The sequence below is a fragment of the Sphingopyxis sp. genome (assembly GCF_035565275.1).
Taxonomy (GTDB): Bacteria; Pseudomonadota; Alphaproteobacteria; order Sphingomonadales; family Sphingomonadaceae; genus Sphingopyxis.
In genome coordinates, this window is record NZ_DATMST010000071.1 from 1 (window position 1) to 57,671 (window position 57,671).

Consider the following 57,671-nt stretch of genomic DNA (forward strand, 5'->3'; position numbering starts at 1 on the left):
AAGATGATGCAGCATATGTTGTCCCTATCCCGTGATCGCCATTTGGCATAACTTATCATGGCAGCTTTTGCTTTTCGCGAGGCAGGAAATAGGCAGGCCGCACGCCATCCCGCTCCGGCCTTTCAACTGCATCTGGCGCGCGAGCCTGCCTTACCGCTGGACCTGGCCGATCACGGACAGGCGGCTTTCAACTCCGATTTGAAATAAGCGGCCCCTCTGTGGCTGTATGACAATGCCGTGGCCCCTCGTTTCTTGGCGCGGCCTGATCGGTACACTGCGCCAGATCAATCTCGGACCTTTCTTCCGATCCCTTTCGCCCACATGCGGTCGCACCGGCATTTTTATTTGCGCGGGAAGTCACAGCGGCGAGATCCCGCTCGTCAGGCATGGTGACGCCGATTTTGGCTCAGGAAGAAAGGAAGATCAGATGAACCGGTTGAATTGGTCCGACGTCGCTCCCGCTGGCGCGAAGGCGCTGTACGGCGTGCACCACTATATCACCAGCAATACGGCCCTCCCGGCTGAGCTGATCCACCTTGTCTTCCTCCGGGTCTCACAGATCAACGGATGCGCTCACTGCATCGATCTGCATACCCGGGACCTTCTCAAGACCATGCCGATCGACAAGATCGCGCTGCTCCCGGTGTGGCATGAAGTCCCGCATCTGTTTCCCGACCAGTATCGCGCCGCTTTGGCTTGGGCGGAGGAAGTCACGCGCGTCAGCGAGACCCATGCTTCCGACGAGGCCTATGCAGCCGCAGCCGAGGCATTCGAGGCGAAAGATCTCGTGGACCTGACGATCGCAATTGCGGCGATGAACGCCTTCAACAGGCTGGGCGCACCATTCCGTCTTCCGGTTGCGGCCAAGCCCTGACGTGAGCGCTGCTCTTTTTGGCGCCGCGGTACAATATCCTGTCTACCAGCGAAGCTAGCTGCGCCATGCGACCCGAGAGAGCTCTTCCTTTCAGGACACGGCTCTTCATCTTACGCCCGCCCGATTTCGACCGGGCGGGTGTTCTCTTGAACAAACGTCGTTGAGGGGCCGGGTCGAGACAGCCCGTTCACAGGGTTAAATCGTGAGAAGCGGACATTTGACAGTATTTCCGTCCGATGGTTTGCACTCGCGATCTGCGGAAAGAATGAGAGTCCAGGCCCGCCGACATCGTAGCTCGCATAGCGATGGATAAGATCGGGTTCGAACCCGTCGCCTTTCTCCTGTCCCGCACGGCAGCAGCCGGAACTTCGCGGAGCGCTGTTCATTAATGCATATCGATGCGAATTACGGCGCGTTAAGATTAAGAGATTATGATTGGTGACATGAGAAGATCGGACTCCCCCGCCCCGATCGCGCGCCTGTTTCACCTGGGCATTTTCCCGGATCCTGCGACGCTGCCGCTTCCGGTATACCGCGACTTCGTCGACATGCTCTTCAGTATGCGATTGCCGATATTCGGACTGGGCGCAGTGTTCGTCGGCATCTGCATCCTCATCGGGCGCGAGCTCGATAGCCCTTTCCTGCTCTGTCTTGGGGGGGGTGGCGGCATCATCACCTTTGCGCGCCTTTTGACGATTCGCGCCTATCGCCGTGCCGGGCCTGTCCTCGCCTTCGACGAATTGCGAAGATGGGAACAGCGCTACGCAATCGGCAACCTGACATTGGCAGCGCTCCTCGCACTCCTCAACGTTGTAGCGATATCGACCCACAATCCGCTGCTCCATCTGATTACCGTCAGTCTCGTATTTGGCTTCGGCGCCGGGATCGTCTCGCGCACATCAGTCCGGCCTGGCATGTGCGTCGCGGCGCTCCTTACTGCGACCGTACCAACGGTGATCGCGCTCGCGATGCACGCCTCCGAGCCCAACACGATGTCACTCCACCGGGAATTGTTTCTTATCGAAGCGTTCATCGTCGCGGCGATCACCGGGCTTAGTCTTCAGACCGTCGCCCACCTCTATCGGTCGGCGGTCGAACATCACACTGCGCGGCACGATATGGCCAAGCTCGCTCGAACCGACGCGCTCACCGGGCTCTCGAACCGGTTGTTGCTGCGCGAACAATTCCAGGATCGGGCCGCGAACGCGGTGCGCGCCAAGAGCCTCGTTGCGCTTCACTATCTCGACCTCGACGGGTTCAAGGCGATCAATGACCGACATGGTCACCCCGCCGGCGACGCGTTGCTCGAGCAGGTGGCGCGGCGCCTCGAAAACATGGTTCGGGCCGACGACGTCGTCGCGCGCCTCGGCGGCGACGAGTTCATCGTGCTGCAGGCCGGCATAGCCGAAGAGACGGAAGCTGAATTGCTGGCGCGCAGGATAATTCGCGAGATCAGCAAGCCCTATCTCCTGGAGGACATTTCAATGTCGATATCGGTCAGCGTCGGCATTGCCACGGCACCCAAGCTCGGCCTCGAACTCGAGCGCCTCCTCGCCTGCGCCGATGCCGCGCTTTACCGGGCCAAAGCAGGCGGCAAGGCCCGCGCTCTATTCTGCCTGGATGCGGATGCGGTCGCTGCCGACATGGCGGCCTGAAGTCAGCAGCGCGAAAGGCGCGTGTGAAGCTGTCGGCGGTTGGCCGCGAGCAGCAAGAAGGCTGCTTTGAGGAACGGAAGCCGGCACAAGAATAGCAGCGCGGTGAGTCCCGTCCTTGTCATGCAGAGCGGGTCGGCGGGTCGGCTGTGGCCCGGTCGGTCGCGGCCTCCAACCAGAGTGGAGCGTCCTGTGCCCATTTTCTTCGCCAGGCTGGTACGCGTTCAGCGCTGATCGCGCGACTGAAAAGATAGCCTTGCGCGATGTCGCAGCCGAGGCTGCGCAGCCGGACGAGCTGATTGTCACTTTCGACGCCCTCGGCAACCGTGACGATGTTCATCCGATGCGCGATGTCGATCACGCCATGCACGATTGCGAAATCGGCGCTGTCGGTGCTGTCGAGACGCGAGATAAACGATCGGTCAATCTTGAGCACGTGGACAGGAAATTGCTGGAGGTGCGTCAACGAAGCATAGCCTGTGCCGAAGTCGTCGAGCGCAATCGAGACGCCCTCGGCCACCAACGTCCGCAGCGCACGCTCGACGTTGAGCGCCAAATGATCGACGAAGACGCTTTCGGTGACTTCAAGCTCGAGCAGCGTCGGCGGAAGTCCCGCCCGCTGAAACTTTCCGAGAATGCGGTCCGCGAAGTCGTCGCGCCGGAAATCCGCAAGCGAGCCGTTGATCGCGATGCGGCCAAAGGCAACGCCCTTCTCGTTAAACTCTCCAACGTCGGCGAGCACGCGGTCTATCATCCGGTCGGTCAGTTCGCTCGCCAGCAGACTGTCGTCGAATGCGGCCAGGATGCTGTCGGGCGGCTGAAGACCGCGCCGATGATGATGCCAGCGCAGCAAGGCTTCAAATCCGATCACATCGCCGCTGCGGAGGTCGACCTTTGCCTGATAGAAAGGGATGACCCGATCATCACGAAGAGCCTCGCGCGCCTCGCGCAGCATCAGCTTTCGGCTCTCTGCAGATTCGCGCATTTCTGAGCGAAATTCACGTATGACCCCTGCACCCTCTGCCTTCGCAGCGTAGAGCGCGAGGTCAGCGCTTTTCAAAACTTCTTCCGCATCGGCGCCGTCGGCAGGCCACACCGCGGCGCCCGCGCTGATGCTGACGGGCAGGACGCTCTCGTCGATGGTCAGCGTATCGGCTACGCCCTTTAGGATTTCATCGACAATCGAGGCACACGCGGAACCGGGAAACAGCCCCGGGACAATTACCGCGAATTCATCGCCGCCAAGCCGGGCGACCGTCGCTTGGGCAGGAAGGTTCCCCTGCAAGCGGCGCGCTATGGTTATGAGAAGCTCATCGCCCGCCGAATGTCCCATGCTGTCGTTGAGGAGCTTGAAGCCATCAACGTCGATGACGATCACGCAGACGCAAGATGCGCTGGCGGACGCGGCCGTCAACGCCTGTTCCAAGACATCTGCGAAAAGCTTGCGATTGGGCAGACCGGTCAACGGATCATGGTTCGCGGCCCAGCGTAGCTCTTCTTCCGAGCGGCGCGCAGCGGTCACGTCGAGAAGGGCGCCGATCGACCGCACAGCGCGCCCTTCCTCGTCGCGCACGACATAGCCTCTTGAATAAAGGTTGATGAAATTGCCCTGCGCGGCACGGAAGCGATATTCTTGATTCCAGCTATCCTGCAGATTGAGCAGCACCCTGTCGAATGTCTGATCCACCGCGGGGCGATCGTCGGGATGAATGCGCTCCTTCCACCAGCTGACCCCCGTGCCGTCGGAGACTTCCGGATAGCCGAGCACCTCGACCGCACCGTTACCCCATTCGATCCGGTCGGTACGATGGGCCCAGTCCCAGATCACGTCGTTCGTAGCGTGCGAGGCCAAACGGTACCGCTCCTCGCTTTCGCGCAAGGCCGCTTCCGCCATCACTTGATCGTGAATATCTTCCAGCGTTCCATACCAGCTAACGATCCGCCCGTCAGGGTCGCGACGCGGATTGGCTCGCGCCCGGCACCATCGGTAACTGCCGTCGATATTGCGAACCCGGTACCGCACGTCGGCAACGGGATTATCGACCGACGTAAGCGCCTCGCTCCAGTGCGCAAGAACGCCGGGAAGGTCGTCGGGATGGAGAGAATCAGTCCACCCTCCCCCGAGCGCCTCTTCAGCGGGCACGCCGGTAAGCTCGGTCCAGCGGGGTCCTACTTCGACGATCTGACCTTCGGGATCGCTGATCCATGGAATCTGGGGATTGAGCTCGACCGAAAACCGATAATGTTCCTCGCTGCGCCTGAGGGCTTCGATCAGCGCAAACATTTCCGAGCGCGAACGAAGCGATTCAAATACTGCTGAATGGGTCGTCGCGATCGTCCGCACGATGACGCCTGCCCCCAGCAGGAATGTGAGGCCCATCCCGGTGAAGTACCAATCACGCGAGACGAGGAGCCCGATGGTGACCGGCATTGCGCCGAACAGGAGAACAAGCCGCGCCGCGGCTGGGAGTGCCTGCAGGCAGTAGCAACAGCTGATCGAACCCACGAATATGAACAGCGCGATAGCGGTTGTGTGGAACGGGTCGGCAGCCAGGAACAAGTAAAGGCCCCAGCCCCCGAACAAGAGGCTGAAGGCACCGGCCCGAAAAACCGTGCCGCGCAGATATAAGCCTATGTGATCGTCGGTCGCAACGGCGCCCCTGCGCGCGTACCAAGCGGCCCCGCGAACTGCGATGATCAGCGTCAAGGCGAGCGGTGCTACAAAGCTAATCGCCCAAGATTCCCCGTCTGCGGTCACGAGAGCAAGAAACAGGACGTTGAGCAACATGAGCGCGTACATGAGCGGGACCTGCCGCACCAGGCTCACATACTGCTCGCGTAGGACAGCTTCCGATTGAACGGGTAAATTAGCGCTCGCGCCGAGGGCCATTGTAACTGCAATCCCGCAAATAGTGGTCAGCGAGGATATCGCTCCCCCATTTAACGAAGCGTTTAGCTGCTCGTTGCGCTGAGCCGGAAATTGCTTGCGCCCCGCGGAGGCTGCCGACTCAGGTGAGAAAGCATGAATTCCTCACGCCAATCCATAGTGCACCGGCGTTCTGTGGCCGTTTGCGGCCAGACCGCTTTTAGGCGAATATGTTGAAAAGCGGACAAGCCAAGAGGAGCGAATGGCGATACGCGTTTCCGTTGAGCCTATCAGAAACCAAGATCTCAGAGCCCTCTCAAGCCGTTCCAACCGCACTCATACGACTTCCCGTGCACTAGAAAGCCCATGACAGTGTCGCCCGACCCGCATGCGACTCCGATTTTCTCGCGACGTCTCCGCTGTAAGAAAGGTCGATGCGGGCACGGCTGGACAGCGCCAGGCTGAGGCCGATGTCCGCGGCAAAGGCGTCGCGCGCAATTGGTGTGCCAGCGATCGCTAGCGGTGACAACGCTTCGAAGCGGCTTGCCATAACGGCCAGGCGATCGTTGAACGCATGGCGCCAGCCAGCCGAGAGCTTCAGGTTTGCTTCCAGCAAGCCGAGTGTGAAACTCTGATCGAGGCGGGCACCGAGCGTTGAAACGCCCGTTGACATCTTGCCCCGGGCAACCTGCAGCGCGGCTGCGCCGCCGACCTCCTTCAAGCGTTCACTGTCTACCCAGATTTGCGCAATTTGCGCAAACGGCTCCATCCGCGCCGTGCCAAAATCGATCCGATAACCGATCTCGGCAAAGGCTTGAGCAGTCGAGGCATCGAAACGTCCCGTCGCAACGTCGCTGAAGCTGCCGAAGGCAACCTGGCGTGTTACATCAGCATCGTGCCAGCTGAACGCGTAGCCCGCGCGCAGTCCGAGCGCGCCAAGGTCGGCACCCGCGTAGACGCCGACATGATAGGTATCGATGTCTGCCTCGGACGAAACGGCACGGACGTTCGCATCGCCTTGCTGATAGCCGCCGAACGCGCCGAGTTGGACTGTTTCGTCTGCGATCGCATCGACCCCCATCAGGAAACCGGCCAAATCCTGTTTCAAGCGGTGTGCGTTGCCGTCCCCGTCGAGATGACCGCGCGATCCCAGACCCTGCATCCAGAAGCGCAGGCCGAGTTCGGCGTCCGCCGCAGCGCCAAAATGGCGCATCCGGTCAACGGCCGCGCCGCGCACGAATCGGCTGTCTTGGACAAAACCGGACAGCAGCGAGGGGTAGATTTCTCCGGACAGAAGATCGAATGCGAGACGCGCTCCATTTTCGTCGAGGAGCAGCACGGTGTCGAACAGCGCATTGCCGAAGCTGAGCTCACCGAGTGCGTTCGCCACTTCATTCTGGTTGAGAGTGACGGCAATGTCGGAGAAATCGACATCGTTCCGCTCGAGTGTGAGCGTGACCGCATTCGCGCCATAGCCCAGCGTCGGGTCGAGGAAGGCAAAGCTCGACGAGACGTCGGCGAAGGTTCCCTGGACGCCGCCGGCTGCAGTCAGGATCGTATAGGAGGCTTGGGGCCGGTAGTTGCCGTTGAGGCCGATATGCACGACCGCGCCGCCATTCAGGATCGCGCTGCCCGTGGCAGCGATCAAGTCGGACGCGATGCCTGTTGGATCGACTTCCACCTCATAAATCGAGCCCGGCCCGAATGTGATGTCGCCGTTGACGCTCAAAGTTCCAATCGAGTCGCCCGGCGCGATCGTGCCGCCACTCGTGACTGTCACCGAACCGAGTGCGCCGTTGCCGCGCAGCCAGCCCCCCGTGCCGAGGGTGAGCGCGCCGCCAAGCTTGCCTGCAGTATTCAGCACGCCATTCTCGACGCGAACCCGGCCGGCGAAGCCCGAACTGTCGCCGGTCAACCGCACCGTACTCCCTGCAATGATCAAGCTACCCTGCCCGCTGAGCCGGCCGGCATAGGTGCCATCCTCCACTTGCGAGAACATCAGCGAGGCGCCCGAACCGATTATGGCGTCGCCGATGAAGGACCGGGCCCTGGTCACCAGGCTGCCGGCTTCGATCGTCCAGTCGAGCGAACTTGTGCCGCCCAGTGTCAGCACGCCGGCCCCGCGCTTGACGGCCGAGCCGCTCGCGCCGCCCAGACCACTGATCGTTCCGGCAAAGGCCGCGTCGCTTGCCTGATCGAACACCACCCTCCCGGCCGCGGCGACATTGCCGCGGATCGCGGCAGCATCGCCGATCAGCGTTCCCGCTTCGATCAGGGTATTGCCCGCATAGCTGTTGGCGCCGGACAGGGTGAGCGTGCCGAGATCAGTCTTTATCAGGTCGCCCGTGCCGGTGAGCGGCGCAGCGATGGTCGCGGAAATGGCGGCACCTGCCGCGCTGCCATCGCCGACACGGATGATGGTGCGGTCATTCTCCCCCGCGAGCATCAGTCCGTCGCCCGACAAGCGATAGCCGTTGCCGGCGAACTGAATCCCGATGACCGACAGCGCTCCAGCGCTTCCGTCGAGCGTCACCTCTCCGCCCGAACCCTGGAGCACCGCGAAGCCCGGTTGCGGGCGCATCGCGCCGTTCACCGCGCCGATGGCATCGGTCCAGGTGCGGCCGTCCGCGCGCCAGATGCCAGCGCCGCCATCGACTGCGCCGTTGTCGTGCCGGCCCGGATCGCCCCCGTCCCAGAAGAGCAGCTCCGCGCCGAAGGACGAGATTAGGTTGACCTGCCCCACGACCGAGGTCTGCACGGTGAGATCGTCCGCTGACATGCCAGACAGGACGGTGCCGATCGCCAGTCCGCGGTCGATCAGCTTGCCGCCATAGTCGAACAGGCGATAGATGCCGGCGCCGAAACCGCCCGCGTCGGTCAGGTTGAGCGTGCCGTCGAGCGTAAGGTCGCCTGTGATATCGAACAGCGCCGCCTGCCCCGGCGTCCCGAGCGCGACGCCGACCTGGGCGGCGGAATCGAGTTCGAGGCTCGAGAGCGTCAGCGGTGCGCCTGCTCCACCGGCGAGACGTCCACCGTCGGCCACGCGCACATCACCCACCCGGCCCTTACCCTCGAGCGTCGACCCCGAAGCAACCGCAAGGCTTCCGCCAAGGCTGCCGTCGATAATTAGGCGCCCGGCTTCGAGAGATGTTGCACCCGTGAAGGCAGCAGAATCGCCGGTGAGCGTCAGTCTCTCCGTCCCCGCCTTAACGATACTGCCATTGCCCGAAAGCACCCCAGCATAGCTGGCATCGCCGACATCCTCGAGCCGCAGCGACGCGCCGCTTGCCACTGCCGCATCGCCGGTGAAGCGGGATGCCGCAGTCACGAGGCCGCCTTCGTCTACCGACCAGCGGACGTTGCTGGTGCCGACGAGCGACAGCGTGCCGATGCCCGCCTTCACCGCGCGGCCCGAATTGCTTCCCAGCGCTGCGATATTGCCGGCGAAATCGGCGTCGTTCTGCTGAGTGAACTGCACCGTGCCGGCCAGCGACAGGTTACCGCGGATTGCCTCGACATTGCCCGACAATGTGCCCGCCTCAACGATGGTATCACCGGCATAGCTGTTCGCCGCGGAAAGGATCAATTCGCCCGCGCCCCGCTTCACTAGCCCGCCCGCACCGGACAGCGCGCCGTTCAGCGTTAGCGCCGTGCCATCCGCGGTCGAGAAAGTGCCGGTGCTGTCCAACACGACTGCCCGATCGGTTGACAGACCAGCCGTCGTCGCAAGGCTGCCGCCAGAGAAGGTGATGCCACCGCCTGCCGCGCCCAGCGCATCGTCGGAGGAGATCGACAGCACCCCACCCTCGATCACGGTTCCGCCCGAATAGATGTTCGCGCCGCCGAGGATCAGCGTGCCGGCGTCACTTTTGACCAGCGCGGTCGCGCCGGTGAGCGGCGCATAGATGCGGGTTGTAATCGCCGCGCCGGCCGCCGTGCCATCGCCGACCCGGATCACGGTGTGCCCGTCGCTGCCCACCAGGGCGAGCGCGCTGCCGCTGAGGCTATAGCCGTCCGCCGCGAACTGCATGCCGGTCACCGACAAGGCGCCCGCCGCATCATCGAGCGTGACCCGCCCGCCTGTTCCCTGGAAGACCGCGAAGCCCGGCGGCGTCGGGCTGCCGTTGATGCTGCCATCGGCGCCGGCCCAAGTTCTATCGCCAAGCCGCCAGATACCCGCTCCGCCGTCAACCGCGCCGTTGAAATGGCGCGCCGGGTCGCCGCCGTCCCAGAAGCGGAGATCAACGCCGGCCGACGAAATCAGGTTCACCTGCCCGGCCACACCCGTCTGGACACTGAGGCTGGCACGATCGACGCCGCCCGGGAGCGATCCGATCGTCAGCCCGTTGCCGCTGCGTGTCCCGGTATAGCTGATCAGGCGATAGACGCCGGCCGCGCCGAAGCCCCCGCCGTCGGCAACGTTGACCATGCCATCGAGCCTAATGTCGCCGGCCACGTCGAACAGCGCGTCATTGCTTGGCGCTCCGAGCGTCACGTCGAGGATCGCGCCGCGGTTCATGATCAGCCCGCCCATCGACAGCGTCCGCCCCGCGGCGCCGACCAGCGTGCCGTCCCGATAGAGCTGCACCGTCCCCGCGACGCTGCCTCCGCCGCCGAGCCGTCCGCCGACGCCGACGTCGACAAGCGAGCTGGCGATCGATCCCTCCACCCCCAACATACCGGCGCCCACATACACGCCGGCCCGCGAATCGCTGGCACCGGTGAGCGTGAAGGTCCCGCTTCCGATCTTGGTCAGGCCATAGCTGGGGAAGTTCGGGCTGACCGGATCGCCCCCCGAGATATTGCCCGCGAATGTGAAATCCGTATTGGCCCCACCGACGGTGAGCCCCAACTCGCCGGCATAGGTGATGTCGACCAAGCCGGCGCCGCTCAGCGCACCGAAAACTTCGGACTTCTGGAAAGCGATCGTGGCGCCCGCGTCCACCGTCACCAGTGCGGTGTCGGTGATCGCGCGATTGCCCACGCCCGCCCAATTATCAACCCAGAGCCGGCCTTCGCGCACATGGATGTCGCCGCCGAAGCTGTTGTCGCCATAGAGGCTCAGCGTGCCGAGACCCGTCTTGGTGAAGCCGCCGGCGCCGGAAATCGTGCGGTTGAGCGCGGCGTCTTGGAACTGGTCAACGTCCAGCGTCACATTGCCGTCGAGCGTCAACGCGCCGAGGGTCTGCCATGGAGACCCGGAAAAGCTCAGCGCGGTGCCGCCCGCCATGCGGATCGCGCCGGTGCCGAGCGCGCGATCGTTGAGCAGCCGGATGGCGCCGCCCTCGATCACGGTCCCACCGCTATAGGTGTTGGTGGCGGCCAGGCTCAGCACGCCGTTGCCGCGCTTGATCAGACCCCCGCCGGTGCCGCTGCCGCCAGTGCTGATCACGCCATTGAGGCGGAGGTCGTGATCCCCGGTGATCGCCAAGTTGGCGTTGGCAGGGGCCCTGTTGATGACGATGGCGTTGGCGAGCGTCACGTTCGCGCCCGCCTCGACCTGCCCGCCGCCCGAGGCGAACACCGATATGACGCCGGTGCCCAGCGCTTGGCCATATCCGACGATGACCTTCGCACCGTTGCCGATCGCGGTCCCGCCGGTATAGCTGTTCGCTGCTGATAGCGCGAGCGTTCCGCTCGATACGTTGACCCGCAGGCCCCCTGACAAGGCTCCAGCGAGCGTGAGCTGGCCGGCGCCCGCCTTCCACAACGCTCCGGTGCCGGAGACGGTGCCGGCGTAAAGCGTGTCGGTGGCTTGGTTGACCGTTAGGCTGTTGTTCACCTGGATGGCGCCGGTTCCGCTCAAGGCGGAGACCTGCTGGATGGCCGCATTGGCCACCAGCGTCCCGCCCGTAAGCGTTAGCGGCCCCTGACCGATTGCCTCATTCGCCTGCAGCACCAGCGTGCCGTCCGCGACGGTCGTCCCGCCCGAATAGTTGTTGGAGGCGGCGAGCGTCAGCGTGCCCGTTCCCGTCTTGCGGAGCGATCCGGTGCCGGTGATGGAGCCTGAGAAGATCGTATTGGCGTTGTTGGCGCCGACCGTCAGCGTTTGCGCGCCCAACGCCACCGTGCCGCTTCCGGCCAGCGAACCGATCGTCTCATCGTCGTCCTCGATCCCCGCTGCCCCGCCGCCGCCGGTCAGCGCAAGCGTGGCGCCGGCCGCGATCGTGACGGCGGACGCGTCGCCGATCGAGTTCCGGTCCGCGCCGAGCGCCCGCACGATGCCCTGCGAAATCGTCGTCGCGCCCGAATAGGCGTGATCGCCGGTGAGTTGGAGCGTTCCCGTGCCCATCTTCACGAGCGAGAGCGTGCCGCCAAACTCACGAATCCTCGTGTCGAGCCGCAGCGTTCCGGTGGTGGTGACGGCAATCTCGTTCGCGCCTCCGGTGACGGACACGTCGTCGGCGGCGAGCACGCCGTCGTTGAGCGAAATCCGAACGTCGCCTTCGAGCATGAGGGTGGAGGCGTTCACGGTGCCACCTGCGGCAATCTGAACGAGAGCGGGGGCGGCGCCCGATCCGCGGAGCTGGAGCAGCCCGGTCCTCAGTTCCGACTGGGCTCCGTCAACCACGAGCCGTGCCTGGCCACCGTTCCCGAACGCCTGGGTGACGCCGGTTTGAATCAGGCCGCCGTTGGTGACCGCGACCGTCGCGTCGCCGCCGTTGCGCCCGAGCACGACATAACCGGTCACCAGGGCCTTGGCGCCCGGTCCGTCGACGACCAATTCGCCGGACTGATTCGGGAGCTCACCGATCATGACGTAACCGGCGGACAGCGTTCCGCCGCTGGTCACCACGGCACGCGCGGGAGCGCTCTCGGCGGATTCGAGCCACAACGCGCCGACCCGTGCATCGGGCGTATCGATGGCGATGTCGTCGCCGGTCTGCACCCGGGCGTCGAGGGTGGAGTTTGGCGGAACGCCCTCACTCCATTCGCTCGCGTCGGCCCAGCGGCCGTCGCCGCCAAGCCAGTAGTTGTTGATCTGCGCGCGTGCGACGCCGGGCGCAGCCATCAGCGCGAGACTGAGCCCCACAGCCGCGAAGCCATGTGTCCCGAGTGCCGTGCCCGCCGCCAGCGTGCGGCGCAGAGAGTTGCTGCGCATGTCGATTTACCCCTTTTGCCGCATGCGACCGGCACGTATCCGATCGACTGGCCGATCGCGGAGCGTCGGACGACAATCGTCGGAAACGGCGGCAAGCTGTTCCGGATATGGTTGAACCTAATAGAACGCGGCTATAATCGCCCACGAGTCCAAACTTTGCATGATAGGTCGATTATGGGGATGGAGGCCTCGCCGCTGCTCGCCCGGGGGGATGTTCGCGCCGAAGCGCTCCTGACTCATCCCCGCCTGCGGCCCATACTGACCGCCTATTGCCGCGAAATGATCGAGATCGATTCCGATGGCTGGCCGATTGCCAAGCTGTTCAACCAGTTCGGCCGGTACATGGTCGGCTTTCTTCAGATTCATCACTATCATGTCTGGCGCTACTATGGCGGGCCGCTGCCGACCCTGGCGCGGCTCCAGGCGACGAGCAGTCTCAGCGCGCGTCAGACCGCCAGCATCGTGGCCGGCCTGCGCGCCGGCGGGCTGTTGACGATCGAACACGCGGACAGCCGCTCGCGAGGCCATATTCTCGCGCCGTCGCGCCAGCTCACCGCCGCGATCACTCGCTCTATGCTCGCCTTCCTGCGCGCCGCCGATGCACTCGAACATCCAGTCAGCCCTCGGGTATCTCGGATTGAGGATGATCCCAAATTGCAGAATGAGCTCGTCTACCGATCGGCCGCGTTCGTATTGGCTGGCAACGGGACCCTGCTCGATCCCTTTCCGCGTGTGATGCATTTCGCGACCAAGGATTGCGGCTATCTAACGCTCACCGCGGTCATGGCTGCGATCTATGCGTATCTGGCAGGCGAGAGCGCGACATCCTTGTCCTATCGCAGCCTAGCGAAGCATTTCCGCATCTCTCCATCGCATGTCGGCAATCTGATAACTTTAGCCATGCGCGAGCGATGGTTCGCAACCGATGGCCGCGGCCGCATCGTTCATGCCGAGCAGGGCTTCGTCGATGAATTCGAACATTGGTCCGTTTCGGAACTGGCGCACTATGCATCCATCGCCGACTCTATTCTCGCCAGCAAAAGGGAGCTATCCGCCACCGGCGAGCACATTTGGGATCGATAGCGGTGTTTCCTATGGGAAACAGGATCTGGCCGATAGCGGCAAGGCCGCTTTTAGGCGCAGATCGCAAGAAGCGGACTTCGGCCGTCGGCCAGAATTGAGATGGCGGGAAGCGACCGGTTCCGGACTATCCGCCTTCATCGCCACCCCAAACTTGATCCAGGATCCGTGACGTCCGCCTTGGCGGCGGCGAATTCTTGGCAGGCTTTCGATAAGGGTGCCGGTTCCGGAAGCCAGCGATCGCTCCGAATGGAGCGTCGTATATCCCTGTGCAGTCGATCTGTCAGCAGACGGCATCGGCCAGGGCCAAGACCACACCGTTGGTCCAGCCGAAACCGGTTTCCGTAACATATTCACCGCCCCCGCCGACGTCACCGCGCTCAAGGTCATATTTTTCGAACAACTGTCCGTGCCTGTCGAACTGGCGTTCCACAGTCGCCAGCCATCGTCGTGCGATCTCATCCCCCAGCGTCTTGTTCCCGTATTGCCGCAATCCGGCGACCGCCACCCATTGCAACGGCGCCCAGCCGTTGGGTGCGTCCCATTGCTGACCTGAAGTTTGCAACGTCGTCGCCAGCCCGCCCGGTTTCAACAAACCCTCCAGCGCCGCCGATATTTGCATGGCACGGTCAGTGGTCGCGACTCGGGTATAGAGCGGGAAGGCCGCGGCGGCCGTCAGAGCGCGCGCGACTTTGCCAGCGTCGAGATCGAAATCGGAATGGCATCCCATCGCCTCGTTCCACATCACCCGTTCGATCGCTTCCGCCCGCCGACGGGCACGTTCGCTATACAGGGTGTCGATGTCGCCCAACCCCAGCCCTGCCGCATAGCCCGCGATCTGGCGTTCAAGCCCGTGGAGCAGGCAGTTGAGATCGACCGGAAGGAAGCGCGTCGTGCGGATCGACGCGAGGTCGCCGCCGCCGCCCATCCATCGCGAGCTAAAATCCCAGCCGCTTTCCGCCGCCGCCCGCAAATTTCGCCACAAGGACTCGGCTGGCTGTTCCGCGCGTTCAGCCAACGCGACATCCTCACGCCAGGATTCGTCGCGCGGTGCCGCAACATCGTCCCAATAGCGATTTAGCAGCGTTCCGTCGGCGAGCCGGACGACGCGACGATGCTCGCTTCCTGGAGCCAATGCTTCGGCACCGCTCATCCAGAAACCATATTCGCGCTGCATCCACGCTAGCCGCTGCTTCCGGGCATTTTCGCTCATATCCCGCGACAGTCCTGCCATCAGATAGAAGAAGGGTGGCTGGGACCGGCTGAGATAGTAGCTTCGCGTGCCGTTCGGAATGAAACCGAAGCGATCGATGAGGTTTCCGAAATTGCCGATCATCGCTTCGACCAGCGGCTGCCGCCCCGACAGCGCCAGCCCGAGCATCGTGAAATAGCTGTCCCAATAATAAAGTTCGCGGAAGCGCCCTCCCGGTACCACATAGGGGCACGGGAGCCCGATTTCCGAACCTTGCGGCGCCCGATCATCCGCGCGCCGGGTGAGCATGTCCCACAAGCTATCGATATGCTCCGCCAGCGAGAGATTTCGCGGCGATGCATCCCGCCGGGCCTGCGGCAGGATGAAGTTGGTCTCGACAAATTGCTGCAGCGGCTTGCCCGCGAGTATCCCCGCCTTGCGCCAGTCGAGGAGGATATCCTCCACCGGTCGGCGCGGCACCGCGTCGGCGAAGGTCTTCGAATCCCCGAAGAGCTGTGCCTGCTGAACGGTGGCGAACAAGTCCCCCAGCTGCTGGGAGGGAGATTGTCGTGCCGTCATACCGTGCCTCCGAGGTGCTGGTTGCGCCGGATGAGGACCAGCACGGCCGAGATCAACGCCGCGGGGACAAGCACGAAATAGAAGGCAACCGCGCCAGGCAGGTACTGGAACATCAACCCCGTGATCAGCGAGCCGATCGTACCGCCCAACGCCGAAAAAATGACGATCAGCCCGACCATCTCCGGGTGCCGGCTGCGCGGCAGCGAACTGAGCGCGACCGAACAGATCGTCGGATAGATCGGCGCGAGGAAGAAGCCCGTCAAAGGGAAGAGATAGGCTGCCAGCGGCGCATCACCCCATCCCGCGACGGGACGGGGCTCGATACCATGTGCCAGCGGCAGCGTCGCCACCACCAGAAGCCCGGCGCTCGCGAGGCAGCCGAGCAGCACGGGCAACCACGACACCCGGCGCAGCACCACGCCAGATGCCAGTCGCCCGAGCGCAAGTGCGGCAATATAGATGCTCGACATCTGTACGCTCATCGCGGCGGGCAGATGCAGCGCTTCCTTGTTGAAGGTCGGAAGCCAGGTGCCGATACCCTGTTCGATCAGGACATAGAGAAACAGGCCGGCAAGGATTGCGAGGGTCCCCGGCAACAGCGCGAGCTGCGCCATGTCGCGCCAGCCGGCCGGGCGTTCCTCCGGTCCCGCCGTCGCGGCGCTTTCGTCGAGCGGTACGGTCAGCCACAGCATCATCGCAGCGGCGCACAGGGCCGCAAGCAACCAATAGACGCGCAACCAGCCGCGTCCGTCGGGATCGCCCTCGACAAACCAGCCGAATATCCACGCGCCCGCAAGGACACCCATCATGAAGACGCCCTCGATCGTGCCGGTGATGCTGGCATGCTCGGCGGGGTCGCGAGCAAGCAGTCCGATGATCGAATAGGTGGCGATTTTGGCAACACCAAAGCCTAATCCGATGGCTACAAACAGCGCCTGCATCGCCAGAAAGCCCGTGGAGAAAGACGCAAGCAGGCAGGCGCCGGCCATGACCGCAAGCACGCCGATCAGCGCCCGGCGATAGCCGAAGGACGCGACCCGCACCGCCAGCAGGAAGGACGCGGCGACAACCGACAGATCCTTGCACGCCTCGAGCGTCGATCCCATCGGCTTGGTCGCATCGAAATGCAGGATAGACTGGAGAATGACGATCCCGACGCTGTTCATCAGGATGCCGAGCAGCGCATAGGTGAGCGCCAGCGCAAGGATGACACGCCGCGCCATCAGCGTTTTCGCTTCCCGAGATGACGGTCGAAGAAATTGGCGATCACGCGATAGGCCTCGTGTGATTCGGGCATGTCGGGCCATACGAAAAAGGCATGCGGCAGCCCATCGAAGAGATATAGTTCCGACCGCACATGCGCGGCAGCGAGCCGGCGATGCGCGAGGGTCAGTGCGCTCGCGGCGAAGTCGCGTCCCCCCGCGAGCATCAGCGTCGGCGGGAAGGCCGCGGTTTCGGTTTCGGAAAGCAGGGGATAGGCCGCCCCATCGCTCGCCGCGACGCCGCTCATATAAGAGGTCGGAAGAACGTCGGGCAGCGGCCCCGACACCGTCGGCGCGTTCCCGCCGAGCGGCCCGGACAGAATGATGCTGTCGCCGCTATACGGCGCGCCCGTCCCGCAAAGCGTCGCGATCGCACCGGGGCGAGGAAGCCCTTCGCGCCGGATCCACGCTACCGACTGGGCGGTGATTACCCCGCCGGCCGAGCAGCCGTAGATACCGACATTCTCCGGCCGATAGGTTTTGAGGAGTGCGCGATAGACGGCTGTGACATCCTGTGACGCCGCAGGATAGCGATGTTCTGGCGCCAGCCGGTAATCGACCGTGACGACTTTGACCCCCATCGTGGCTGCCAAGGGGATCGCCTCCACCAGCGCTCCGCTGCCCGATCCCCACATGAAGGCACCGCCATGGACATTGATCAGCACGCGCGCGGCGTTGGCGCGCGATGGCCCCACGCCCGGCGTGACGATATGCACCGGCACGCCGCCCAGCGTCGTTCGCTCTTCACGCGTTGCAAAGCTGCGCCGCATTTCGGCCAGCCGGTCATCGTTGTACCGCCCGTAAAATTCGCGTTGCCGCTTGATATCGCCCTTGAGATCCGGCGCCCGTGCTTCTTCCATACGTGCCAGCACCGCGCGCGCCTCCTCGCTGAGCTGGTTCGATTCCGGCAGAACGAAGGCAGGAATCTGCACCGTTGTGGCGTCCTGCGCGGCCGCGATACTCGCGCCCGCAATGAACAACGAGGTCAGCAACAAGCGATGAAAGGGCCTCAAGGCTCAATGCTCCGCCGTATGCGGTGCCGTCTGCCCTGGTGCCCAGGGATCACGGGTTTCGGCACGAAATGCCGCGAGCCGCGCCGCCAGCGCATCACGCTCGGCAGCATGATCGCGTCGTTCGGCGAGATTTACCACCTCATCCGGATCATGTTCCAGATCGTAAAATTCGCGCGCCGGACGTTGCAGATAGGCCGCCTGGCTCCGCTTGCCGAGGCGAAGGCGCGGATCGGCCGCGATGGCGCGCCAGCTCTCAGACTGCCCGACGTCGCCGGCGATCGGATAGGGCAGTTGCCAGGCAAGATTTTCGATATAGCTGCGCGTTCGCGTGCGGATAGCGCGCATCGGATAATATTGGTTGATCTCGTGCCACTCGTGGCTGGCGAATATCGCATCCCAGCCCGCCATGCCGCGCTTGCCCAACGCGGGCAGCAACGATCGCCCGGGCAGCGGATAATCAGGACCTCCCGCCCCGGCCCATTCGAGAATGGTCGGCGCAATGTCGACCCAGCTCACCATCGCGTCGTTCACCGCGCTGCCGGCAAACCCCGGAGCGTGGACGATCAGCGGCAGATGCAGACCGGGATCGTAGAGATTGGTTTTCGCGCCGGGAAAGGGACGCCCGTTGTCGCTGAGAAAGATAACAAGCGTATCATCGGCATGCCCGGTCCGTTCCAGCACCGCACGTAGCATGCCGACCCCGCTGTCGAGGCGGCTGAGCGATTCATAATATTGCGCCAGATCCTCCCGCACCGCGGGGATATCGGGCAGATGCGCCGGAACAGTAACCTTAGCCGGATCGTAACGAACCGGCTCTACCCGCGGCCAGGGTCGGTCGTTGCCGAAATTGACCGGGGCTCGATGAGGGTCGCTGTAGGCAACGGTGATGAAGAACGGGACGTCGCGGGTCTCGCGCAGAAATATCTCCGTTGCATCGGCGATGAGTGCGACGTCGCGGATACCCGATCGTTCGGGCGCGAGTTCGGCGTCATAGGGAAACGCGCTTTCGGGACGAACATGCTTCTTGCCGACAAGCGCCGTGGCATAGCCCGCCTTCTTGAGCAGCCAGGGCAGAGTCTGGACTCCGTCCCTCAATCCCTGATTATGTACATCGTGCGCCAGCCCGTACATGCCGTTCTGATGGCCATAGAGGCCGGTGTAGAGAGCCGCACGGCTGGGACTGCATGACGAGACAGCGGCGTAGGCGTGGTCGAACCGCGTGCCTTGCGCTGCCAGTGCATCGAGGTTCGGCGTCTTCACCCCGCCCCCGAGACACCCCAGGTCCAGTCCCTGATCGTCGCTGACGACCAGCAGGATGTTGCGCCTTTTCGCCTTGTCCGGGCCTGCAGCGGCCACTGGTCGTGGTCCGACAAGCAATCCCAGCGCGGCGCTTCCCGCGACGCTTTTCAGTATATCCCGCCGATTCATTGCATCCTCCGCCGATTGTCAAAAATGTCCCCAAGGCAGCGCCCCGGGGACAGTGGGAGAGATCAGAAGCGATATATGGCGGTCGCCTGGAACGAGCGTCCGAAATTCGCGCGCGCGATCACCGACCCGCCGGTGGTGCCGATGATGCGCGCATTGCCCTCGGTCAGCGCCAGCGTGTTGGTCAGATTGTTCGCGGTCGCCTGAATCTCGAAACGGTCGAACTTTACTGCCGCGCCCAGATCCAGCGTGTCATAGGACGGCAGCTTCTGCAGGTTCTGGATGTCGGAGAAACGTGACCCGACATGCGTATAGGCACCGAACAGGGTCAGGTCGCCACCATCGAACGGGATCGTATAGGCAGGACTGATGCGCGCCTGGAAGCTCGGCTGGCGCGGCACCTTGTAACCGTTCTGGACCCCGTTGGCGACGCCCGCGTCGATGTCGCGGAAGCGGGCGCGGAACGCGGTCGCGTTGAAACCGATCGCCAGATTGTCGACCGGACGCAGCTCGCCTTCCAGTTCCGCGCCCCACGTGCGCGACCCCGCCACCGCGATGACTGTCGTTATTCCACCAGTCACAGGGTCGACGATCTGCTGCGAATAGGTCTGGCCGACGAAGTCGTTACGGAACAGGGTCAGGGATGCGTCGAGAAGACGGTTCGAGGTCTTGAAACCCCACTCATATTGCTTGATCTTTTGCACTGTCCGGAACCCCCCATAGACCTCGTCGAAGGTAGGAAAGCGGAAGCCCGAATTGAGCCGCACGAAGGTCGTGATCCGCGGCGTCAGATAATAGTTGGCGCCAGCGGTATAGGAAACCTGGGTCTTCGAATATTCGAAGTTACGGGTCTGGCCGTTGAGCACCGAAACGCTGTTGTTGTAGACGGTCAACGGATTGCCGTCGAGGTTGACGTTCGATGCGAGTCCCACGGTACCGTTCGTCTTGTAATGCTCGACGCGGACGCCGGCATCGACCCGCAGGGCATCGCCTATCTTCCATTCGTCGGCGATGAAGCCGGCAATGTTCGTGCCTTCGAAACTGTCCCGGAAATTGTTGGTGGCATAGCCCGTGAAACCGTTTTGCGTGATGCGCGCGCCATTGTTCAGCGTTACGTCGATCCGGCGCGCGTTGGGCTCGAACGCCAGCAGCGCATTGTTGCCCTGATACCAGAGGTCGCGGATGTCGTGCGTCGCGAAATAGGTGCCAATGGTCAGCGAATGGGAACCGATGTCGCGGCTGACCCGCAAATCGGACGAGAAGGTCTCGATATGCTTGTCGATCGACCAGAAGCCCGCGACGATAACCGGCTGACTGGCGTCCACAGCCGCGCCGGAGGTGGTGAAATGCGCCGTTCCGCCGGTAGCAAGACCTCCCGCCGCGACAATCGACGGGGTCGCATTGATCGCGGTGACCCGTCCTGCCACATAAGCGCCGAGCGTCGTCGGCACCGCGCTGGTGAAAATCGCCCGAGTGTCGGCGCTGCCCGAGAGATAGCCGACGCTGCCGCGGATCCGCCAGTCTCCCGGCGTAAACTCGAAATTGCCCCCAAGCTGGGTCAGATTGATCGTACGCCCGTCCGAAAAGTCGCGGTCGATCGTTCCCGGCGTCGCCCCCGGCGTGGTTTCGAACGTGAGCAGACGCGTATCGTTACCGGCGAGCGCATCTTTGCGCTGGTCGAAGAAGGGGTAAACGTCGAGCTTGCCGTCAGCGCCCGACAGCAGCGGTGCACCCGAAAAGAATATGTTCGAATCCTTGACGCGGCGAGCCCAGACCGTGATTTCGCCGTCATCGAAGCGCCGCGTCAGCGTACCGCTGATCTGTCCGCCCTTGTCGCCCCGGAACTGCGAATCGCGAATACCGTCGCTGACGCGATAAAAACCGCCGATGGTCGCATACCAGCCTTCGCCGAGCTTGCCGCCGACGAAACCGTCGAAGCGGTACAGCCCCTCTGCGCCGACGGTCACGCGCGCGCTGCCTTCCGGTATGTCCTTGCCCGTCTTTTGCAGAAAGTTGAGCGTGATCCCGGGCTGGCCGTTCGAGAAGATCGGGCTCGGGCCACCGCGCAAGACCTCGACCCGCTCGACCGTATCATCGACGCGAAAAAGGCTGAAGCTCTCGATGAAGCCGAGCGTGTTGGGCGGCAGCAGGGTCGTGCCGTCGAGCTGCACGGTCGAGAACTGGCCTCCACCGTTCATCGGAAAGCCCCGCACGCCCACGCGCAGGCCCGCCACGCCGCCGGAGGATTCGATGTAGGTTCCAGGCACGGTCTTCAATACATCGGCCGTGCTCAGCGGCGTTATGCGCTGAATTGTTTCGGCATCGACCGTAGTGATCGAGAAACCGGCATCGAGGCGACGAAGCCCGCGAGATGCCGTTCCGGTGACGACAATGTCGTTCTGACCATCCTGGACTTCGGTCGCATCGGCTGCGGACGCGCCATCGCTAGCCGGGTCGGCGGCATGGACGGCCACGGATGACGCAGACAGGATTATTGCCGCCGAGGCCTGCAACGCAATGCGTGAACTAATCATATTATCCTCCCCTTGTCGCCTTCCCGCGGCGCACTTCAATTTCCGGAGGATGGCCTGCGGGTGGCCGATCGCCACCTCTCGCACCCCTCTGCAAGATTGCGGGACGAGTCCATTCTTCCGGTAGCTTGGCGGGTAACACTCAATGATATCGATATCAACAAAATTGATATCGATATCATTCATAGATCCAGATCAGGTCTCGCGGGCGACGAGCGTCACAGGCAGACTTCTCGTCCGCGGGGCATGGAACCGTTCGGGGTCGAGGCGCGACAGCAAGGTGGCGGCAAGCAACCGCCCCGCCCCGGTCAAATCCTGATGAATAGTTGTCAGGCGCGGTGTGTGTGCGGCTGCCGCCGGGATGTCGTCATATCCGACCACCGCGATATCGACGCCGGGCCGGAAGCCGGCATCGGTCATCGCCTGCATCGCTCCGATCGCCACAAGGTCGCTGCCCGCGAAGACGCCGTCGAACGCAACCCCTTCATGGACGATATCGGCCATCGCCTTCCGCCCCCCCTCGCGCGTGAAATCACAGCCGCGCTGCGCCACAATCTGTGCGCCGGCCGCCAGCCCCTGCGCGAACCCGGCGGCGCGATCGGCGATTTCCGCATGATGCGTATCGCCGAGGAAGACGAAGCGCCGGCGATCGCGCGCGATCAGATGCCTCGCGGCGAGCTGGCCACCAAGCCGATTGTCACTTCCGACGACTTCGGCACCCATGGTCGCCTCGACGCCATCGTCGGCTCCCCATACCGCCAGCGGCAAGTTCAGGCTCGTCAGCGAACGGACCGCATGGTGGTCCACACCTTGTCCCAGAACGATGATTCCGCTCGCATCCTGCGCTTCGGCGCCCATCCGCGGATCGCTGGTGGTCAGTACGATAGCGAACCCCGCCGCCGCACATTCCTGCATGATGCCGCCGAGCAAGGCGAGCGGATAGGGATCATAGAACGGACGGTCGTTGGTCGCCGGCATATCGACCACAACCGCTATCCGCTTCCGTTGGCGCAACCGGAGATCGCGCGCGGCGAGATTCATCCTGTACCCCATAGCTGCCGCGGTCTCGCAAATACGCGTGCGGACCTCGGCCTTGACCAGCTCGCTCCCGCCCAGCGCCCTTGACACCGTGATCTTCGACACCCCTGCTACACTGGCGACATCCGCCATGGTGACCCGACGCCCGGTGAGCGTCTCTGTTGTTCGCATAGCCGGCTTTTTCCCTCCGTATTCCTCTGACCGGGCGATGCTAATGCATTGCCGCCCCTATCGCCAGCGCAGAGCATTCGGCCAAGGCAACCAGCATTGCGCCCGTTTCGAGAAACACTGGCCGGTTACTGCCTGTCCGCTTCCGGGACCAAATCCCGGAAAGCAGACTGTGGCCGACAGACAGTCCACCGCTCCAATCTTATTCGAGCATCTCGTTAATCTTGCTGGCCAGCATCTGCATCTGGAACGGTTTCGCGATCATCTGCATGTTGGCGCCTAGGAAATCGGCGCGGGTCTCAGCATTTTGCGCATAGGCGGTTATGAACAGGATCGGGAGGTCGGGGAGATGCTGCCGTGCAATGTCGGCGAGCTGGCGGCCGTTCATGCTGGGCAAGCCGACATCGGTTATCATCAGATCGAAACGGGCGCCGCTTTCGAGTAGGCGGATTGCGGCGTATGGTTCCGCTGCTTCAACTGCCTTGTAGCCGAGTTCGCCGAGGACATCGCACACGAGGAGCCGAACCGAGGCGTCATCCTCGACGAGCAGGACAGTCTCACCATCGCCGTGATGGACGGCCGCAGGCGCCTCTTTCTCCGGTTCGGCCGACGATCCCGCAACCGGGAGAAAGATGCTGACCGCAGTTCCCTTCCCCTCTTCGGAATGAATCTTCACACAGCCTTTCGACTGATTGACGAAGCCATAGACCATCGACAGACCCAGCCCGGTACCTTGGCCGATCGGCTTGGTCGTGAAGAAAGGCTCGAACACCTTGCCGAGAGTCGCCGCATCCATGCCGATACCCGTATCGGAGACGGTTACCGTGATATAATCTCCGGGCGCAATGTCCGGCTGGCTCGCGCAGTCCCCGTCTGCGAGCTGCGCAAAACCCGTCTCAACGAGCAAGGTGCCGCCTTCCGGCATGGCATCGCGGGCGTTGATGGCGAGGTTGAGCACTGCGTTTTCCAGCTGGTTCCGATCGACTACGGCCGCCGGCAGGTCGTCGGCCAATTTGGTCGATACCGTAATCCGCTCACTCATGGTGCGGCGGATGAGGTCCTCGAGCGACGCGACGAGCGTGTTGATATCAGTGGGCGTGCTGTCGAGCGACTGCCGCCGCGAGAAGGCGAGCAGGCGCGCGGTAAGTCCCGCGGCGCGCTGCGCCGAATTGCTGGCGGCGTCCATGAAGCGCTCAAGATCGTCAAGGCGGCCGGTCGCGATCCGGCGCCGGAGCACGTCGATAGCCCCAGTGATGCCGGTGAGCATATTGTTGAAGTCATGGGCTATGCCACCGGTCAGTTGCCCGACCGCTTCCATTTTGTGCGACTGGCGGAGCGCCTCCTCCGCCCGGACGCGCTCTTCTGCTTCGGCTTCGAGCCGCGCAAGCGCGTCGGTCAATTCAGCCGTGCGTTCCGCGACAAGCGCTTCCAGCTTTTGCGCAGCGTCGGCAAGCGCCGCCTGCCCGCGCTTCTGATCGTCTATATCGACGATGACCGAGATCGCACCCGTGACGCGTCCTTCTCCGTCGCGAAGCGGAATTCCGCTCACCCGCGTCCAGATGCTGTCGCCGCCGGCGGGATGATGCAGAAACTCGATGCCCTGAATGGTTTCGCCCGACAGGGCACGCGGCGTGACGAACCGGTCACGCCCGATCCGGGTACCATCCGGATTATATCCCTCCCAACGCATCTCGCCATCGGCGAGGCGCGATGGGGTGACTCCCGTCGGCAGGAAGCGCAGATATTCCGGGTTGGCCAACCGCGTCGCGCCATCGGGATTGATGAAGGCGATTCCGACCGGCAGCGCATCGAGCAACGTGGACAGCTGGGTGCGCTCGCTGGTCAGGTCGGACAATTGGTCGCGGATCTCGAACTGCTTCTGCCGCGCGCGCATGGCGGAGGCGATCGCGCTGGTCAGTGATTCCGCGCTGAGCGGTCGCTCGAGCAGGACGACATTAAGCGCACTGTCCGGGAGCCGGCGGCGAAGAGTTTCTTGCCCCATCGTCCGCCCGCCTTGCCGACCTGTGAGCAAGACGAACGGGATATCGGACCAAGCGGGCTGCGCCTCGAGCGCTCTGTGAAGCGGGCCGAGATCGGCCCGGAGGGCTTCTTCGGTGACCAAGATCACGCCGGCGTCGGCGTCGATCGCATCAGCTATATCCTCCAGCGCCGGGCATATGGCGGTATGATAGCCATGCTGGTTAAGCAGGCTTGCGACACTCGTTGCATCATTCCCGTAGGGAGCGCTGATGAGGACCCGGTGGCCTTCGGCGGCGGACCTGTGCACTTAGCGCCGGTCTTCCATGAGCGGCGTGCTCGATCCGACATATTCGGGGGTTCCCGTCAGAACGCCACGAAACTCGGAAAGCGGTTCGCCGACGCGTACGCCCATGGCATCGATCCGCAGCTCGCGGATTGTATCCTCATGATGCCCGCTACGGTTCTTGACGATCGAGATAGCCTTGCGGATGCGCCCTTCGCTTTCGAAGAAGCGCAGGAGCACGACGATATCGGCTATGTAGGATACGTCGAGGCCATTGGTGCTCATCGTACCGAAAAAGCCATGCTGCGGATTGATCAGGATCGAAACCACGCCCGCCTGGTTGAGATAGGACAGGAGTTCGTGCAGCTGGAGGATCAACTGCCGTTCCTGCGGCATCGCCGTGACATAACCATTGAGGCTGTCGATAAGCGCGAACCGCGCGTTGCGCTCCTCGACTTCGGCCCGGACCATCGCGGCAAATTGCCCGGGCGCGATCTCGGCGGGATCCATCTGTCGAATGGTCAGCGTGCCGCTGTCGATATGGCGCTGCAGATTGATGCCAAAGGCGCTGGCGCGCGTGATCATCGTGCCGATACGTTCGTCAAATTCATAGATGACCGACACTTCGCCGCGGTCGCACGCGGCGTCGAGATATTGGAGCGCGAGCGAGGTCTTGCCCGCGCCGGCCGGGCCCGTGACGAGCATCGATGTGCCGCGCTGCGGGCCGCCCGCGAGCATCGTATCGAGTTCAGTGACCCCGCTCGGGACGGGTTCGCCGATGAAAGGCGCATGATGTTCCGATGCGATGAGGCGCGGAAATATATCGATACCGCCCTTGCGCAGGACCATGTCGTGATAGCCTGCAACGAAAGCGACGCCCCGCATTTTCTGGACCTGCATGCGCCGCCGCGCCGCCCCGAAATCGAGTGTCAGCCGCTCCAGGGTAATCACGCCGTGACAGAGGCTGTGCAAGTGATTGTCGCGCTCGCCGCTGCCACCGGTCATGTCGTCAACAAGCAGCACGGTCGTGTCGAGCTTCGAGAAAAATTGCTTCAGATGCAGAAGCTGGCGGCGGTAACGCAGTGAATCCTGCGCGAGCAAGCGCAGTTCAGATAGGCTGTCGAACACCACCCGCTTGGGCTTGACGCGCTCAACCTGCTCGCGGATCAGCTCGATCGTGCGGCCAAGCTCCATCTCCCAGCTGTGGAGGATCGATTGATCGCGCCCCGGCCCGAGCGTCTCTTCAGCTGAAGCCAGCTCGAAGAGCTCGACATCGTCCAGCGACCAACCGTGCGACCCTGCAACGATCGAAAGTTCTTCGCTGGTCTCGGAGAGCGTGATGTAAAGCACGGGCTCGCCGCGCTCTGCCCCTTCGAGCAGGAATTGCAGCGCGAGTGTGGTCTTGCCAGATCCCGGTATTCCTTCGACCAGATAGAGACGGCTGGCGGGAAGCCCGCCCCGTAATATGAGATCGAGGCCCGGGTTTCCGGAGGTGATGCGTTTGTCGGATACCGTCATAAATCGATGCGCCTCGAATCCGTTGAGCATTTGTTCGTCCGACTCTCCGCGCGGCATGCGTAAGTCATGGCCTTGGTCGCTGCGAACACGTGCTTTGCATGTGGTTTCATGAAAGTCAGAACGTGGCACGGCGCATTTCGGTTTCATCGCGGGACGAAGACCGGCGCATCGAGACCACTGAGAACAGGGATCTTTAGCCGCTCGCCCGGCCGACTGCGGCCTCAAGCTCGGCGAAGCTGTAAGGCTTGTTGAGCCGCTTCAGCCCAGGCGCCCGCGTGATCGTCTCCGCTGCAAATCCTGTTGCAAGAATGATCGAAATATCGGGTCGTAGCGACCGCACAGCGTCGATGAGTTCGCTTCCGGTCATGCCAGGCATTGCATGGTCGGTGATCAGAAGATCGATTTCTGGGCGATGCTCAAGAAACTCGAGCGCCTCTTGCCCTGAACCCGCTTCAATTACCGCATGCCCAAGATCCTCGAGGAGAGCGGCGGTGTTCATCAAGATGATCGGATCATCATCGACAGCAAGGATCGTTCGCGCGTTGCTCTCTCGGCTGCCCAGCTCGCTCTCGGCGCTGGTGACCGGCGCCGGAACGGATGTGAAAATCATGTGATCGCTTTGCAATGACCGGGCCTTTCACTTTCTTATACGAGCCCGGCAGCCCCAAGTTCCGTTCGAAAATTCATGGGTTTGTCTGATGGCTGTTGGTCGAGAGCGGCCACAGGAAGCGGATAGATGTGGGCTTGGTGACTAGCCGCGCCTTCTTCAATGGCGCAAGTATCGGTTTCGGCCGCGACGTGGTGCTCGATCCCGCAGTCAAACGCGTTCCACGCAGCTCGGCTACACGGTCGCCGCGCTCCGCATCCTGGCGGGCGCCCGCCGCTTTCGCGCAAGGTGCAGTCGAGCGAGGCGCGCGGCCATTTGAGCGATGCGCACCAACGCGTAATGTCGATCGCGACGCTGCAACGCCACCTTGCCGAATCCGACGCCGGCGCAGTCGAACTCGAGCCTTATCTGGCACAGCTATGCGCCAGCATCGGCGCGTCGATGATTTATGACCGCGCCCCGTTGACGCTAACCACGCGGGTCGATCCGGTGTTGGTCGGCGCGATGTGTCGATCAGCATGGGGCTGGTCGTCACCGAACTGGTGATCAATGCGCTCAAGCACGCGGTCTGCTCATTCCAGACGCCGTTGCGCTGATAACCGATCTCGGTAAGCGTCGCCGTCTTGAATTGAATGAGATGTGCGACTTCCTCCGCCAACGCACGCGGGGCATCACGCGATGTCGACACGAGTTCGAGTTCGATGTCATCCAGTTCGCCGAGGCCGAACTCTTCGGCGGGCTCAACCGGGACCTGCGGCCGGATGTTGTTCAGGTCCGGGAATCGAAGCGCATAACGCTGCCGCATGGCCATGACCTGATAGCGACGATAGTCGGTGGCGCCGGAAATGATGACCTTCCGTATCCAGTCCAAAATCTCGCGGCGCTCTCGAAGGGGCCGCCTGTCAAAATCATTCGGCAGATGCCAGGCCATCCGACGGCGTTCCGCCATACTCATCTCGCCGAGTTTGGTAATGCCCGCTCCCCGCTCGCCCGGTATGCGGAAGCTTAGCGGCAAAGTAACCCGACGGAAGGCGATAGCGCGTCTCGATGCGGCTCAGAATTTCCATGCTGGTAACGGATCGCGGTACCTTGGTGCCAGCAACCCGGTGCACGATGATCTTCCGGTCGATACGGCCCTTTGGTCCAATGATCGCTTTATGCAGATGCCACGCGGTGTCGCCGTGCCGTTCCATATGCAGCGCCAGCACCTCGTGGAATATGTCCCGATCGCCCCAGATGGTCGAGTTCGGCTCTGGAAACTCGACGATAGCCCGTGGCCTGGGGCCGCGTTTCCTCTTTGGGTGGTCCGGGGATATTGCGGCTGTAGAAATTCGCTTACGACGGCTCTTGGGAATCATGAAATGGATGCGATCCTGTAATCAGTTACGGCGTGGGGTTGGGCTCCTTACAGGAACAAAATGATTTCGGAAGCCCAATGGGCCGAGTGCGGATGATCGATAGAGGGTGCTTCTATCGATCATAAAATACCGCTATCGTGATCGATAGAAGGGCTCGGTATCGATCATGCAGTGGAATTGGCAACAAGCAGACTGGCCGTCATTCCGTTATTCCCCTTCCCTCCTCCAGGATGTGGAGGCCAGTTTCCTAAAGGGAGCCGGCGTTGTCATCGGCGCGCTACATCACGTCGATCAGGAAGCGCGGCAGGGTTTAACGCTGGACCTCATCTCTCAGGAAACGATCGAGAGCTCAGCGATCGAGGGTGAGATTCTGGATCGCGCAAGCGTGCAGTCGTCCCTCGCCCGCCATTTGGGCCTGACTGTTGAAAAACGGGGCGTCGGCAATGCCGAGGCGGGCGCCGCCGAGCTCATGGCGGACCTGTTTCAACGCTACGCAATGCCCTTGAACGACGAGCTTCTGTTCAACTGGCAGGCAATGCTGATGAACGGCAGGCGCGATATCGTCGACGTCGGGCGTTATCGAACGCATGAGGATGCGATGCAGATCGTTTCTGGCCCTCTCCATGCGCCGCGCGTCCACTTCGAAGCACCGCCCTCATCTGAGGTCGCGGGGGAGATGAAAGCCTTCATTGCCTGGTTCAACGATAGCGCACCGGACGGGAAGAAGCCGCTCGGCCCCGTCTTGCGCGCTGGCATTGCTCATCTCTGGTTCGAAAGCATCCACCCCTTTGAGGACGGCAATGGACGTATCGGGAGAGCGATCGCGGAAAAGGCTCTCGCGCAAGCCCTGAACGCGCCCACGCTGACCGCTCTGGCCAAAACCATCCATCGGCATCGCAAAGACTATTACGCCGCTCTTCATAGAGGGAGCCGCGATCTCGGGATCGACGACTGGTTGAACTGGTTCGGAGCGATCGTGCTGGAAGCGCAGGAACGCACCCTGCTCGAGGTTCGCTTTTTGATCGGAAAGACACGCCTGTTCTACAGCATCCAAGGGCAAATCAACGAACGACAGGAGAGAGCTATCCTACGCATATTCGCGGAAGGCCCTGATGGCTTCACGGGTGGATTGAGTGCTCGCAACTATCAAACGATCACCGGCGCTGCTCCTGCGACGGCTACGCGCGATCTAACAAAGCTGGTCGAGCTCGGAGCGCTTTACCGAACGGGCGAGCATCGCCATGCTCGCTATCACCTCAAGTTCTTGGCTGAGGTTATCTGAAGAACGATTTTCCGCACAGGCATTTGACCATATGTGGCCAGTAAATCTGCGACATATGGACAATCTATCCCTGTCATCTCGGGCTCTGACCATGTGGGAAATAACGGGGCCGACGACCTGAAAGCCTTTGGCCTGTTTGCCGTTTACCTGTGGGAGGCCCCAACGAGAACGGAAAGAAGAAAAAGACACAAAATCAATATTTTATACGAATCAATGACTCTTGATCAGCGGGTCTTGGGTTCGAGCCCTAAAAAAGTGCGTCCACCACATTTCCCCTTGAAATAGGACGGATAGTTTTACGCCTTTCCGGGAACCATCACCCTATTTTTCGTTTTGGGGCGGGGAAATTCTGCAATTGTCGCGCCCAACAGATTGGCGGGCAATAGCGTCAACGAATTCGGTCGGAGCTTCCACGTTCAGCAAATGGACGCCGGGCAACAGCACGAGCTCCGCGCCGGGAATGGCATCCGCGATCTGTTTGCCATGTTCGGGCAGCGTGACCGTATCGTTCGTCCCTCCAATCACCAAGGCCGGGGCTCTGATCAACGCGTTGGTCCGGCGCATGTCCATGTCGCGAACGGCCGCGAAACATCCGGCGAGCCCATGCGCGGGGGTCGAAAGGATCATTCTCCGGAATGTATCGATGTCATCCTGCCGCGAAGCGATGAACGTGGGCGGGAACCAGTTTCCAATGAACATGTCCGCCATCGCAGCCATATCCGGACGCGTCGCCAAGCCAGCTATCAGCGCGTCCCACTGCGCCGCAGGGCCCAGATAGGGTGAGGTGTTGGAGAGGATGAGGCGATCCACCCGTTCCGGCGCATGGACACCGAGCCACTGTCCGATCATGCCGCCGAGCGAAAGTCCGCAAAAATTCACGCGATCGATCTGCAGCCTGTCGAGCAGTTCCAGAACGTCGCGTCCGAGGCGGTCGAGCGAATAGCTACCGACGGGTGCGCCCGAGCGTCCATGGCCTCGCGTATCATACCGCAGCACACGGTGCGTGCGGGTCAGATCGTCAATGTTTCCGTCCCACATCCGATAATCGGTCGCGATGGAATTTGAAAGCATCAGGACCGGTCGCCCCTCTTTCCCATCCCATCGATAGGCGATCGTGCATCCGTCGCCCATGTCAATTGTGCTCGTCTCGGCCATCGTCCTGCTCCCTGGCATGCTCCGTTTCTGGAGATTTATTTTTTTCAAGTATATTACTAAGATTGAACAATGACTGTAGATGCAACCGATCGAGATGAAGGCCTCAAGCTCCATGATCTTCACTGCTTTGCGGCGGTAGCGCGCTCGGGAAGCTTCCAGGCTGCTGCGAGGGTGCTCGGCCGGTCGCATCCTTCTGTATTTGCCGCCGTCAAACGCCTGGAGACGCGCCTTGGTTTGGCCCTGCTGGATCGTAGCGGATATCGCGTCGCCCTGACGGAGGTGGGTCGCTCTTTCTATGAACGCGCAAGGAGTTCGCTCACCGAAATCGATCGGCTCTCGGCGCATGCACGTCTGCTCGCGGGCGGAGAGGAACCGGTGTTGCGCGTCGTGATCGGCGACCTGTGTCCGCGGGCAATGATCCTGGGGCTGCTGACGGCGTTTTTCGAAAAGGTGAAAGGTACGAGGCTTCACCTCGATTATGAAGCAGTGGGGGGGCCTGCCGAAAGGCTTCGGGAGGGTACCGCCGACATCGTCTTTCATCGCGCGGACGATGATACCATGCTGACCGAGCAAATCCCGATCGCCGAAATCGCGTTGTTGCCGGTGGCGGCGCCGGGCTTTCTGCCCCCGCATCTCGGTATCCACACGACGCCCGCCCAGCTGCGGCCATTCACCCAGTGCATCATCCGCGACACGGCGCAGACCGGCGCGAGGAAGGATCATTTCCTGATTGATGGTGCTCCCAATTGCTCGGTGCCTGACCATGCGATGAAGCGGGAACTGATTGTGCACGGCATGGGCTGGGGCCATCTGCCGGACTTTCTGATCGCCGAGGATCTGGAAGCGGGGCGGCTCGTCCGGGTCGGCGGACGGCATCTGCCGGGCAAGGTGGAACCCCTTGCGGCATCTAGGCTCCGCGACCGGGCGCATGGCCCTGTAGCGGAACGCTTGTGGGATCATATCCGCTCGCGCTTCGCGTAACCCCACCGTGACAGGTTATCGGCGCGCCTCCGTCGCCATCCTGACGGCGAGGCCGGCGAGCACCGTTCCCATCATCCAGCGCTGGACGATGGCGAATGCCGGACGCTGCGTCAGAAACACGGCGATCGACGCTGCGGAGATCGCAATGACGGCGTTGACGAAAACGCTGATGACGATCTGGGTCATCCCCAGAACAAGCGCCTGCCCCAATATGCTCCCATGTGCGGGATCGATGAACTGCGGCAGCAATGACAAATACATCACGGCGATCTTGGGATTCAGCAGATTGGTCAGAAATCCCATGAGAAAAAGCTTGCGCGGCCCATCCCGAGGCAGGCTCCTGACCTCGAAGGGCGTGCGTCCTCCGGGGCGAACTGCCTGCCAGGCGAGCCATAGCAGATAGAGCGCGCCCACGATGCGGATCGCGTCATAGGCAAAGGGTACAGCCATCACGAGGGCGGTGATGCCAAACGCCGCACAAAGCATGTAGAAAACGAAACCCAGCGCGACGCCACCCAGAGAAATCAAGCCGGCGCCCTTACCCTGAGCGATGGACCGCGATATGAGATAGATCATGTTCGGGCCCGGTGTCAGGACCATACCAAGAGCGATAGCAGCGAAGGTCAAAAGGCTGGCCAGTTCGGGCATATACCCTCTCCATTTGCGATCAATGCACGGAAGACCGACCGGTCTCCCTCGCGTTTCCCGATAGTTGCCGGTTGTTCAGCGTCAACAAGGCCGAGACTGCCCCCGCCCTGTCCGTTTCCGGATCAAGCGACCGATCGCTTCCGGAGAGGACGAAAGAATGTCCGTATGTCGTCGGCAAGCAGCTCGGGCTGTTCGAAGGCTGCAAAATGCCCTCCCCGTGGCAAGCTGGTCCAATGGACAATGTTGAAGGCGCGCTCCGCCCAACTCCTCGGCGGCATGGGCAATTCGCGCGGCAGGGTGACGACGCCACATGGCGGCAATATCTTTTCACCGGCCGCGAGATGAAACGGACGTTCCCTGGATTCGCTGTAGAAGCGTGCCGCAGAATGGGCTGTGCCGGTTACCCAATAGACCATGACGTCCGTCAATAGCTCGTCCAATGCGATGGCCTCCTGCGGAACCGATACGCAATCGCTCCACGATCTGAATTTTTCCAATAGCCATGCAGCAAGCCCTGCCGGGGAGTCGGTGAGCCCGTACGCCAGGGTCAGCGGCTTGGTCGACTGGATTGCAATATACGCGCCTTCGGCTTCGGCCCATTTACCGACCCGATCGAGATAGCCTTGCTCCTCGTCGCTGACGGGCCGGTCCGAGGAACTTATGCCGGGCCGGAAGCGGGTCGACAGATAGTTCAGATGCAGACCGCAAATGCGGTCCGGGTATTGCAACGCCAACGCAGCGCTGACCCACGCCCCCCAGTCGCCTCCCTGTGTCCCGAACCGGCGGTAACCGAGCCGCTCCATCAACGTGGCCCACATGTCGGCAACTACCGAATAGTTCATGCCCGGTCTCGTCGGTCGGCCTGAAAAGCCGTGGCCGGGTATCGAGGGAACAATGACGGTAAACGCATCTTCGGCACGCCCGCCATGGGCCACCGGATCAGTCAGGATCGGAATGATCCGCAACATCTCCACAAAGCTTCCAGGCCAGCCATGGGTGAGCACCAGCGGCATCGGGTCTGGCCCGACGCCTCGCTCGTGAATGAAGTGAACCGCGAGTTCATCGATTTCGGTGATATATTGATGAAATCCATTGATCCGCGCCTCCTGCTGCCGCCAGTCATATCGATCTAGCCAGTATCTGACTATATCCTGCATGTAGGAGACCGGGGGGCCATATTGCCATGCTGCGGCACTCACTTCGTCGGGCCAACGCGTGGCGCGTAGCCGATGCCGCAAATCAACAAGGACATCTTCTGCAACTGTCAGCGAGAAGGGCTTGATGTCGAAGACGGACAATGATCTATTCCGGCAAGCGAGGAAAGTGATCCGACAGGGGTGGTGCTTGCCAGTTCAGCCACTCGCCCGGTTTCAGGACCGTCACGGACGATCCGCCGCGCCGGCTCGCATCGTGTAAAGCGCCAAGAGGATCGGGCAGCTCCGAATAGCCGTCGGCGCCAACAACTCCGTAGTGGATCGGCACGATCCGCTCTGCACCGAGGATTGTGGCGACCGCCACTGCCTGTTTCGGCGTGAGCACGGCGGGCTCGTCCGTCGCCGGCTTGCGCCACGAAAAGGTAGCACCGTTGACGGGCAGGAACGCAGCGTCAAAAGAACCGAACTGCCGGCCTACCCGCCACCAGCCACCATGCATCATCGTGTCGCCGCCATGGAATATTCTGCGTCCGCCGCCCGATACGACCCATGAAACCTGAAGATCGCCATAACCATCGGATGCGGGAACCGGCGTTGCGGTAAAGTCGCCGAAGATTTGCGGCTCCCAAAGCGGGCACGACCGTTGGCGCACATTGGCCGGAAGCTCGCCGAAAGGCGGCGTGCCGGCGGCATATGCCAACGTCCCTCCACTTTTCAGCGCTGCTGCAATGGCGATGGCGTCGGCATGATCCGAATGCCTGTGGGTGATCAACACGATACTCTCGCCGACCACTTCATCCACGGCGATCAGCTCGTCGGGAAGCGCTGCTCCCCAGACAGCCGGATCGATCAGCGGGTCGATGAACAATGTAGCAGCAGGCAATTGAAGGCGCAGGCCCGCCCAGGCCAGACGTTGGACGCGCAACTGCGGCATCGTCACCGGGCGCGCTGCGGTGCGCCCTGGCGATGCGACGGTCGCTGCCGCAACAATCCCGCCGCAGATCATGTGCCGCCGGCTTGTGCTTTCGCCGATGCGGCATGACGAGGACAAGGTCAAAGGAGATTGAAACCGATGAGCCGCACGCCCGTCTCGGTCCGCGGCTGGTGCTGGCTGTCGGGATCGAAATGAAGGTAGGTGCCGACACCGAACCGCTGGTCGCCCTCGATAACTTCCCCATCGAGAACGAACACGTCCTCGCCGCCACCCTGATGATGGTCGACATGCGGCCACTCGCTGCCGGGCGCCATTTCGACAATCCATGTGCGGACGCCGGGACGCGAGGGCAGATCGCGGCGAATACACCCGGGACCGATAACGATCGCTTCGCAACTGTCGAATGATACGGGCCTGAGCCCTTTTGGCTGGAACATGAATTCTTCTCCGATCGCCCCCATTCTATGTATCGGCAGATCGTTCAGATAGTTTATCAGGCGACATGCTTCAGTGCGTGAAACTCACCGCTTGCCATCGGGCAGAGGAGTAGAATTTGTTGAATATCCCACCCTCGGAGGCGTTGATCGCTGCGATAGAGGCCGCCCGAACGGGTTCGATGACAGCTGCCGCTGCAGGGCTGGGAATAACGCATGGCGCCGTCAGTCGCCGGATACTTTCGCTTGAGCAGTGGCTTGGAACGCCCATATTCGAACGGCTCGGCCGCGGCGTTCGGCCGACACCGCAGGGCATTATCTTCCTGCGCCGCGCCGAGCGATCGCTGAACGCGATCGAAGCGCTTCGGTCCGAACTTGGCAGCCGGCGCGATCCCGGCGCCATCCGCATTTCCGCACTTCCATCGATGGTCCGTCTATGGCTGATGCCGCGGCTACGCCGCCTTGAAGCGATCCTCCCCGGACGCGCGATAGAAATCATTCCCGAACACCGTGTGGCGCAAGTCCAGAACCGCGATATGGACATCGCTCTGCGGCATGGCAGCGGGTCGTGGCCCGGTGTCGAGACGCATCTCGTCTTCCCCGACATCGCGCTTCCCGCCGCCGCACCGGAACTCGCGGCACGGTTGGCCGGGATTTCGGCGCGGGACCTAATGAAAGAAACGTTACTTATCGACGGCGACAGCTCGGATTGGCACGAATGGGGTCGTCGTGTCGGGATACAAAGAACCCTTTCGGGATCGAAGCGCCAGTTTCTTGATCACGATGTCGCGATCGAAGCCGCCCGCCAGGGACTTGGCGTGATCTTGCTGCGCGCGCCGATGGCGGCCTCCGCGCTCTATGACAAAAGCCTGGCGGCGCTGCCTTTTCCCGCCATATCCAGCACGCGTGCACATTATCTTGCCGTCCGTGCGGGCGAACGCCGCCCAAGCGTGCTCGCGCTGGTTGACGAACTGGTGTCAATCGGTGCTGAAGCCGCGGCGCATTTCAAAAACGCCTTTCCCGAAATTGCCGCGCAAGTCTTCGATGCGCAGGACACCCCAGGTCCGCAGGCCCCCACGTCCCGTGCGAAAGCGGCGGGATAGACAGAGAGCGGGATGTGGCCGTCTGCCGAGTGTCCACCCGGAGCGTGTGGAACGGACAATAATTCCACCTGCGACGCGTATCCACGAAAACCATGGGCCCGGAAAGCGTTGCGAGCATCCCGGGCGCCTTGGTTTGACCGTCAGAGGCTGACCTTCACATTGGCATAGAAGTAACGCCCGACGATATCATACATGCTGCTATTGTAATAGAGTGTGGGCATATATGGCGGCTTGACGTTACCGATGTTACGTACACCGAAACCAATCATATGGTCGTCATCAACATCGAAGCTGACCGCCAGATCATTATAGAGACGCGACGGCACGCTGTTATCGTCATAAGATTCCGGTGAGTCGACATTTACTTCATATTTACTGGTACTGATGAAGCGGGTGTCGAGACTGACATTGAAGCCGCCGGTTTTGTACGACAGGAGCAACGTGCCGCGGAAACGGGGATTCTGCCAGCCGCCATCGTTCACGACGTCGCCAGCCGAAATGCCCGGCGTGGTCTCCGTCACATTTTCGAGGAGATAGCTGCCCTTAAGGCTGAGCCGCAATTGCCCGTCGCCGATAGACGTCCGGTAGTTGGCGCCAACATCGATGCCGCGCGCGTACATGCGGGAGGCATTCACCTGGGTTGAAGTAATCGACACTGGATTGCCTAGCGGCGCTTCGCGCTGCGAAAGTTTGCAATATGGGTTATCGATCGTCGGCAGGTCGACGCAGAGATAGAGAAGTCGCGAATAGCTGAACTGGGTGATGACATCCTTGATGTCGATGCTCCAGTAATCCGCAGTCAGATCGAAGCCGGGAAGGAATTTGGGTTCGAAAATAAGGCCCAGCGTCAAGCTGTTGGAGGTTTCCGGCTTGAGATCCGGATTGCCGCCGGTTGTGACCCATGGTCCGACCTTGACGTCCGGAAGCGGCGTGATGACGCCGAGTGCCCGGCAGTTGGCCGCGCGCGTCTCGCTGGCATAATAGGCACCGAGTTCGCAGGGGTCGTCGATCGAGCCCTGCTGGGTGATGATCTGCGCTTCGTAGAGTTCGCCGAAATTCGGGGTACGCACGCTGCGCGACCGCACGCCGCGGAAGGTCAGCCCATCGGTCGGGGCCCAGGTCGCCCCGGCTTTCCATGTATGGGTGCCACCGACCGTGCTGTAATCGGAATAGCGATAGGCGCCTTCGACCTCGAGGCGGTGCGCGAAAGGCATATCCCGAAGCACCGGGACGACAATTTCACCAAAGAATTCGGTCACGCTGTTCTTCGCGTCGAGCTCGGGATGCGCAGCGGGGCCGCTCGAATAGACCAGCTCACCGGTGAGCGCGAGCGGATCGTCCCGCGTCTTGAGCGTGTCCTTGCGGTATTCGGTCCCGACGGCAATCGAGACATCGCCATAAGGCAATGATAAGAGATCGCCATTGACGCTTGCGCCGAACACGCGTTGCGTATTGACGCGGCGTTCCTTGCGGTCACCCATGACGTAGTCGAGCAATTCATCGCTCGGCGCGTCCATTCCGAATATGTTCAGTGGTACGCAGCCTGCCGCCCGCGCCGCGGCATTGCGGCATACAGGATCGCCGGTCACCGGATCGGCGATGACGTCGCGCGCGGCGATCCAGCGAGATTTGTAGGGGATGTTGCGCGTGGTCACATTATCTACCGCGCGGCCGTACTGGGCGAATGCCTGCCAGCGGAAATTGTCGGTGAGCTTGCCGCCGAGCGTCTGGCCGATGGTGAAGGTGTCGCGATCATGATCGTCGGTGCGGATCGGGAAGTTGCCGAAAGTCCGCGAGATATTGAGCCTCGTCAGATTGTTCGTCAGCATTACCTGGCGGATGGAATCGGGCAGATACGGATTGTCGAGGTAAGCGACCGATCCACCCGCGCCGCCGAGGAAGGTGGCCCGGCTGTCGTCGCGATAGGGCGAGGCGGTGCCCCTATATTCCGTGCGCGCATAGGAAAAATAGCCGCCGTAATCGATCGTGTCGGTCAGCGCATAATCATAACGTCCGAGCAGCGCGAGCGCCTGCTGCCCGCCGCGCAGCTGGCGCTGGTCTTCGAGGTTGCGGCCGTCGCCGCCGTCTCCCAACGCAAACTCGCCCCTGCCGTAATACACGTCGTGAACAGCTTCGCGGACATCGTTGCCGTCGAGAATGTAGTTCTTGTTGTTGAGGAAGAAGGTTGGCTCGTATGCGTAATAGATCTGGCGATAATGATAGAGCGTCACACGATCGGGAATGCCGTCGCCGATGCCGGTGTTGGCGGGATTGGGCAGGTACAGCGGCTGGTCGTCCCAGCTATACCGGTCCTGCATCATCAGCGACGTCGTTTTCGAATAGGTCGCACCGAAGGTGAAGGAACCGCGGTCGTCCGCGAACTTGCCGCCAGTGGCCAGCGAAACCTGAAATTCCGATCCATCACCCTGCTCGGAAATGCCGCCGGTCGCCATCAATGTGGTCTTGTCGATGTTGCGTCTTGTGATGATGTTGACCGCGCCGGTGACGGCATCGGCGCCATAGATGGCAGCCGCACCGCCTGTCACGACCTCGATCCGGTCGATCATACCGGCGGGGATCATGTTGATGTCGACCGCCGAAGACCGCGCGGAACCCGAAACCCGCCGCTGGCCATCGATCAGGGTCAGGCTGCGATTGGTGCCGAGATTGCGGAGGTTGATCGAAGCAACACCGCCGTCCCAGTTCTGGCCGAAGCTGCTGTTGAGGCCGACACCCAGCCCCACTGCGGGGTCTCGGGTCAGCGCATCATAGGCGCTGATGCGGCCAAGATCGAATGCCTCGTCCATACTGGTGACGCTGACCGGCATGGCCGAGTCAATTTCGGGGCGCGCAATGCGCGAACCCGTCACGACAATCGCTTCGGCCGCATTGGCTTGCCCCGCATCGCTCGTGTCCTGCACGGGCGATGCGACCTCCTGCGCCTGGGCATGGGCCATATTGGATGCCACGAGCGCCGCGATTGCGGTGGACAGGCAGGCGCGGGCGATTGAAACTCTGGACGTCATTGGAAACCCCTCCATGTTGGTAGTCGATCGCCGGCCTCGCCGGGATCCGTTCAAGCGGATATTATTTGCCGGCCGCGATCCGGGTCATGCCGAGCGCGATAGCGCCCAACGGACCGGCTCGGTCCCCCAGCGCGGTAACCCCAATCATTCTATTGATATCTTTAGATAAATTATCAAAATAGCCACCCAGCGATGCGATCACCGCCCCCCGCGCCCGCTCGACCAGCCAAGGGCGCGCGCAGGCGATGCTTCCGCCGAGCGAAATCCGTTCGGGCGACAGGCCAAGGATGAGTCCGGCGAGCAGTTCGCCAAGATCGTGGACGACGCCGTCCCACACGGGATGCTTGTCTTCGACCTGCTCGCCGGCCATGCCGCTTCGCCGGGCGATCGCCGGACCCGAGATCAGGCCTTCGATGCAATCGCCGTGAAACGGGCAATTCCCCCGGAAAACGTCACCCGGCATGCGCCGTGCTTTCAGGTGGCCGAATTCGGGGTGCTGCCACCCGTGCAAAGGCTCCCCGCGCACCACGCAGCCCACGCCAATGCCTGTGCCAAGCGTGATGTAGGCGTTGCACGACGTACCGACAGCACCGCCCCACAAGGTCTCGGCCAGCGCCGCGGCATTGACGTCGGTGTCGAAGCCGACTTCGACACCCAGAAGACGCCGATATCGTCCGGCGATATCGGTTCCGGCCCAACCGGGTTTCGGCGTGTTGAGTATGAACCCCCAATCGGGCCGGTTGCGATCGACTCCGACGGGTCCGAAACTGGCGATGCCGAGCGCGTCCGGCTGTCGCTCGCGCTGCCATTGTCCGAACAGATCGTCGATGACGCCGAGCGTCGCGCCGGGCTCGGCAGTCGGAACCGCGATCGTCTCGACGATATGATGGCCCTCCGCCCGCAAGGCGACGCATTTCGTTCCGCCGAGTTCGAGGCCAAAGATATGAGAGCCCGTCATCAGTCGCTTCCCTGCAACGCCGGAGCGCCTCGCTCGCCTTTGAAGCCGCCGTTTGGTGAAAGATGCGGCATCACACGCTGATTCAGGATTTCAGCTTCTGCGGCGCATCCCGGCGGCGGCGTTCCGTTCGCGCGCAGAGCCTCCAGTTCAGCACGCACATCGGCGAGGTCCGACTGATAGGCTGGCTTTCCTGCCACGGCAGTCATCGTCGCGGTCGCCGACACCATTCCGGCCTCGACCGCGCTCTCGTTGTGCGCGCCGCAGACGAAACGGCTGTCGCCGTAAGCGCGGCCTCGCTCGAGAATCCTCTGCGTCCGGTCGGGAACCAGCGACGACAGCACCAGCGCATAGGTCCAGCCACGCGTCGTGTGGCCCGACGGATAATCATAGCTGACGCGCCCGGCCTGCACGTCATAAAGTTCCTCGCGGGGCTGACAGATCCGCCCCTCGTCGATCGTGTAGGGACGATGACGCTTAAAGACCGCTTTCGCCTCGTCGGTTTCACGCGCGGTGTCGGTGCTGGCGCGGTCGAGCACGCGGGCGAGCCTTGGAGCGTTCTCCTTCGTCAGCGCAACCCCGACCGCGCAGCTAAAGTCGCGAAGCAGCGAAGCGGTGTCGAGCTTCGCGTCGCTGGTGGCAAGCGCCCAGCGCGGCGTTCCGATCAACGCTCTCGTCGCACGGAATATTTCGCGATCAGTCTCGTACCGCGGGTCGCCGGGCCGCGGGGCGGGCTCGACGATATCCACGACCGCGAATTCGTCTGTCGCGAGATATCCCGCGACCGGTTCGGCGCTGCCGGCGCCGGCGGCACAGGCCATGGCCAGCACCACGCCGGATAAAACCGTGAACCGTTTGGACATCCCGTGCCTCGCTTCCCTTGAAAACCGCGCCCGCTTCATGGTTTGCGTACCGGCAGAACGGGCTGCTTCGCCGTGGGCAGCGGCACGCCCAATTCGCGCGCGATCGTCGGCGCGATTTGACGCATATCGATGATTCCGAGGTTCTTGCCGGCAGCGATACCCGGCCCCTTCATGAAGAAGGCTGCGTGCACGTCGGGCCGCATCGTCGAACTGGTCAACGCACCGTGATTGCCACGCATCGTCGTAAATTTCTCGACCAAAGGCCCGGTCAGGCCGCTGCCCATCGCGTAGCCTTCCCGGAAACCGACTGCGAACGAGGCATTGGGCGCCATGCCGAGCGCGGCGATCTCGTCGCCCTCGTAAATATGGTCGATCCCGTTGGCCGGATCTTTAGCCAAGGCGTGCAGCACCTGGCGTACCTTGGCCTTGACCTCTTCGTCCTCCGGCTTTTGCAGGACGATCATCCCCGCCCCGCCGTTCCATGCGAACGCCTTCCAGGATTCGACCGACTTGTCCGCGGGATCGCGCAGCGCGATCAATCCCGCTCTTGCCAATGCGGCATTGAGGTGTACGGCGTGCGTCCAGCGATAGAAGCCGTGGTCGGATGCAATAACGATATGGGCGTCGGGATGCACCCGCCGTTCCGCGGCGATGAGCCGGCCGACGGCAGCGTCGATGCGCTCCAGTTCGGCGAACGCTTCAGCGCTTTCCGGACCATGATCATGCTCCTCATGGTCGTACGCGCCGAGATGAACGGTCAGGAGGTCTGGGCGCTTGTCCGCAATGATCAGGAGCGCAGCAGCCTCGATCCGCCGATCGTTCGCCGCAACGTCGGGTTCGAGATAATAGGGGCCGATCGATTTCTCGAGCTGCTCGAGATAACCAGCGGGCTGCGAAACCGCTTCCATGAGATATTGCGCGCGCGCGGTGCCGTTACGGCCGAATTCCGGGAGATTATAGTCGATATCGGCCGCGTGCGTGGTGACGGGCCAGCACAGGCTCGCCGTGACCCTGCCCGCCTGATGGACAGCGCTCCACAAGGTCGGCGCCTTGATCTCGGAATAATAGGAATGCCATTCGCCGCGCTCCTTGCCGAGCGGGTCGAACACCGCATTGTTATAGATGCCGTGCTCGGCCGGATGAACGCCGGTGACGAGCGTCGTGTGGTTCGGATAGGTCAAAGTCGGGCTGACGTTGACGACCCCCTTGGCGTAGGCCCCCTCGGCGAGGAAGCTGCGCAGCACCGGAATCGACAGCTTGTATTTGTCGGCCTGAAGAACATGATCCGGCATGAGACCGTCGATCGTGATCAACAGCACGGGACGAGGCGGCGCGGTATCCGCACGGGCGAGCACGGGAACCGCGGCGAACACCGAAGAGAGGGCGATGGTCGCGATCGCACTTTTCCAGACAAACTTCACTATTCTTCCCTTTCCGGCGAAATCATCGCCTTCGAAATCACGTGGCGAGCCGAACCAATGCAGAAGGTCGCGCCCGGTTTTCGCATTCATCTGAACAGCTGGAGATCGATCGACTGGACGACCGCGGCATATCCGGCATCGCTGCCGTGGAGATGGTCGCCGGAATGGTAATCGGCGCGCATGCTGGCAGGGTCGGCGGGGTCGGCGAGCGCCCGGTCGAAATCGAGGACGGCATCGAATGCTCCGCTGGTGCGGATAAAGCGATTGATTTCCTGCCGAACCGCCTCACCCTCCGGCGACCAGTAGCTCGCGCCCTTGAACGGGGCGATGGTGGCGCCGAAGACCTTGATATCGTGCTGGTGCGCGCGGTCGATGATCTGCCGATAGGCGGCGATCATCTGGGATGCGTCGGTGAGCCGTCCCTGCAGCAGCTTTTGGGTTTGCGCGGCTTCGCCCTGATAGCGGGCGTAGGAGCGGCCGATGTCGTTGATGCCTTCGAACAGGATCAGCATCTTGACGTTCGGAAGCGAGAAGACGTCGCGGTCGAGCCGCGTGAGTGCGCTTTCTCCAGTGCCGTCGCCCATCACGCGATTGCCGCTGATGCCCGCGTTGGCGATGCCCCAGACCCGGTCGCCCCGGTCGGCCAGACGGTCGGCGAGCTGATCGGGCCAGCGCCGGTTGGCGGCCCAGGTCGAACCGGTTCCGTTGGTGATCGAATCCCCGAATGCCACCACTGTTGCGGCATCGCCCGGCGCATCGACATCGACCGAAGCGAGGAAGGCGCGGTCCTTGACGATCGCGGCGGGCTCGAACGGGCCGGCGGTGAAGTCGCCCGGCGCCGACACCTCGGTATCGTCGAGCGCATTGTTGTGACAGGTGCACGGTCCGCTATCGCCCGGCAGATAGAGGCTGATCGCCATCCGTGCGCGCGTCGGCACCGCGATCTTCACGCTGTCACTGAGCAGCGGCGCGCCGCGGGCGATCGTTGCGTCGGATGCCCCGGCAAAGGTCAGCTCGCGCGCCGTGCCGGCAATCTCCCTGCCACTGTCATCAAGAAAGACGATGCGCGCCGCGCCGATCGCCAGCGGCGCGGTACCGAATGCGTTGGTGAGCCGGACACGCAGCGCATCGCCGCCTGCCGAGAGGCGAACGACCTGACGCAGCGTCTGGTTCGAAAAGGAGGCGGACTTGGGTCCGGGGGGAATAGAGCCCGCCGCCCAGCTCGCGACCCATTTGGCTTCCGCCGCCGAGCCGGATGCGAGGGCAAAAGCCGAAATAAATACCCCAAGTATATTTCGATTGTACTTGTTCATCCTAAATATCCTCGCCCATAATATTATTATTAATTGAAGTAATATTATTATATATTTATTACATTGATTTTTATTATTTTTTGAGATTTCTGAGACTGAAACCTCTACCAGCAGGAATAACCGCCGTCGGCGAGTACGATGCTTCCCGTCATCAGACTCGATGCGTCAGACGCGAGGAACAGGACGACGGCGGCCACTTCGTCGACCTCGCCCATGCGGCCCATCGGCGTACCGTCGAGCCAGCGGTGATACATGTCCGGCTTGGCCTTCACGAACGCGTTGAGCGGCGTGTTGATGTAGGTCGGCGCGACCGCGTTCACCCGGACGCCGCGCGGCGCCCATTCGGCGGCGAGCGAGCGGGTCAGATGATGAACCCCCGCCTTGGAGGCGTTGTAGAAGCTCTGCTCCTGCGGGCGATTGACGATGAAGCCGCTCATCGAGCCGACGTTGACGATCGCGCCGCTGCCTTGTGCCAGCATGTGTCGCCCCGCCGCACGCGCGCACCAGAAAGTGCCGTTGAGATTGACGTCGATGACGTTACGCCAATGCTCGTCGGTGACGGTTTCCGCGGGCGTTTCGCTGCGCGCGATACCGGCATTGTTGACGAGAACATCGATGCGCCCGTGGCGCGCGACCACGTTGTCGATGGCGGCGGTTACCGCATCCGGGTCGGTAACGTCGAAGGTAACGGAGGAAAGCCGGGCACCGGGCCGTTCGCGCAGCGCCTCTTCCAGCGGCCCACTCTCACGATCCGCGAGGATCACGGTCGCGCCAGCTTCGAGCAGCGCGTCGGCGATTGCCAGTCCGATGGCGCCCGCGCCGCCGGTGACGAGAGCGACCTTTTCAGGCAGATGAAAGCGGTCGATATACATTAAACGATCTCCTGCAAGGTATCGCACGCGGCGGTCAGTGCCGGCATCGCGCGGTCATTCGCGTCGAAACGATGGATGGCCGCCGGGGCGATACGCAGCTTGACGATTTCATCGGGACGCAGGTCATGTTCGGGCGCCCCGCGAGCGATGAGCGCTTCGCCCGATTGAGCCTGCAGGTGGACGAAGCTGTCGCTGCCAAGATATTCGACCGCGCGGATCGTTGCGGTTATCGTGCCGGCAGGATCGATCGCCAGATGCTCCGGCCTGACGCCGATCGTCGCTGCCGAATGGGCGGCAGCGGCCGCGCCGCCAAGAAAGTTCATGCGCGGCGAACCGATGAAGCCTGCCACGAACCGGCTCGCAGGGTTGCGGTAGATCTCGCCCGGCGAGCCCGCCTGCTCCACCCTGCCATCGCGAAAGACGACGATCCGGTCGGCCATCGTCATCGCCTCCGCCTGATCGTGGGTGACATAGATCGCGGTAATGCCCAGTTGCTGCTGGAGGCGCCGGATCTCGACGCGCATCTGCGCGCGAAGCTCGGCGTCGAGATTGGACAGCGGCTCGTCGAAAAGGAAGGCCTTGGGCTCGCGAACGAGCGCCCGTCCTATTGCGACCCGCTGTCGCTGCCCGCCGGACAATGCCGCCGGGCGGCGATCCAGAACCTGCGTCAGGTTGAGCATTTGGGCAACGCGCTCCGTGCGGGCTGCGATTTCGGCCCGCTGCCGGCGCGCGACCTTGAGAGCGAAGCCGAGGTTGGCACGCACCGTCATGTGCGGATAGAGTGCGTAGGACTGGAACACCATCGCCAGTCCGCGCGCGGCGGGCGATGTTTGCGCGGCGTCCACGCCGTCGATCAGCAACCGGCCAGAGTCGATATCCTCGAGCCCGGCAATGAGCCGGAGCAGCGTCGTCTTGCCGCAGCCCGACGGGCCGACGAAAACCGTGAACGCACCATCGGGTATGACGAGATCGATTGCATCGGTCGCCAGATGATCGCCGAAACGCTTCGTCACGCCTTCAAGGACAATGCCGCTCATCGCGAACGGGTCCAATTACTCATTTGACAGCTCCGAAGGTAAGACCGCGGACGAGCTGGCGCTGGCAGAGCCAGCCGATCAGCAGGACCGGGACGATGGAAAGGATCGACGCCGCCGAGAGGCGCGCCCAGAACAGCCCTTGGGGGCTCGAAAAGGCGGCGATGAACGCGGTCAACGGCGTGGCCTCGGTGGTCACGAGATTGAGCGACCAGAAGGACTCGTTCCACGCCAGCGTGAAGACGAGGAAAAAGGTGGACGCGATACCCGGCAGCGCGAGCGGCGCGAGCACCGACACGAGTTCCTGCCACAGCGAGGCGCCATCCATGCGCGCCGCCTCCAGTATTTCACCCGGCACGTCGCGGAAGTTGGAGAAGAGCATCCACACCGCGATCGGCAGGTTGGCCGCCGCGAGCAGGACCACGAGACCGGCCCGGCTGTCGAGCAACCCCCAATCGCGGTAGAACAGGAAGACAGGGATGAAGACACCGACGGGCGGGAGCATCTTGGTCGACAACATCCACATGAGGATGCCGCGCGTGCGCCGCGTCGGCGCGAATGCCATCGACCAGGCTGCCGGAACCGCTACCGCAATGACCAGAGTGGAAGAGCCCCCGGCGATCAGGACCGAGTTGATCAGCGAATGAAGATAATCGCCGCCGGCGAGGATCCCGCGGTAATTGGCGAGCGTCCAGTCGAAAGACAGGATGCGCGGCGGGAAGGATACCGCTTCAAGCTCGGTCTTGAAGCTCGTGAGCAGGGCCCAGAGCAACGGGAAAGCGATCGCCAGCGATGCAGCCCACGCGAGCAGGCTTGCGACAGCGCGACTTCTGCGGCGCGTGCGCATCATGCCTCCAGCGAGCGGCCGACCGCCCTGATAAGAAAGATAGCGAGGATGTTCGCGAAGACGACGGCAACCAGCCCGGCGGCGGATGCGGCCCCGATGTCATATTGCAGCATTGCCTGCGAATAGACGAGGAAGGCCAGATCGGTGCTGGCGGTGCCGCCGCCGGTCGTCACGAGGATTTCCGCAAAGATCCCGATGAGGAAGATCGTCTCGATCATCACGACGATAGCGATCGGTCGCGCGAGGTGCGGCAGCTGAAGATGGAGCAGGATCGCAGCGGGCGAAGCCCCGTCGAGCTGCGCCGCCTCGCGCAGTTCGCGATCGAAGGACTGGAGCGAAGTAAGCAGGATGAGCGCGGCAAACGGGAGCCACTGCCAAGCCACGATCAGCGCGATCGACAGCAAAGGCGCATGCGAAAAGAAATCATAGGCCGGCAGCCCGACAAGTCCTGCCGTCCATGCAAAGAAGCCCGACACCGGCTGCATCAGCAGATTTTTCCAGAGCAGCGCGCTGACCGGCGGCATGACGAAGAACGGCGATATGACGAGGAGCCTTAGCCCTCCGCGTCCGATGACGGGCCCGTCGAGCAGTAGTGCGAGAGCGAGACCGCCTCCGATGCTCGCTGCGAGCACGACGACGATCAGCACCAGCGTGTTGAGGAGCGCAGGCAGGAAATCGGGGCTTGCGGCAAGCCGCGCATAGTTGGCCAGGCCCACGAACCCGTCACTGTCCGGAAAAAGCAGGCGGTAGTCGCTCAGCGAGAATTTGACCGTCGCAACGAGCGGCGCGATCGACGCGGCGAGCAGCAGCAGGATCGCCGGAGCGAGCAGAAGACGGCCTGGCCCCTGCAGATAGCTGCGCTGGCGGATAGCTGCGCTGCCGGTCATTGATAATATCCCGCGTCGGTCAGCTGGCGCCGGGTTGCAGCCTGCGCTTCCGCCAGGGCATCGCCGGTCGACACGCGGCCCGCGATCGCGGCGGAGAATTGCTGGCCGATTTCCGTGCCGATCCCCTGCCACTCGGGTATGGCGGCATATTGCACCCCGATGTAGGGCACGCGCAACCGCGAGGGCTGACCGGGATTGGCGGCATTGATCGACTGCAGCGTGACGTCGGCAAAGGGCGCCGCACGCCGATAGGCGGAGCTGCGATAGAGCGACAGACGCGTTCCCGGGGGCACGGCAAGCCAGCCCGCCTGCCGGGCTGCGACCGAAGCATAGCCGGGCCCTGCCGCCCAGCCGATGAACTCTTTCGCGGCAGGAGCCTTCTTCGAACTGGCCGGAATGGCGAACGCCCAGGTCCACAACCAGTTCGCGCTGCGCCCAAGCCCCTGATCGGGAGCGGGTGCGAAGCCGACATGGTCGGCTACCTTCGACGTCTCGGGGTCGCTCAGAAACGGTGCGGCCACGGTAGAGTCGAACCAGATCGCGCAACGCCCCTGCGAGAAGAGTGCAAGATTTTCGTTGAAGCCGTTCGCGGCGGCACCCGGCGGCCCCCAGTTCCGCAACAGGCCGACATACATGTCGATCGCCTTGCGCCACTCGGGCGTATCGAACTGCGGCCGCCACTTGTCGTCGACCAGGCGGGCACCATAGGAATGCGCAACGGTGAGGATCGAGGCCATATTCTCGCCCCATCCGGCCTTGCCGCGCAGGCAGACGCCGTAGATGCCGTTCCCCGGATCGTTCAGCGCCGCCGCGGCACGCGCCAGATCTTCCCAGCTCGGCTTCGCGGGCATGGTCAGCCCGGCACGCCGGAAAAGATCGGTACGATACATGATCATCGTACCCTCGGCGTTGAACGGCGCAGCATATTGAACGCCACGATAGGATACCGCCGCCCGCACCGGCGCGATCAGATCGTCGGCCTCATAGGCAGGACCGAGGTCGTCGAGCGACTGGAGCCACTTCCGCTTGGCCCAGATCGGCACTTCATAGGCGCCAATCATCACGACGTCGTATTGGCCGCCGCGGATCGCGACATCGGTCGTGACCTTCTGACGGAGAATATTCTCCTCCAGCACCACCCATTTGAGTTTGATCCGCGGGTGCGACGTCTCGAAACCGGTGGCCAGGCTCTTCAAGCGAACCATGTCGCCATTGTTGACGGTCGCAATCGTGAGCGTCGTGGGCGCACTCTCGTCGGACGCGCAACCCGACAAAGCAACCGCCGCCAATAATGCCCAACCTGCCCGCATGTCGCGCGGCCTCCCCCTGTCCCGGTCGCGAACTCGCGGTCCGCTGTGGGTGTCCAGATGAGAGCCCAAACTTTCATTATCCTGACAATCCGAAAGAAGGACCCGGAGCGAGGTGCGGAACGATGTCCGATTGACTGAGGGCATCGTTTCAATGCAGATGCGCGACCATAGCGTGGCCTGAACGCGCTCAAGAAAGGTCGTCAAGCGACTATAAAAACGGCGCTTTCCCGGCGCTAATCGGTCGATTCTTGCGTCCGGGAGCCCGCCTTCCCGCCGCGCACCGAGCGGAGAGTTGAATGCGCTTACTCGTCGTCGAAGACACCGCCGATGTCGGCGAGGGCGTCGTCGAATGCCTCGAAGCGCTCGGCCACGCCGTCGATTGGGCGCGCGACGGCGAGACAGCCGACGAATGGCTGCGCGACACCAGCTATCAACTGATCGTGCTCGATCTGATGCTGCCGGAACTCGACGGCTTGACGCTACTCAGACGCCTGCGCCAGCGCCGCTGCGAAACGCCGGTCCTGATCCTGACCGCCCGATCCGCAATCGATGACCGAATCGGTTCGCTGGACCTCGGCGCCGACGACTATCTGGTGAAGCCGTTCGACTTTCGCGAATTGCAGGCGCGCGTGCGATCGCTTCTGCGGCGTCATTCGGGCGGACGGGCGGCGGAACTCAGGTGCGGGAAACTGGTATTCGACCGGTCGACCCGGACCGTCCGGATTGACGAGGTTCCGGCGAAATTGACGCGGCGTGAACTGTCGCTCCTCGAAGTCTTTCTCGCAAGACCGACAATGGTATTCAGCAAGGCGCAGCTTCTCGACCAGCTTTTCGGCTTCAGCGCCGAACCGACCGAAAACAGTATCGAGGTGCTGATCACCCGGCTCCGGCGAAAGCTCGCGGGCTCGGGGGTCGAGATCACTGCTCAGCGCGGAATTGGCTATCATATCGTCGAGACATGATTGTCGCCCGCGCCTCTCGCCTTGTGCTTCCGCCCTCGATTTTCGGCAGGTTGCGACTCCTGCTTGCGATGGTCTTTCTTATTGGCGCGCTGGGTGCATTGACGGCAGCCTGGACGCTTTCCAAAAGAGCCGCGACCGACGCTTACGATCAGCTCCTGATCAGTTCAGCGACCCAGATCAGCGAAGCGATAACCGCCGAGAACGGTCAATATTCGGTGCTGCCGCCCGATTCCGCGTTCGAAACGCTGGCACAATCGAAGGACGACCGGTTTTTCTTCGCCGTACGTGCGCCCGATGGCTCGCTGCTGACGGGGGAGCCGGGGCTTTTGCCCGGGGCCGGACCACAGGAAGGAGGCCTGCCCGCACTCGATTACATCGACGATGACGGTGAGACGATGCGCACCGTCACCATTCACCGATTCATCGCCTCACTCGATACGAAAGGGTGGAGCAGCGTCGTTGTCGCGCAATCGCTGGGCGCGCGCTACCAGCTTATTACCGGGCTGATGCTAAAGATCGGCGGGATTATCATCTTTGTCGCCGCCCTCGGCTTCCTTGCCTCGCTCGAAGCCGTCAAGCGCGCCCTGCGGCCATTCGATCGTATCGGGCATGCACTCGCGTCGCGGCGCGCCCAGGACACGGGACCGATCGAGGTCGAAAGCCCGTCGGAAACCCGGGCGCTGGTGGAGACCATTAATCACAGCTTCCACCGCCTCAACGAGCGGCTGAACAAGCTGCAGAATTTTGCGGGCGTGGCCGCGCACCAGATCCGCACGCCGCTCGCCGCGCTCGGCGCGCAGACGGAACTGCTGCTGACTGACCAGACGGCGCAATCGCGCCGCATGCGTGTCGAACGGATCCGGGCACATCTCGGCAAGCTCAGCCGCCTGACGCACCAATTGCTCGGCCAGGCGATGGTCAGCTATCGCAGCGACCGCATTCCGCACCAAGAGGTCGAACTCGTCGAGCTCGTGCGCCACGTGCTGCGCGACGCCATACCCGAGTCGCTCGACCGCGACCTTTCGGTCGAGTTCGACCACGCAGTGCCGCACATAACTGTTCCGGGCGATGACATCAGTCTGCGCGAGGCTCTTGCGAACCTCGTCAACAACGCTGTGACGCATGGCGCAGCCACGATGCTGCGCGTGCGGATCGATGAAGGGCCGGACAAGATCTGCGTCGCGATCGCCGACGACGGACCGGGCATCGCTTCGCAACTATGGGATATGGCGACACGGCCGTTCCAGCTTCCACGTGCCGAGGGCGAGGGCGCCGGGCTGGGGCTGTCGATCGCCGCCGACGTTGCGAAGGCCCATGGCGGCATGCTCGCCTTTGCGTGGACCGCAGAAAAATTTTTCGAAATCCGCTTTATCCTCGGACGTTCGGCGCCGTTCGAGAAAGCTGCATGAAGCGTCTGGCCTCAATCGCAGGGGCTTCAGCGCTGCTTTTGGGCATCGTCGCTGCGGTCGCGCTTCATGTCGCTGCAAACCGCGGCCCTGCAGGCGATTATTCGCCGCCGGCCGGAGCGCTGGTCACCTACTTTCCGGCGCCAGAAGACGACCAGGGCCCGCCGCTGGTGATTTCGGGGTCGATCGAGGCGGGCTTCATGCGTCCTTTCTTTCTCGCCTTCCAGCGGCACAATACGCGCCTTTCACTCGTCTATATCCAGTCGCGAAACGACGCGCTTCTCGAACGCGCGCTGTGGGCGTGCAAAGAGGGCGAGCGCACAGCCGATATCTATTTGACGTCCTCCACCGACCATCTGGTACGACTCGCCAACGAGAATTGTGCCGCAACTCTGCCCTCGGCAATCGGCCGGGCGGCACCGGCGAGAGCGAGCTGGCGCGATCAGGTGGTCGCCTTTACGGTCGAGCCCGCCGTATTCGTGTTCAGCCGGGAACTCGACGGCCCGCTGCCGCCGAGCCATGTCGCCCTGCTGGAATGGCTGCGCGCCCTGCCCGCCGACCGTGCCCGCGTCGGCACTTATGACATCGAAACTTCCGCGGATGGCTATGACCTTGCTGCATCCGATTCAAACCAGGATGCGCTTTATGGTCGCCTTCTCGAAGGATTGGGACGCTCCGATATCCGCCTTTACTGCTGCTCCAATGTGATGGTCGACGCCCTCGATCGCCGCGAGATCCTCTTCGCTTACAATGTGCAGCTCTCGTACGCCTACAAGGCACAGCGCGCAGGAAGCCGGATCACGGTGATCCTGCCAGATGATTATCAGGCACTCCAGACCTTGTCGTTCATGCAGCCGAAGCGTGCGCGCGATCCCGATTCGGCGCTTAAGCTTGCGCAGTTTCTGGTTTCCGACGAGGCCAGAGGGATAGCGCGCCAAAACCTTGTGCCGCCGGGAATGACGCCAGCGCTGGCGGCTGCGCAAGCCGATCGCCTGCTCGCCCAAGCGTCGGTCACACCGCTGCTGCTGAGCCTCCAGGATCGGGCGCGCCGCGAGCATCTCATCCGCGAGTGGCGCGAGGCGATCGCTCCCGCTGGATCGAGCCTCACACCGGCATCCGAATGAAACTGGCAGCCCATGCTTCAGCAGCAGGTGCTCCTGATCGTGCTGAGTGATGGTCCGGTTCAGGCCCGGACGGCGAAAAGCGGGCTAGCGAGCCAATGTTTTCGCTACGAAATCCCGGCCGAGGCGAAGTCCGACGGGATCCACGGTGTGCGCCACGCCGTAGGAGACGTGCGTCGTGACCTCGATGCCGAGACGTTTGAGCTCGCTCTCCGACATGTGTAGCGCGGCGACCGGGACAACCGGATCGGCCGTGCCGTGCACCAAGAGCACTGGCGGCTTTGGGAACTCTCCGTGATTCAGTCCCAGCGTCCCTACCAACATGCCGGAATAGCCAATGACGGCAGCCACCGCCCGCGGTCGCCGCAGCGCGACATGCAGTGCCATCATCGTCCCTTGGCTGAAGCCGACGATGGCGAGGTCAGCCTCGCTCAGACCATATTGTGCGAGCTTGCGGTCAATGAAGGCGTCGATCGCCGGCGCGGCCGAGGCGGCGCCTGCGGCGAGCGCAGACGGCGCAAAGCCGGAAAGCCCCCACCATTGATACCCGCTGCCCATCATGCCGCAGCGCTGCGGCGCATGCGGAGCCAGAAACAGCGTGTCCGGGAGCGCCTCCTGCCATGCTGGCGCGAGCGCAATCATGTCGGTTCCGCTCGATCCGAAGCCGTGCAGTAGCAGGACGATTTTCTTGGGCGGCTCTCCGGAGCGCGGCTTGAGACTGGCTCCGTTTACGATCTTGGACAGGGTCATGCACCTCATATGGGTATCGCTGGCCATTTGTCAGCCGGGCGTGCGCCCCACTTCACTTCGCGGCAGCTGTCCAAAGCGGATGCCGGATCATCGCGCGTCCAAACAAATGCCGTCCACGCTGCAGCGTCGGTCATGCTGCCCGAGACATCCTTGAAACTGAGCCTCCGCCTGCCGCCAACGCTGGATGCTGACGCAGCGGGGCCTGCGTTGAAGCGCCTGCTGGAGGCCAGTCCTCCCTATGGTTGCCATGTTTCGTTCGACATCGCGTTCACGTCCCCCGGCTGGCATGCGCCCGACACGGCAGATTGGCTGGCGAGAGCCCTCGACGAGGCTTCGCGCCGGACATTCGGGCGCCCCTGTGTCAGATATGGCGGCGGCGGCGGCATTCCGTTCCTGAACATGCTGGGCGAACGGTTCCCGCACGCGCAGTTTGTGGTGACAGGCGTTCTTGGCCCGCAATCGAACGCCCATGGCCCGAATGAATTTTTGCATGTTCCAACTGCCATCAGGGTCACGACCGCCCTTGCGATCATCATTCACGCGGCAGCCCGGCAGACCGAACGGCTCGCTCTGACGACCGAAGCCGCCCCCCTTCCCCTCGCCTCGAAAGATTGAGCCCATGAACGCGACCCTGATGTATCAGACGCCCTCTCCCTATGCGCGCAAGGCGCTCGTGTTCGCGCACGAAGCAGGCATTGCCGACGATATTGCGGTTATTCATCATGAAACCAGCCCCACCGCGCGCAATGATGAAGTGTTCGGGCAGAACCCGCTCGGCAAGGTTCCGGTCCTGCTGCGTCCCGGTATGCCTGCCATTTTCGATTCCAATGTCATTTGCGCCTATTTCGACACGCTCCACACGGGGCCGAGGCTGATCCCGGCGATCGGCGAGGCACGCTGGAAAGCGCTTCGGATCGAAGCGGTAGCTCAGAGAATGGCGGATGCCGGAATTGCCGTGCGGTGGGAAAGCGTCCGGCGCCCTCCTGCCCTGCGCTACGACGATTTGCGCGACGGTTATATCGCCAAGCTGCAATCCAGCTATGCCTGGCTCGAGACCGAAACGGATTTCGGGGACGATCTTCATATCGGACATATCGCCCTGGCGACCACGCTTGACTGGCTGGAATTTCGCGGTCTGCAATCCTTTCGCAACAATCGCCGGTTGAGCGACAGGTTCGCCTCCTTTGCTGAACGCGCCTCGATGCAAGCAACACTTCTCTCTGGTGACACGGTGGATTAGCTGACGATCGGGCGGGCCGCGCAAGGCTTTCCTCTGGAAATCGAGGAATGGTCGCTTGCATAAGCGCAGCTTCAGGGGAGGAAGTCGGGCAGAGCGCAAATTTGTGAACCGGCATTCGCGGATTCCTATGGCCGATTGGAGAAGGTCCGCTTCGGAACCAGGGGCTCCAGAAGCGGACATCGCCTTCAATGGGCGTTCCAGGCTAGAGCGCGAGAAGCCACCCGGCGATGCCGCCCCCCAAGACGAGCGCCGGTGTCACGAACTTGCCCTTGAGCTTCCAGACAAGCACAAGCGCGGCCACGAAGAGCAAAGGCGGCAGCCAGAGGCTCTCTGCGCGCTCGGCCGTTGACCAGCCGAGTTGGATCAACGTCGCGGTAATCACCCCAACGACTGCGGCTGCAACGCCGGCGAGAAGGCGATGCAGTGCGGGATGCTCGACGACTGCTTCGAGACGCTCGAAGAAAATCAGCGAGAAGGCAAAGGCCGGCAGGAACATTCCGACCGTGATTGCGATCGCCCCGCTCCAGCCGCCTGCGACATATCCCGTGAACGTCGCGAAGATAACAAGCGGCGCAGGAAGAATACCAGCGAGTGCGACGCCGTCGAGGAAGGATGCGTCGGACAGCCAGCCCCGGCCAACCGTATCCGCACGGACAAAGGGGATCGCCGTATAGGCGCCGCCAAAGGTCAGGAGTCCGCCCTTCAGACCTGCGAGGAATAGCGCGGCGGTGGTTGCCGGGCCCGAGGCCACCGCAAGGGCGGCAGGTTCGAAGCCATTGGCTCGCGGCAGCAGGATCGCGAGAACAACTGCGGCGGCGAGTATGGCGAGTGCGGTCCATCGCTGCGCCGCAAATGTGTAGGCGAGTCCGGCCGCCATGAGCGGAAGCCAGAAGGGAACGCCGGCGAGCGTTGCGAGAAAGCTCGCTATTGCGAGACCCCAGAGCATGTGATCCTCGAGGATGTGGCTACCGATGCGGTGTACGGCGCGAAGAATGATCGCGAGCACGACGATCTGGACACCGGAAAAGATGCTGGCCATGTCGGCCTGACCCGCGATCCACTCATCATAGGCCAACGCCGCAGCCAGCATGAGAAAAAAGCCGGGCAGCATGAAGCCGAGGCCCGCGAGCAGCCCGCCGATGCGTCCGCGCGCGAGCATGCCGAGATGGACGCAAAGCTCGTGGGCCTCGGGTCCGGGAAGGATTTGCAGGATCGCAAGCAGGCGATTGAAGCGAGCCGAGGAAATCCACCGTTCCTCGTCGACGAGAGACTGCCTCACCATCGCAATTTGCGCGACCGGCCCGCCAAAGGCCAGAAAGCCGAAACGCAGGAATTTGAGAAACAGCCGGGCGAGACTGAGAGGCGGCGGAGAAGGTTCAATGTTCGTCATGCAAGCGCGCTCCTGCCGCAAGGCGGCATAGTGGAGCGGAACTTGGGCAACGTCGTCACCTGATCGGGCGTCCGCACTGCCCGCGCTCGTCCTTTATCACACCTAAAATCGAAGGAAAGACAGTCTTGCTATCGATCCTGAGAAGATGAGCTTTGGCCAATAGCGGCCGGTCTCTTGGCGCAAAGAATGTCAAATCTGGCGTCACACGCACTGCCAGATGCATCCCGGCGTCGCTGTGCCAGCTGCTGATCGCCGTTCCCCTCCGTGCTCTTCGCGTCTGGCACGTCAGGTGGAATGCGGGCGAAGGACCGGTCACGAAGGCGGGGTGTCTACGACGGCAGCCGCCTATAAGCCTGACGACCGCTTCCTACCCTACCCATAGCAGTCACCCTTTGCGCGACACTGGCTCCGGCGATAATCGGAGCGGGAAAGGATTTGAAATGAGACTCTTCCATCGTTGGTTGCAGAAGGTGATCGTCGGCGCAATTCTCACCGGCCTTGGTGCCACTGCGGCGATGGCGAAAGACCGCTCCGAGCAAAACGTGCTGTCTTGCCAGATCGATGGCCAGGACCGACGGGCATCGGTATCGATCGTCGGCAGCGAAGCCGTCTACCGTTACGGGCGACCGGGAGCTGCTCCCGAGCTCGTCCTGACCAGCCCGCTGATGCAAGTGGACTATCGAAGGAAAAACGGACCAGGGTCCACGATCGACGAGATCATCACCTTTGCGAATGGTGACACGACCTATCGCATTGCGGCGGGATTTCGCGATGGAGTGGAGCCAGACCCTTCGGCATATATCCCGTTCGGAACCGTGACTGTCCGCCGCGCCGGCAAGGACCTTGCAAGGCTGAGTTGCAGACCGGTTACGATCGAACGCGTCCACGACCGGCTGCTCGCGCACATGCGCGAGATCGGCAGGGAGCGTTCCTCGGACGGCGAGACATTTCCCAATTATGACATTGAATATCCACTGCCGGCCAAGCAGTCGGCCGCATGCCAGGCCAGGAATAACGTGGACACTTGCTGGTCGCGCGGTGTCGGAGCCGAGCGTAGCGGAGACCTCCGCGGCGCATTGGAACATTATGACATGTCGTGCGACGCGAGGCTGATCACCGCGGGCTGCTACGAGGCGGGGAAGCTGTATTTGCAGAAGCGGCAGTTGCGCGATTACGCCCGCGCGAAAGACAGGTTCGGTCGCGTTTGCAGCGGCGATGACCCGGGCCAAGGCCCCTACGCCTGCAAATATCTTGGCTGGATGTATCTGACCGGCGTGGGGGCAGAACGCGATCGCAATGTTGCGCGGGTCTTTCTGGCCAAAGCCTGTTTCCTGCAAAATGAAGATCTGCTGATCGACCCCGAGGGCTGTCATTTTCTCGCACAGTCGATTCTGGAGGCGCAAAACGGAAGCCTCTCGTCCGACGGTCATGTCAAATATGCCGCTTATCTGGCGCTTGCGATGGGCTGCACCGATAACGCCAAGACGGTCTGCGACGAGGCTGTGGCTCTATACCAGCGCGAAACTGCACGCCGCGCCGGCTGGATAAAAGATTGCGACATACAAGCCGCTCGCCACGGCCCGATTATATCCTGCGCGAAACTAGCCACGATCGACGATGATTACGACGCTGCCCAAGCAATGCGGCGCCAGATGCGTGACCTCTTTGTTGGTGCCGAATCGTCACGAAGATGATCATGAGTGCGAGACATCAACATCTCGGAGCGAACCCATCGCGGCTTGAACTGCCCCGAGATTGCCGGAGACCCAAGCTCCCGAGAGGAAGGGGCATTTCCGCCTAGCCGCTCTCCTGTTCGAACTGGCCGATAGCAGACTGTCTGCTGTTAGGCGTCGAACGGAGAAAGCAGCCAAACGGCGCCTTCCCGCCAATTTCGGTCATTCCATCACCAAGGCGCAGCGAAAGCGCGCGCCAGGGCCCGGTTGTACGACGCCCCGAAAAGCCTCGACGCGCCGGCATCGGGCTTGATCGCAAAAAAGACATGATAGGCGCCGGGCACGACGTTGAGTTCGACGGGCACGCCAGCGGTAACGAGCC

General features: G+C 62.6%; 43 protein-coding genes (1 of these 43 running past the window's edge). 12 read left to right on the forward strand and 31 right to left on the reverse strand.

Annotation, left to right across the window (positions count from 1 at the left end; translation table 11 throughout):
- Positions 1 to 427: 427 nt before the first annotated feature.
- Together VN047_RS05155 and VN047_RS05160 are read left to right on the forward strand one after the other, a co-directional pair.
- A complete protein-coding gene (locus VN047_RS05155) occupies positions 428 to 874 on the forward strand; it encodes a carboxymuconolactone decarboxylase family protein (RefSeq protein ID WP_325540698.1) in 447 nt (148 codons plus the stop codon).
- Positions 875 to 1,464: 590 nt separating this feature from the next.
- Positions 1,465 to 2,529, forward strand: a complete 1,065-nt coding sequence (locus tag VN047_RS05160) for a GGDEF domain-containing protein (protein WP_325540700.1) — start codon at positions 1,465 to 1,467, stop codon at positions 2,527 to 2,529.
- A gap of 118 nt (positions 2,530 to 2,647) precedes the next feature.
- On the opposite strand, the gene VN047_RS05165 is transcribed toward VN047_RS05160, so the two are convergent.
- Together VN047_RS05165 and VN047_RS05170 are read right to left on the reverse strand one after the other, a co-directional pair.
- Positions 2,648 to 5,416: a putative bifunctional diguanylate cyclase/phosphodiesterase gene (locus VN047_RS05165; RefSeq protein ID WP_325540703.1), complete on the reverse strand. Its 2,769-nt coding sequence runs from the start codon at positions 5,414 to 5,416 to the stop codon at positions 2,648 to 2,650.
- A gap of 331 nt (positions 5,417 to 5,747) precedes the next feature.
- Positions 5,748 to 12,494, reverse strand: a complete 6,747-nt coding sequence (locus tag VN047_RS05170; RefSeq protein ID WP_325540705.1) for an autotransporter-associated beta strand repeat-containing protein — start codon at positions 12,492 to 12,494, stop codon at positions 5,748 to 5,750.
- A gap of 174 nt (positions 12,495 to 12,668) precedes the next feature.
- On the opposite strand from VN047_RS05170, the gene VN047_RS05175 reads away from it, so the two are divergent.
- Positions 12,669 to 13,577: a hypothetical protein gene (locus VN047_RS05175; protein WP_325540707.1), complete on the forward strand. Its 909-nt coding sequence runs from the start codon at positions 12,669 to 12,671 to the stop codon at positions 13,575 to 13,577.
- 280 nt (positions 13,578 to 13,857) lie between these two features.
- On the opposite strand, the gene treA is transcribed toward VN047_RS05175, so the two are convergent.
- The 11 genes from treA to VN047_RS05230 all read right to left on the reverse strand — a co-directional run bounded on the left by treA (position 13,858) and on the right by VN047_RS05230 (position 28,528).
- On the reverse strand, positions 13,858 to 15,306 hold the full coding sequence (treA, locus tag VN047_RS05180) for an alpha,alpha-trehalase TreA (protein WP_325540709.1): 1,449 nt from the start codon (positions 15,304 to 15,306) through the stop codon (positions 13,858 to 13,860).
- A gap of 35 nt (positions 15,307 to 15,341) precedes the next feature.
- Positions 15,342 to 16,568: an MFS transporter gene (locus VN047_RS05185; RefSeq protein ID WP_325540711.1), complete on the reverse strand. Its 1,227-nt coding sequence runs from the start codon at positions 16,566 to 16,568 to the stop codon at positions 15,342 to 15,344.
- Positions 16,568 to 17,620 (reverse strand): alpha/beta hydrolase, encoded by a 1,053-nt coding sequence (locus VN047_RS05190; protein ID WP_325540713.1) that lies wholly within the window; start codon positions 17,618 to 17,620, stop codon positions 16,568 to 16,570. The genes VN047_RS05185 and VN047_RS05190 overlap by 1 nt, the downstream gene beginning before the upstream one ends.
- Before the next feature lie 3 nt (positions 17,621 to 17,623).
- A complete protein-coding gene (locus tag VN047_RS05195) occupies positions 17,624 to 19,048 on the reverse strand; it encodes a sulfatase (protein ID WP_325540715.1) in 1,425 nt (474 codons plus the stop codon).
- A gap of 62 nt (positions 19,049 to 19,110) precedes the next feature.
- Entirely contained in the window at positions 19,111 to 21,579 is a 2,469-nt protein-coding gene (locus VN047_RS05200) for a TonB-dependent receptor (protein ID WP_325540717.1), read from the reverse strand.
- Between the two features lie 192 nt (positions 21,580 to 21,771).
- Positions 21,772 to 22,785, reverse strand: a complete 1,014-nt coding sequence (locus VN047_RS05205; RefSeq protein WP_325540719.1) for a LacI family DNA-binding transcriptional regulator — start codon at positions 22,783 to 22,785, stop codon at positions 21,772 to 21,774.
- Between the two features lie 199 nt (positions 22,786 to 22,984).
- Positions 22,985 to 25,069, reverse strand: a complete 2,085-nt coding sequence (locus VN047_RS05210) for a hybrid sensor histidine kinase/response regulator (RefSeq protein WP_325540721.1) — start codon at positions 25,067 to 25,069, stop codon at positions 22,985 to 22,987.
- Positions 25,070 to 26,563 carry an ATPase domain-containing protein gene (locus VN047_RS05215; RefSeq protein ID WP_325540723.1) on the reverse strand — a complete coding sequence of 498 codons (1,494 nt, stop codon included), beginning with the start codon at positions 26,561 to 26,563 and terminating at the stop codon, positions 25,070 to 25,072.
- 193 nt (positions 26,564 to 26,756) lie between these two features.
- Positions 26,757 to 27,173 carry a response regulator gene (locus VN047_RS05220; protein WP_325540725.1) on the reverse strand — a complete coding sequence of 139 codons (417 nt, stop codon included), beginning with the start codon at positions 27,171 to 27,173 and terminating at the stop codon, positions 26,757 to 26,759.
- Between the two features lie 73 nt (positions 27,174 to 27,246).
- Positions 27,247 to 28,101 (reverse strand): hypothetical protein, encoded by an 855-nt coding sequence (locus VN047_RS22770; protein ID WP_325540727.1) that lies wholly within the window; start codon positions 28,099 to 28,101, stop codon positions 27,247 to 27,249.
- On the reverse strand, positions 28,079 to 28,528 hold the full coding sequence (locus VN047_RS05230; RefSeq protein WP_325540729.1) for a hypothetical protein: 450 nt from the start codon (positions 28,526 to 28,528) through the stop codon (positions 28,079 to 28,081). The genes VN047_RS22770 and VN047_RS05230 overlap by 23 nt, the downstream gene beginning before the upstream one ends.
- Before the next feature lie 166 nt (positions 28,529 to 28,694).
- On the opposite strand from VN047_RS05230, the gene VN047_RS05235 reads away from it, so the two are divergent.
- Complete coding sequence (locus tag VN047_RS05235; protein WP_325540731.1) at positions 28,695 to 29,810, forward strand: Fic family protein; 1,116 nt, start codon at positions 28,695 to 28,697, stop codon at positions 29,808 to 29,810.
- 321 nt (positions 29,811 to 30,131) lie between these two features.
- On the opposite strand, the gene VN047_RS05240 is transcribed toward VN047_RS05235, so the two are convergent.
- A complete protein-coding gene (locus VN047_RS05240) occupies positions 30,132 to 30,965 on the reverse strand; it encodes an alpha/beta fold hydrolase (protein ID WP_325540733.1) in 834 nt (277 codons plus the stop codon).
- Positions 30,966 to 31,034: 69 nt separating this feature from the next.
- Between VN047_RS05240 and VN047_RS05245 the strand changes: the two genes are divergently transcribed.
- Positions 31,035 to 31,946 carry a LysR family transcriptional regulator gene (locus VN047_RS05245; protein ID WP_325540735.1) on the forward strand — a complete coding sequence of 304 codons (912 nt, stop codon included), beginning with the start codon at positions 31,035 to 31,037 and terminating at the stop codon, positions 31,944 to 31,946.
- Between the two features lie 15 nt (positions 31,947 to 31,961).
- Here VN047_RS05245 and VN047_RS05250 read toward each other — a convergent pair whose 3' ends face one another.
- The 4 genes from VN047_RS05250 to VN047_RS05265 all read right to left on the reverse strand — a co-directional run bounded on the left by VN047_RS05250 (position 31,962) and on the right by VN047_RS05265 (position 35,119).
- The gene (locus VN047_RS05250) at positions 31,962 to 32,594 is read right to left on the reverse strand and encodes a LysE family translocator (RefSeq protein ID WP_325540737.1); all 633 of its coding nucleotides are present in this window, start codon (positions 32,592 to 32,594) and stop codon (positions 31,962 to 31,964) included.
- A 122-nt stretch (positions 32,595 to 32,716) separates the two neighbouring features.
- Positions 32,717 to 33,892 (reverse strand): epoxide hydrolase, encoded by a 1,176-nt coding sequence (locus VN047_RS05255; RefSeq protein WP_325540740.1) that lies wholly within the window; start codon positions 33,890 to 33,892, stop codon positions 32,717 to 32,719.
- Between the two features lie 4 nt (positions 33,893 to 33,896).
- Positions 33,897 to 34,754, reverse strand: coding sequence for an MBL fold metallo-hydrolase (locus VN047_RS05260; RefSeq protein ID WP_325540742.1), 858 nt, complete (start codon positions 34,752 to 34,754; stop codon positions 33,897 to 33,899).
- Positions 34,755 to 34,801: 47 nt separating this feature from the next.
- Positions 34,802 to 35,119 (reverse strand): cupin domain-containing protein, encoded by a 318-nt coding sequence (locus tag VN047_RS05265; RefSeq protein ID WP_325540744.1) that lies wholly within the window; start codon positions 35,117 to 35,119, stop codon positions 34,802 to 34,804.
- Between the two features lie 143 nt (positions 35,120 to 35,262).
- Here VN047_RS05265 and VN047_RS05270 point away from each other — a divergent pair, with 143 nt between their 5' ends.
- A complete protein-coding gene (locus VN047_RS05270) occupies positions 35,263 to 36,219 on the forward strand; it encodes a LysR family transcriptional regulator (RefSeq protein WP_414712665.1) in 957 nt (318 codons plus the stop codon).
- A gap of 140 nt (positions 36,220 to 36,359) precedes the next feature.
- Here the strand turns inward: VN047_RS05270 and VN047_RS05275 are convergent, their stop codons facing one another.
- The 10 genes from VN047_RS05275 to VN047_RS05320 form a co-directional block, all read right to left on the reverse strand.
- A complete protein-coding gene (locus tag VN047_RS05275) occupies positions 36,360 to 39,176 on the reverse strand; it encodes a TonB-dependent receptor plug domain-containing protein (RefSeq protein ID WP_325540748.1) in 2,817 nt (938 codons plus the stop codon).
- Positions 39,177 to 39,306: 130 nt separating this feature from the next.
- Positions 39,307 to 40,203, reverse strand: a complete 897-nt coding sequence (locus VN047_RS05280) for an ROK family protein (RefSeq protein ID WP_325540750.1) — start codon at positions 40,201 to 40,203, stop codon at positions 39,307 to 39,309.
- Positions 40,203 to 41,063: a phosphatase PAP2 family protein gene (locus VN047_RS05285; protein ID WP_325540752.1), complete on the reverse strand. Its 861-nt coding sequence runs from the start codon at positions 41,061 to 41,063 to the stop codon at positions 40,203 to 40,205. Before VN047_RS05285 ends, VN047_RS05280 begins: the two co-directional genes overlap by 1 nt.
- A 35-nt stretch (positions 41,064 to 41,098) precedes the next feature.
- On the reverse strand, positions 41,099 to 42,484 hold the full coding sequence (locus tag VN047_RS05290; protein WP_325540755.1) for an ectonucleotide pyrophosphatase/phosphodiesterase: 1,386 nt from the start codon (positions 42,482 to 42,484) through the stop codon (positions 41,099 to 41,101).
- A gap of 86 nt (positions 42,485 to 42,570) precedes the next feature.
- Complete coding sequence (locus VN047_RS05295; protein WP_325540757.1) at positions 42,571 to 43,797, reverse strand: SGNH/GDSL hydrolase family protein; 1,227 nt, start codon at positions 43,795 to 43,797, stop codon at positions 42,571 to 42,573.
- Positions 43,798 to 43,901: 104 nt separating this feature from the next.
- Positions 43,902 to 44,669 (reverse strand): SDR family NAD(P)-dependent oxidoreductase, encoded by a 768-nt coding sequence (locus VN047_RS05300; RefSeq protein WP_325540759.1) that lies wholly within the window; start codon positions 44,667 to 44,669, stop codon positions 43,902 to 43,904.
- Positions 44,669 to 45,706, reverse strand: a complete 1,038-nt coding sequence (locus VN047_RS05305; RefSeq protein ID WP_325540761.1) for an ABC transporter ATP-binding protein — start codon at positions 45,704 to 45,706, stop codon at positions 44,669 to 44,671. Before VN047_RS05305 ends, VN047_RS05300 begins: the two co-directional genes overlap by 1 nt.
- Before the next feature lie 19 nt (positions 45,707 to 45,725).
- Positions 45,726 to 46,553, reverse strand: coding sequence for a carbohydrate ABC transporter permease (locus tag VN047_RS05310; protein ID WP_325540763.1), 828 nt, complete (start codon positions 46,551 to 46,553; stop codon positions 45,726 to 45,728).
- Complete coding sequence (locus VN047_RS05315) at positions 46,550 to 47,437, reverse strand: sugar ABC transporter permease (RefSeq protein ID WP_325540765.1); 888 nt, start codon at positions 47,435 to 47,437, stop codon at positions 46,550 to 46,552. The genes VN047_RS05310 and VN047_RS05315 overlap by 4 nt, the downstream gene beginning before the upstream one ends.
- A complete protein-coding gene (locus VN047_RS05320; protein WP_325540767.1) occupies positions 47,434 to 48,747 on the reverse strand; it encodes a sugar ABC transporter substrate-binding protein in 1,314 nt (437 codons plus the stop codon). Before VN047_RS05320 ends, VN047_RS05315 begins: the two co-directional genes overlap by 4 nt.
- Before the next feature lie 296 nt (positions 48,748 to 49,043).
- On the opposite strand from VN047_RS05320, the gene VN047_RS05325 reads away from it, so the two are divergent.
- The 3 genes from VN047_RS05325 (at position 49,044) to VN047_RS05335 (ending at position 52,239) form a co-directional block, all read left to right on the forward strand.
- A complete protein-coding gene (locus VN047_RS05325) occupies positions 49,044 to 49,709 on the forward strand; it encodes a response regulator transcription factor (RefSeq protein WP_325540769.1) in 666 nt (221 codons plus the stop codon).
- A 68-nt stretch (positions 49,710 to 49,777) separates the two neighbouring features.
- Positions 49,778 to 51,118: a sensor histidine kinase gene (locus VN047_RS05330; RefSeq protein ID WP_325540771.1), complete on the forward strand. Its 1,341-nt coding sequence runs from the start codon at positions 49,778 to 49,780 to the stop codon at positions 51,116 to 51,118.
- Positions 51,115 to 52,239, forward strand: coding sequence for an ABC transporter substrate-binding protein (locus VN047_RS05335; protein ID WP_325540774.1), 1,125 nt, complete (start codon positions 51,115 to 51,117; stop codon positions 52,237 to 52,239). Before VN047_RS05330 ends, VN047_RS05335 begins: the two co-directional genes overlap by 4 nt.
- A gap of 84 nt (positions 52,240 to 52,323) precedes the next feature.
- Here VN047_RS05335 and VN047_RS05340 read toward each other — a convergent pair whose 3' ends face one another.
- Positions 52,324 to 52,986: an alpha/beta hydrolase gene (locus VN047_RS05340; RefSeq protein WP_325540776.1), complete on the reverse strand. Its 663-nt coding sequence runs from the start codon at positions 52,984 to 52,986 to the stop codon at positions 52,324 to 52,326.
- Positions 52,987 to 53,118: 132 nt separating this feature from the next.
- On the opposite strand from VN047_RS05340, the gene VN047_RS05345 reads away from it, so the two are divergent.
- Together VN047_RS05345 and VN047_RS05350 are read left to right on the forward strand one after the other, a co-directional pair.
- Complete coding sequence (locus tag VN047_RS05345; RefSeq protein WP_325540778.1) at positions 53,119 to 53,601, forward strand: hypothetical protein; 483 nt, start codon at positions 53,119 to 53,121, stop codon at positions 53,599 to 53,601.
- A gap of 4 nt (positions 53,602 to 53,605) precedes the next feature.
- Positions 53,606 to 54,226: a glutathione S-transferase gene (locus VN047_RS05350; RefSeq protein WP_325540780.1), complete on the forward strand. Its 621-nt coding sequence runs from the start codon at positions 53,606 to 53,608 to the stop codon at positions 54,224 to 54,226.
- A gap of 202 nt (positions 54,227 to 54,428) precedes the next feature.
- On the opposite strand, the gene chrA is transcribed toward VN047_RS05350, so the two are convergent.
- Positions 54,429 to 55,616, reverse strand: coding sequence for a chromate efflux transporter (gene chrA, locus VN047_RS05355; RefSeq protein WP_325540782.1), 1,188 nt, complete (start codon positions 55,614 to 55,616; stop codon positions 54,429 to 54,431).
- A gap of 440 nt (positions 55,617 to 56,056) precedes the next feature.
- Between chrA and VN047_RS05360 the strand changes: the two genes are divergently transcribed.
- Complete coding sequence (locus tag VN047_RS05360; protein ID WP_325540784.1) at positions 56,057 to 57,310, forward strand: sel1 repeat family protein; 1,254 nt, start codon at positions 56,057 to 56,059, stop codon at positions 57,308 to 57,310.
- Positions 57,311 to 57,519: 209 nt separating this feature from the next.
- On the opposite strand, the gene VN047_RS05365 is transcribed toward VN047_RS05360, so the two are convergent.
- The coding region annotated (locus VN047_RS05365; RefSeq protein WP_325540786.1) for an alpha/beta hydrolase crosses the window boundary (this coding region is incomplete at its 5' end): on the reverse strand, positions 57,520 to 57,671 show 152 of its 997 nt. The annotated region continues 845 nt past the right edge of the window.

What these genes read in the sequence shown, in the direction of transcription:
- VN047_RS05345 (WP_325540778.1), top strand. Translation starts at nt 53,119, where the DNA reads ATGCTGCCCGAGACATCCTTGAAACTGAGCCTCCGCCTGCCGCCAACG.
- VN047_RS05335 (WP_325540774.1), top strand. Translation starts at nt 51,115, where the DNA reads ATGAAGCGTCTGGCCTCAATCGCAGGGGCTTCAGCGCTGCTTTTGGGC.
- VN047_RS05230 (WP_325540729.1), bottom strand. Translation starts at nt 28,528, where the DNA reads ATGATTCCCAAGAGCCGTCGTAAGCGAATTTCTACAGCCGCAATATCC.
- chrA (WP_325540782.1), bottom strand. Translation starts at nt 55,616, where the DNA reads ATGACGAACATTGAACCTTCTCCGCCGCCTCTCAGTCTCGCCCGGCTG.
- VN047_RS05275 (WP_325540748.1), bottom strand. Translation starts at nt 39,176, where the DNA reads ATGGCCCATGCCCAGGCGCAGGAGGTCGCATCGCCCGTGCAGGACACG.
- VN047_RS05220 (WP_325540725.1), bottom strand. Translation starts at nt 27,173, where the DNA reads ATGATTTTCACATCCGTTCCGGCGCCGGTCACCAGCGCCGAGAGCGAG.
- VN047_RS05285 (WP_325540752.1), bottom strand. Translation starts at nt 41,063, where the DNA reads ATGTCCAAACGGTTCACGGTTTTATCCGGCGTGGTGCTGGCCATGGCC.
- VN047_RS05205 (WP_325540719.1), bottom strand. Translation starts at nt 22,785, where the DNA reads ATGCGAACAACAGAGACGCTCACCGGGCGTCGGGTCACCATGGCGGAT.
- VN047_RS05280 (WP_325540750.1), bottom strand. Translation starts at nt 40,203, where the DNA reads ATGACGGGCTCTCATATCTTTGGCCTCGAACTCGGCGGAACGAAATGC.
- VN047_RS05165 (WP_325540703.1), bottom strand. Translation starts at nt 5,416, where the DNA reads ATGGCCCTCGGCGCGAGCGCTAATTTACCCGTTCAATCGGAAGCTGTC.
- VN047_RS05155 (WP_325540698.1), top strand. Translation starts at nt 428, where the DNA reads ATGAACCGGTTGAATTGGTCCGACGTCGCTCCCGCTGGCGCGAAGGCG.
- VN047_RS05175 (WP_325540707.1), top strand. Translation starts at nt 12,669, where the DNA reads ATGGGGATGGAGGCCTCGCCGCTGCTCGCCCGGGGGGATGTTCGCGCC.
- VN047_RS05310 (WP_325540763.1), bottom strand. Translation starts at nt 46,553, where the DNA reads ATGATGCGCACGCGCCGCAGAAGTCGCGCTGTCGCAAGCCTGCTCGCG.
- VN047_RS05265 (WP_325540744.1), bottom strand. Translation starts at nt 35,119, where the DNA reads ATGTTCCAGCCAAAAGGGCTCAGGCCCGTATCATTCGACAGTTGCGAA.
- VN047_RS05185 (WP_325540711.1), bottom strand. Translation starts at nt 16,568, where the DNA reads ATGGCGCGGCGTGTCATCCTTGCGCTGGCGCTCACCTATGCGCTGCTC.
- VN047_RS05305 (WP_325540761.1), bottom strand. Translation starts at nt 45,706, where the DNA reads ATGAGCGGCATTGTCCTTGAAGGCGTGACGAAGCGTTTCGGCGATCAT.
- VN047_RS05235 (WP_325540731.1), top strand. Translation starts at nt 28,695, where the DNA reads ATGCAGTGGAATTGGCAACAAGCAGACTGGCCGTCATTCCGTTATTCC.
- VN047_RS05260 (WP_325540742.1), bottom strand. Translation starts at nt 34,754, where the DNA reads ATGATCTGCGGCGGGATTGTTGCGGCAGCGACCGTCGCATCGCCAGGG.
- VN047_RS05330 (WP_325540771.1), top strand. Translation starts at nt 49,778, where the DNA reads ATGGTCTTTCTTATTGGCGCGCTGGGTGCATTGACGGCAGCCTGGACG.
- VN047_RS05350 (WP_325540780.1), top strand. Translation starts at nt 53,606, where the DNA reads ATGAACGCGACCCTGATGTATCAGACGCCCTCTCCCTATGCGCGCAAG.
- VN047_RS05240 (WP_325540733.1), bottom strand. Translation starts at nt 30,965, where the DNA reads ATGGCCGAGACGAGCACAATTGACATGGGCGACGGATGCACGATCGCC.
- VN047_RS05295 (WP_325540757.1), bottom strand. Translation starts at nt 43,797, where the DNA reads ATGAACAAGTACAATCGAAATATACTTGGGGTATTTATTTCGGCTTTT.
- VN047_RS05250 (WP_325540737.1), bottom strand. Translation starts at nt 32,594, where the DNA reads ATGCCCGAACTGGCCAGCCTTTTGACCTTCGCTGCTATCGCTCTTGGT.
- VN047_RS05200 (WP_325540717.1), bottom strand. Translation starts at nt 21,579, where the DNA reads ATGATTAGTTCACGCATTGCGTTGCAGGCCTCGGCGGCAATAATCCTG.
- VN047_RS05325 (WP_325540769.1), top strand. Translation starts at nt 49,044, where the DNA reads ATGCGCTTACTCGTCGTCGAAGACACCGCCGATGTCGGCGAGGGCGTC.
- VN047_RS05360 (WP_325540784.1), top strand. Translation starts at nt 56,057, where the DNA reads ATGAGACTCTTCCATCGTTGGTTGCAGAAGGTGATCGTCGGCGCAATT.
- VN047_RS05320 (WP_325540767.1), bottom strand. Translation starts at nt 48,747, where the DNA reads ATGCGGGCAGGTTGGGCATTATTGGCGGCGGTTGCTTTGTCGGGTTGC.
- VN047_RS05215 (WP_325540723.1), bottom strand. Translation starts at nt 26,563, where the DNA reads ATGACGGTATCCGACAAACGCATCACCTCCGGAAACCCGGGCCTCGAT.
- VN047_RS05340 (WP_325540776.1), bottom strand. Translation starts at nt 52,986, where the DNA reads ATGACCCTGTCCAAGATCGTAAACGGAGCCAGTCTCAAGCCGCGCTCC.
- VN047_RS22770 (WP_325540727.1), bottom strand. Translation starts at nt 28,101, where the DNA reads ATGGCCTGGCATCTGCCGAATGATTTTGACAGGCGGCCCCTTCGAGAG.
- VN047_RS05170 (WP_325540705.1), bottom strand. Translation starts at nt 12,494, where the DNA reads ATGCGCAGCAACTCTCTGCGCCGCACGCTGGCGGCGGGCACGGCACTC.
- VN047_RS05300 (WP_325540759.1), bottom strand. Translation starts at nt 44,669, where the DNA reads ATGTATATCGACCGCTTTCATCTGCCTGAAAAGGTCGCTCTCGTCACC.
- VN047_RS05195 (WP_325540715.1), bottom strand. Translation starts at nt 19,048, where the DNA reads ATGAATCGGCGGGATATACTGAAAAGCGTCGCGGGAAGCGCCGCGCTG.
- VN047_RS05315 (WP_325540765.1), bottom strand. Translation starts at nt 47,437, where the DNA reads ATGACCGGCAGCGCAGCTATCCGCCAGCGCAGCTATCTGCAGGGGCCA.
- VN047_RS05245 (WP_325540735.1), top strand. Translation starts at nt 31,035, where the DNA reads ATGACTGTAGATGCAACCGATCGAGATGAAGGCCTCAAGCTCCATGAT.